The organism is Sphingopyxis sp. Q841 (assembly GCF_052384365.1).
Classification (GTDB): Bacteria; Pseudomonadota; Alphaproteobacteria; order Sphingomonadales; family Sphingomonadaceae; genus Sphingopyxis; species Sphingopyxis terrae_A.
Window position 1 is genome coordinate 1,557,789 of the sequence record NZ_JBQSUM010000001.1, and the last position, 55,592, is coordinate 1,613,380.

Below are 55,592 nucleotides of genomic sequence, written 5' to 3' on the forward strand. Positions count from 1 at the left end.
TCGCCGCGTGGCGGTCGCTTCCGGTGATCGGGATGCGCGCGGGCGCCCTGCTCCGCGCCATCCTGCCCTCGGTGCTCGTCGCGATGGCGATGGCGGCCGCCGTGATGGTCGCCGGCCGCCTGCTCGCCCAAGTTTCGATGGCGCCCCGGCTCGCCCTGCTCGTCGGAATCGGCGCGCTGACTTATGTCGGCGGGCTCATGCTCTTCGCGCGCGAGACGATCGGCGATCTGGTCGCGATGGCGCGCGGCAATCCCGCGGCCTGACCCGGCGCCGCTGCGTCAGCGCGGCAGCATCGCGACGGCGCGTCGCGTCGCATCGGCATAGGCGCCGCCGGTAAAGCGGTGCGTCCCGATGAAATGGATGAAGCGCGCATCTTCCGGCACGCCTTCGTTCCAGAAATTGATGTAGCGCTCGTAGGGCAACAACAGCGGGTCGGGCTGATTCGCGATGACGAAGTTCGACGTCACCTGCTCGCTGCCCCATTGCGCCCAGCGCTCGGCGCCGAGCAGCGCCGTCGCCTCGCGCGAAAAGGCTTCGGCGATTCGCCGCCCCTCACCGCTCGGCGCGAAGCCCGCGAACCCCGAGCAGCCACGTACATAGGCCGGCGACGCCAGCTCCGGCAGATCGAGCCGGTCCATCCCCGATTCGATCGCCCCCTGCACATGCGCCGCGGGATTGGTGAAGCGCTGCGATTCGATCGCCTGCGCGGCGATTGTCGCCAGCGGCAGGATCTGCGAGGCGGCCTCGCCCTTCAACGTAAAGCTGCGCCCGGCATCGATCGCCGCGGCGACTTCGGGAAGCGGGCCGACCGTCACCGTGTCCGAATCGACCTGGACGACATAGGCGTCCGCGCGCAGGTCGAGGATGGTCAGCAACCGCTCCCACGTCCCGCCGCGCGGACAATCGCCGGTATCGACCGCCGCGATCGCCCGAATCTCGGGATCGCCGAGATGATGAGCGAGCAGTTTGCGGTCAGCATCAGTGAGCGTGCCGTCGTCCAGAATCACGACACGGCCGCGCGGCACCTGGTGCCACAGCGACTTGATCGACACGAGATAGGGCAGCAGCACGCGCGTACCGATCATCGAGAAATAGATGACGCCGTCGTCGGCGGGCACGATGGGGCGTGCCTTGAGCACGCCGGCGGCCAGCCGCCGATGTGCCCATTGCTTGCGATACCACTGGATCCGGTCGACGACGCGCTTCATAGTCTTCGCGTTACCGCCAACCGATTAATTTTCAATAGGAGCCGAAGCAGCGGGTCAGCCGGCAATATAGTCGCGCATCGCCGCCGCCTCGGCCTCGATCTTGTCGATACGATATTTGACGAGGTCACCGATCGAGACGAATCCGACCAGGCGGCTGCCATCGACTACCGGCAAATGGCGAATCCGCTTCTGCGTCATCTGCGACAGCGCGCCGATCACCGCCATGTCCGGACCGCAGGTCACCGGCGATCGCGTCATCACATCGTCGAGCCGGCGGTCGAGCGCCTCGGGACCGTAGGAAGCGACGAGGCGCACGAAATCGCGTTCGGAAAATATGCCGACCAGCGAATCGCCGTCGAGTACCGGCACCGCTCCGATCCGATGCTGGGCAAGCAGATCGACGACCGCGCGCACCATATCGTCGGTCCGTGCCGCGACCACTGCACCGCTCCGCCCCTGAAGAATCGCTCCGATCGTCATGCGCTGGCGCTCCTTTCCCGATTGTCCTGTCGTTGCCCACGCAGTCTATCATGATTCGCGGCGGGCGCGAAACGAACGGGGGGTCGCCATTACCGCTTGGCCTTGCCCGCGGCTTGGTTCATGGAAGCGCGCATGGTCAAACCTTCGCCGCTCGACAATCGCGATACCTCGAAAGTCGCCTGGGCGCGCTATCGCCGGCTGATGCGCGGGATGAGCATCGTCTCGCTGCTCGCCGTCGTCGGCGCGCTGAGCTGGCTGCGCTTCACCATGGGCGAGGCGCTGACAATCCACATGATGATCGCGACCGCCGCGGGCGTCGGCCTCTCGGTCATGCTCGGCGCGGCGCTGATGGGACTTGTCTTTCTGTCGAGCGGCAGCGGCCACGACGAATCGATCGACGATCCCTTCAAGGACGACCCGGACCTCAATCCATGACCGACAATCCTCGCGACCCCATATTGCGCGTCGTGCCGCAGCCGGCCGACATCAACAGCAACGGCCATATCTTTGGCGGCTGGGTGTTGGCGCAGATGGATATTGCGGGCGGGATCGTCGCCGCGCGAATCGCGCAGGGGCCGACCGCGACGGTGGCGATCGAGGCGATGGAATTCATCGCGCCGATCCTGCTGCGCGACATCATCTCGGTCTATGCCCATCTCGAACGGCGCGGCCGCACATCGATGGGCATCCGGATCGAGGTGATCGCGACCCGCGGCCGCGGCGAAGAACAGGTGAAGGTCACCGAGGGATTGTTCACTTTCGTCGCGCTCGACGAGAATCACCGGCCGCGCCCGCTGCCGCCGGCCTGAACGCACTCAGCCGCCCTTGCGGTTTTCGCGAAAGCTTTGTTCGATGCGGTCGTTCGCTGGGACGCGGACGCGCCAGACCCAGCTGTTGCCGCGCCGCTCCCAGCCGTCGGGGGCAGGGTCAATGGCAAAGGGAATGAGCAGTTCCACCTCGGCGTCGGTCGGGCGCGCGTTGGTCAGCGTCACCTGCCACAGCCGGTGGTCGGCATCCGAATCGGGAAGGACGACGGTGCGATACTGGACCGCGGGACTCGCCCCCAGATCATAATCGACGCGCTCGCCCTCGGCCTTGTCGCCGATTTTCGCCTCGCCGACCAGCAGCGGCTCGCCCGCGACCGTTTCGAAGACCATCGCCGCCCCCGCGGGAAGCGCGAGGCCAAGCCCGTCCGCCTTGCGATTCTGGACCCGCAGCCGGTTCGTCAGCGGCTGCGGCCGCCCATTGCCATAATTATAAAGCGACCCCGCATAGAGCTGTTCGGCCGCAACACCGCCCTGCGCGAGCAGCGCCACCTGCTTCTGCCCCTTTGCCGCGACATCGACGCGAAAGGGGATGCGATAGAATTTGAGGTCGCCAAGATCCTCGGGAGGCGGCGGCGGGGGAGGTGGTGGCGGGGGAGGCGGGGCGGCCGGAGCGGGCGGCGCGCGCATCGCAGCTCCCCGACGCTGGGCGGTAACGACGACCTCCTGCGCTGCATCGGCGGCGTAATTTTCATACTCGTCGATCGGCGGCAGCTCCCAATAGGGATGCGTGCTCGTGATATCCATCGGCCAGCATTTGAGCACCAGCGGCCCCGCCGTGCTGCGCGGCAGCGGCGGGCTGTACATCTTGTTGAGCCGCCCGGCGATGACATTGAGCTGGGCATTGGGAAAGCTCGTCACGCCGCCATTGGCGACCGTGACCCATCCCGTAAGGTCGAGCGTCTTGTCGTCGGCGCCGCGATTCGCGACATAATTGGCCGCCCAGTCGAACCCTTCGGCCAGATAGAGAAGCTGAATGGTGACGGTGCGCGGAGCTGTGCTTTCGACAAGCACCGACAGCGTCGGACGCGGCGACAGATCCTTGGGGACGCGCGGATAGAGCATGCGTTCGGGCAGGCCCGAACAGCCGAGCGCTTCGATCCCGTTCGCGGTTTCCAGGATGACCCCGCCATTGGGTCCGGCCTGGATCACCGCCTCCTGCTCGATCGCCTTGCCTGTCTTCAAATTGGTGCGGCGAAGCGTCACCCGGCGCTTCAGATAAGCGTCGACGAGCCCGGCGGGGGAAAGCAGGCGAGCATCGCGGTTCTTTTCGATTACCCCGTCGGGAAGCCCGCTCACCACAGCGGTTTCGGGGAGCAGTCCTTCGGCCACGCCTTCGAAGCGCACGACCGACACCCCGGCGGGCAGCGTCACGCGGCGGCTTTCGGTGATGAAGGCAAAGCCGCGCGGCCAGCGCGGATCGATTGGCCCGCTACCGCGATTCGGCGCACGATAGACGGTGACCGCGACATCCTGCGCCGCCGCCGAAACGACGATCGGGCGCTCGGTCTGCGCAAGCGCCGGCGGCGGCGCGAGCAGCGCCGCGGCCCAGATCAACAGCGGCCAGCCGCGCGCCACGCCGCAGCTCAGTAGCGGGTGTCGAAAGTGACGGTGACGTCGGCCTTGCCGTTGGCGGGGACCGGCACCTGCCATTCGACGCGGTCGGCGGAGACGCGTTCGCTCTTCATGCTTTCGTCGACGATCCGCACATCGCCCCACAGCCCGTCCTGTGCCAGTTGGACCGTGATCGGACCCGGCCGCGCGTTGCTGAGGGTATATTTCATCTTCGTCACCCAGCGCGAATCGCCCTTGCGCGTGCGCGAGACGATGGTGGGCAGCACCTTGACATCGAACGCATCGCCGGTGCGCAGCGACATCGCCGAACCCATCGGGGTATGGTCGATGCGATTTTCGCCGATGAATTGCGGATCGCCGCGCGCGTCGCGCATATAGACGCGGATCGTTCCCGCGGGCAGCTGGTCACCGAGCCCGCCCTGGCGCGAGGTCGAAAAGCGCAGCACGCTCGCCGCGCTGACCGGATCGTTGCTACTGCCGAGCCAGCGATTGGTGAATTCATAGGTCGACTTAGCCGGCGCACTCTTCACGTCGAGGAAGCTGACCTGCTTCTGCTGCGCATTGGCGATCGTGGTGCGTGCGGGCAGCGGATAGAGATAATAGTCACCCAGCCGCTCGCGATCGTTCGATTCGGTGCCCGCGCTGTCCATCGTCCCGGCAAGCCGGGTGAAGCCGCCACCGCCGCCATTGGGATTGCCCGCCACCAAGAGGGTGCGCGCATTGGTGAAGGTCGTACCCGTCGTGTTGGTCAGCGTCACCCAGCCCTGAAGATCCATCGCGCCCTTCGCCGCATCGAACAGCGCGACATAATCGGCGGTCCAGCCCAGATTGGGCGTCAGATAGGAAAGTCGCGCCGGCACCGCGCCCGCCTCGGCAGCGTCGACCGTCACCGACAGCGTCGGCCGCGCGCGCAAATTGGGCGGCAGGCGGTCGAACACGGTGCGCACGGGCAGGCCGTCGTCGCGCAACACCTCGATCCGGTCGCCGATCTGCAGAACGATGCCGCCGTTCGCCGCAAGCACCTTGGCCCGCTCGCTCTTCTCCGCGCCAGTCGCGGGATTGGTGCGGACCAGCGTCACCGACTGGCCGACCGCCTTGTCCATGAGCTTGTCGGGGGTGAGCAGGTCGAAATCGAAATTCTGTTCGACGATCGAGAGGCCGGTACCCGAGAGCGTAACCGTTTCGGGCCGGATGCGCGCCGAAACGTCGGGAAATTCGATCCGGTTGCGGCCGCGCGTGACCGAGAGCTGGCGCGCGTCCTGCACCAGCGACTGGCCATTATTATAGATAGTAACCGCAACATCGCCCTGCGCGGTGGCAGGGTCGCCGTCCTGCGCCAAGGCGGGATGTGCAAGTCCGGCAAGCATCGCCGGGCCCAAAGCCAAGACCAACCGGCGCATCGATATTCTCCCCCAGCCATCGCGAACGATGGCGGGAGGCTAGGTCATGTCGCTGGTAAAAACCAGTGCGAAATCGCGGGCTTATTCGGCCGCTTCGACCCCGGTGTCGCGCGCGGCGAGCGTGCGGCGGGTTCGGCGCGCCTTCGGCGCGGGCGCATCGGCGTCGGCGGTTTCAGCCTCGGCGGCGCGCTCGCTGCGCCCGATCGCGGGGGGCAGCGCGGCGCTGTCGATGCTGCTGCTATCTTCCGCGGCAGCTTCGGGCCGGGCGCGGCGCGGGCCGCGGCGGCGCGGCGCCGGTGCAGCCTCTTCGCTCGCTTCAGCTTCCGTCGAGCTCTCGCCATCGCCACCGGCATCGTCATCGCTGCGCGCCGCATCGCGATTGTTGCGACGGTTGCCCCGGTCGTTGCCGCGATCATTGTTGCGGTCATTATTGCGGTCGCGATCGCGGCGGTTGCCGCGATTGTCGTCGCCCTGGCGGTCGCGGCTCTCGCTCTGATCGCGGTCGCCGTCATTGTCGTCGCTATCGAGATCGGTGTCGTCGTGCGCGTCGAAATCCTCGACGCCGCGAATTTCGCGCTGGCGATCGTTGCGATCCGGCGCGCCGCCGTTCCGTTCTTCCTGGCGGGCGCGGAAATCGCTGTGCACGCGGAAATAATGGTCGGCAAACTGAAGATAATATTCGGTCTGGACACGGTCGCCCGAAAGCTGGGCGTCGCGCGCGAGATTCTTGTATTTCTCGATCATCTGCGCCGCGTTGCCGCGCGCCCGGCTGTCGATACGATTGGCCTGGTCGACACCGCCGCGGCCGCCACCCGACTGCGAACGGTTGTTGTTATTGTTGCGGCCGCGACGGCGACCGCTCTGCCGGTTGTTCATGTTCAACTGAGACATCCTGATAAGCTGATAAGCTACGCCAACCCCTTTTGGCCGACCGCGCCATTTGCGCGCCGCGCCCGCGCTTGCCGCGCGGTTTTTGCCCTTACCGCCTGCACCGGGCCAAAGCCCCGCACGAGCATCGCAAGTGGGAAGCAGACCGGCCGGACCAATGAAGGTTCCCGCTCGGGTCTGTAGGCCGCCCCTACAGGGCTTTGCGGCGGAAACCAAGCAAATTCTTGCGCTGCATCATTCGGGCCGGGTCAGCACCAGCGCCCGATCGCGGCCGCCGATGTCGCGGCGACAGGCGACGGCGAAACCCGCCGCCTCAGCCAGCTGCGACACCGATATGCGTTGCTGATGCCCGATTTCAAGGATCGCGGCTCCGCCGGGTGCCAGCAGGCGCGGCAGATCGGGAATGATCCGGCGATAGTCGTCCAACCCGTCGGCGCCCGCGAACAGCGCCTCTGCGGGTTCATGATCGGCAACGTCAGGCATCAGCGCCTCGTCGTCGGCGATATAGGGCGGGTTACATAAAATGAGGTCGAACGCGCCATCGAGCCCCGCCGCCCAGTCGCCCGCGCGGAACGTCGTCCGCGCCGCGAAGCCCAACGCTTCCGCATTGTCGCGGGCATAGGCGAGCGCCTGTTCCGACGCATCGACTCCCAGCCCCGTCGCGCCCCGAAAAGCGTCGAGCGCCGCGAGCAGCAGCGTTCCCGGACCGGTGCCCAGATCGAGGATGGTGCGCGGCCAGTCCGCCTCGCGCCCGCGCGCAAGCGCGATGGCGGCCTCGATCAGCGTTTCGCTGTCGGGCCGCGGAATTAGTACGCCGGGGCCCAATTCGAGGCGGATCGTCCAGAAATCGCGATAGCCGACAATATAGGCGATCGGCTCGCTGCCCATGCGCCGCGCGACCAGCTGCACGAAACTCTCGGGCACCTCATAGCGCGAAGAATCGAGCAACAGGGCCTGGCGGTCGATCCCGAGCGCGTGCGCCATCAGCAATTCGGCATCGAGCCGGGGCGTGTCGCTCGTCGCGGACAGGAGATTTGTCGCGGTGCGCAGATTATTATCCGCCTCGCCGCGCCGGTCAGCCATCGGCAAGCCCCGCCAGCCGCTGCGCCTGATCCTCGGCGATCAGCGCGTCGATCAGTTCGTCCATCTGCCCTTCCAATATCTCGGGCAGGCGGTGGAGCGTCAGGTTGATGCGGTGATCGGTGACGCGGCCTTGCGGGAAATTATAGGTGCGGATGCGCTCCGACCGGTCGCCCGACCCGACCATCGACTTGCGCGCCGATGCCTCGGCGCTGTGGATCTTCTCGCGCTCCAGATCATAGAGCCGCGCGCGCAGCACCTGCATCGCCTTGGCGCGATTCTTGTGCTGGCTGCGCTGGTCCTGCTGAATCACGACCAGGCCGGAAGGGATATGCGTGATACGGATCGCCGAATCGGTCGTGTTGACGTGCTGGCCCCCGGCGCCCGACGCGCGGTAGATATCGATCTTTAGGTCATTGTCGTTGATCGCAACGTCGACCTCTTCAGCCTCGGGCAGCACAGCGACGGTCGCAGCGCTGGTGTGGATGCGCCCGCCGCTTTCGGTGACCGGCACGCGCTGGACGCGGTGGACGCCGCTTTCGAATTTCAGTTTCGCAAAGACGCCCTGACCGCTCACCGACGCGACGACTTCCTTGTAGCCGCCAACCTCGGCCTCGTTGGCCGAGATGATCTCGACCTTCCAGCCCTGGCTGTCGGCATAGCGGCTGTACATGCGCAAAAGGTCGCCCGCGAACAGCGCCGCCTCGTCGCCGCCGGTGCCGGCGCGGATTTCGAGCATCGCGGCGCGTTCGTCGGCGACATCCTTGGGCAGCAGCTTGATGGCAAGGTCATGCTCGGCGGCGGGCAGCGCTTCCTCGAGCGCGGCGATTTCCTCGGCGGCCATCGCCTTCATCTCGGGATCGGCGAGCATCTCGGCGAGCGACACCAGCTCACCGCGCAGCCGCATCACTTCGGCCGCCGCCCTGGCGACCGGTTCGAGCTCGGCAAATTCCTTCGATGCCGCAACGAAATCGGCGGGCGCCATATCGCCCGTCGCCATGCGCGCCTGCAGCGCGGCATGCCGTTCGATGATGGCGTCGATCTGTTTTTCAGAAACGCTGGTCATCACAGTGCGCGGACGAGCGCCTCGATCGCGCGCGCCCGCTCTCCGTCGCCGCGCACGTTGACATGCGGTGAACCGTCGCGCGTTCCGATTGACACCAGCGCTTGCGCCGGAATTTTTGCAGCCTTGTCGAAACGCTTGCGCGGCGACCCGGTCGCCACAATTTCGGTGGCGAAGCCTCCGGTACGAAGCGCTGCAAGAGCCCGCATCGCAAGTGCGAGCTGGCCATCGTCCTCGACCGCAATCACCGCGTCGAGGCGCGTGTCGATCGCATCGTCGCCAAGCAACATCGCCAGCCGCTCAATCCCCGCCGCCCAGCCGACCGCCGCGGTCGGAGGGCCGCCGAGCGCTTCGATAAGGCCGTCGTAGCGCCCGCCGCCGAGCACGGTGCCCTGGGCGCCCAGCCGGTCGGTGACGAACTCAAAGGCAGTGTGGCGGTAATAGTCGAGCCCGCGCACCAGCCGCGCGTTGCGGTCCCACGCGACGCCCGCGGCGTCGAGACCGGACGTGACCGCGCCAAAGAAATCCTGGGCTTCGGCGGTCAGAAACGCGTCGATGTCGGGGGCGCTGTCGGCAACCGGGCGATCCTTGGGATCCTTGCTGTCCAGTATCCGCAGCGGATTTTTGTCGAGCCGCGCCAGGCTGTCTTCGGACAGGTCGCCCTTGTGGGCCTCGAAATGCTCGACCAGCGCCGCGCGCCACGCATCGCGGCTTGGCGCATCGCCCAGCGTGTTGAGCGTCAGCGTCACGCCGTCGGCGACGCCCAGCTCCTTCAAAAGCTGGTCGGCGAAGACGAGCAGTTCGGCATCGGCGAGCGAGCTGTCGCTGCCGATCACTTCGGCATCGAGCTGGTGAAACTGGCGGTAGCGGCCCTTCTGCGGGCGCTCGTACCGGAACAGCGGACCGTGCGTCGCGACCTTCAGCGGCGCAAACTGCTGCCAGCCGTTGGTGATATAGGCGCGCGCGATGCCGGCCGTGAATTCGGGGCGCAGCGTGATCGATTCGCCGCCGCGATCCTCGAACGAATACATTTCCTTCGACACGACGTCGGTCGTTTCGCCGAGCGAGCGGGCAAACACCGCGGTCGGCTCGATCACCGGCACCTCGACGCGCTTGAAACCATAGAGGCGGCGCACCCGGTCGAACGCGTCGACGACATGCGCGAACCGGTCGGCGAAATCGCCGAGCATGTCCTGAGTGCCGCGCACCGGCTGGGGGACGCTGATCTTCGCGTTTTTGTCCTTGCTCATGCGCCGCGCGTCTAATCTTTTTTCGGCGAAAGGCAAAGCGCGCTTGCGCAAGCCCGCGCTGGACGGCGGCGGCATTTGGCGGCAGAGTCGCTGCCCATGAAAAAAGCACCGTTCGTCGCCGCCGCGCTGATTGCGGCCCCCGCCCTGTTTGTATCCGCCACCGCCGCCCAGGAGGCCAACAGCCGACCGCAACCGGTGGTTCAGCCCCATGTGATCCCGCTGCCCGCCGACAAACCCTATCCCGGCATGATGCTGCTCAAGGTCGATGCGACCGACTTTGCCCGCGGCGTCTATCGCGTGCGCCAGACCATTCCGGTGCCGCGCGCGGGCAAATTCACCCTGCTCTATCCGCAATGGCTTCCCGGCAAGCACGCACCGCGCGGCGCAATCGCCGAAATAGCGGGGTTCAAGGCGAGCGCCGGCGGCCAGCCGCTCGGCTGGACGCGGCAACCGACCGACGTCTACGCCTTCGACATCGACGTGCCCGCCGGCACCAAGAGCATCGACATCGCCTTCGACTTCCTGTCGCCGACGCGCAGCAGCGAGGGTCGGGTCGTGGTGACGCCGGCGATGATGAACCTGCAATGGGAACAGGTCAGCATGTACCCCGCGGGCTATTTCACGCGCCAGATTCCGGTCCAGCTCGACCTGACGCTGCCCGAAGGCTGGACCGGCGCCGCAGCGCTCGACGGGCTCAAGATTTCGGGCAACCGCTACAGCTATGCGCCGACGAGCTATGAAACGCTGGTCGACAGCCCGATGTTTGCGGGGCGCTATTTCCGCAAATGGGATCTGGGTCAGAATGTCACGCTGAACGTCGTCGCCGATGAGGCCAAATATCTCGACGCGACGCCCGACCAGATCGCGCGGCACGCGGCGCTGGTGTCGGAAACGCTGGCGCTGTTCGGGACGAAGCATTTCGACCGCTACGAATTTCTGCTCGCCCTGACCGACGAGCTGGGCGGCATTGGCCTTGAGCATCATCGCAGCAGCGAGAACAGCCGCGGCACCGACTATTTCATCAAATGGGATGATGGCGATTCGGATCGCGGGCTGCTGCCGCACGAATTCGTGCATAGCTGGAACGGCAAATATCGCCGCCCCGACAAATTATGGACCCCCGACTATCGCACCCCGATGCAGGGCAATCTGCTGTGGGTCTATGAAGGCCAGACGAGCTTTTGGGATCTGGTTCTCGCCGGCCGGTCGGGGATGCAGTCGAAGGACACGATCCTCGGCGAATGGGCGAGCAACGCCGCCTTCTACAGCGTCCAGCCCGGGCGCGCATGGCGATCGGTCGAGGATACGACGCTCGATCCGGTGATCGCGGCGCGCAAGCCGCGCCCCTTCCCCAGCGCGACGCGCACCGAGGATTATTACAACGAAGGCTCGCTTGTCTGGCTCGAGGCCGACATGCTGATTCGAAACGCGACCAACAATGCCAAGAGCCTCGATGATTTCGCGCGCGGCTTCTTCGGCGGCCGCGATGGCGACTGGGGCGAGGTTACCTATAATTTTGCCGATGTCGTCGCGGCGCTCAACGCCGTCTATCCCTATGATTGGGACAAGTTCCTGCGCACGCGGCTTCAGGAACCGGGCCAACCGGCGCCCGTTGGCGGTATCGAAAAGGCGGGCTACCGCCTTGTCTGGCGCGATGCTCCCAACGCCTATGACCGGGCGCGGATGGCACGGGCGAAGAATTTCGACCTCACCCATTCGCTGGGCATGACGGTGGACAAGGACGGCGTCGCCGGCAGCATCCTGTGGGACGGCCCCGCCTTTCGCGCCGACATCATAAACGGCACCAAAATCCTCGCGGTCGATGGCATGGCCTATAACCGCGAGCGGTTGGAGGCGGCGATCCGTGCCGCCGCCGACGGCAAGACACCGGTTCGGCTGCTCGTCGAACGCGGCGGCCGCTACCGGACGGTCGAGATCGACTATCATGGCGGGCTGCGCTGGCCGCACCTTGAAAAGGTCGGCACGGGGCCCGACTGGTTCGACCGGCTGCTCGCGCCCAAACGCGCGCTCTGATCGCGCCGGCCTATCTTTGGTCGTAATGGCCTCGACTTTCGGCGCCCACGGGCGCTAAAGGCGCGCGCAAATCACCAGATAAGGATACTCTCCCATGCGCATCGACCTGATCCCCGCCGGCGACAGTCCGCCCGACAGCCTCAACGTGCTGATCGAGGTGCCGATCGGCGGCGAGCCGGTGAAATATGAATTCGACAAGGCGTCGGGCGCGCTGTTCGTCGATCGCTTCCTGCACACGCCGATGCGCTATCCCGCCAATTATGGCTTCATTCCGCATACGCTGGGCGAAGACGGCGATCCGCTCGATGCCTTGGTGGTTGCGCGGTCGCCGGTGGTTGCCGGTGCGGTCGTCAAATGCCGCCCGATCGGCGTCCTCAAAATGGAAGACGATGGCGGCGGCGACGAAAAGCTTCTGTGCGTGCCGGTCAATTCGACCTTCCCTTATTATGCGAACGTCGCAAGCTACTCCGACATGCCGCCAATCGTGCTGCAGCAGATCGAGCATTTCTTTGCGCACTACAAGGATCTCGAACCCGGCAAATGGGTGAAACTTGGGGGCTGGGGCGACGTCGACGAAGCCAAGGCGATCATTCTTCAGGGAATCGAACGCGCCAAGGCCAAGGGATTCTGACGCGGGCAGCGGTATCGCTCAGCCCGGCTTTCGAGACGCCCGCTTCGGCTTTGCCGCGGCGGGCGTTTTTTCGGGCAGCGAGCGGACATGGACGTCGCGCTGCGGAAAGGGAATCTCGATTCCCGCCGCCTTGAACTTGTCCCAGATGCGGAGAAAAACGTCGCCCTGGATATTGCCGAGCCCACCTTCGGGGTCCGAAATCCACAGCCGCAGTTCATGGTTGACCGCGCTGTCGCCGAAACCGGTGATCCAGCACACCGGGGCGGGCTTTTTGAGAACGCGCGGCGCTTCGTCGGCGGCCTCGAGCATCAATCGCTGCGCCAGCCGCAGATCGCTGTCATAGCTGACGCCGACCGCCATCTTGATTCGCACTTCGCGGCTCGAATAACTCCAATTCTCGACCCGCTCGGTCATCAGCAGTTCGTTCGGAATCAGATGTTCCTTGCCATCGCGCGTGATGACCGACACCGCGCGCACCCCCGATCTTGTTCACCCGTCCCACCGCATCGGCGACGACGATGACATCACCCGGCTTGATCGACCGATCCATCAGCAGGATGATTCCGGCGATCAGATTGCCGAACGTCTTTTGCAGGCCGAAACCGACGGCGAGCCCGAGCGCACCCGAAAAGACCGCAAAGGCGGTCAGATCGATGCCGAGCAGGTCAATGCCGACGAAAAAGGCCGCAATCACGATCACAACGCTCGCAATCTTTTCGACCAGCAATTGCTGCGTGGGATCGAGGTCGGGACCGCCGCGCACGACGCGCCGCACGACCCGGTTGGCGATACGCACCAGCAGGAACAGCACCAGCGCCGTCAGGGCGATATTGATGAGCGACAGCAGCGAGACATGCATGCGCCCGGCGCTGAAGCCGATCGCATCGAGCCGGTCCTGCAGGGTCTCCAGTCCGCCGACGACGTGCGACAACAGCGCCACGAACAGCACCGCCGCCAGCATCAGCGCCGGAACGCGGCCCAGCCCGACGCCCAGCACCAGATTGCGCGCCGTCGCCGCGGCCGAGAAAGCGAGCACCAGCCCGAGCAGCAGCGCGGGATAGGGCGTCCAGGCCCAGGCGCTCCAGCCGATTCCGGCGATCAGAAGCGCGACCAGCCAGCCGAGAATCGCGGGTGCTCGTTCGGTCAGCGGCCCGCGCGAATGGCGTTCGCGGCCATGGAGCCAGTTGGCCAGCTGCGGCCCGAGCCGAACCTTCAGCGTCCAGCCGACGATCAAGGCCGCTCCGGCGATCATCGCGGCGACGCCGAGCTCCGCCAGCTGGGCCTCCGCCATGCGCGGCAAGCCCAGCCGGAGGAGCAGCGCGTCCATCAAGATGCGCCGCCGAGCGCCGCGAATCCGCGTTCGAGATCGGCGATCAGGTCGACCGGATCCTCGAGCCCGATCGACAGGCGGATGAGCGCATCGGGATCGGTCCAATCGGTCGCGGTGCGAATCGTCTGCGGATCGCTTGGTACCACCAGGCTTTCGAAGCCGCCCCAGCTGAAACCGATGCCGAACAGAGCGAGCGTGTCGATAAAGCGCGCGCGGGCAGCATCGCCCGCGCCTTTCAGCGTAAAGCCGAACAGGCCGCTCGCCCCCGAAAAATCGCGCGTCCAAAGCGCATGGCCCGGATCGTCCGCGAGCGCCGGATAGAGAACCCGCCCGACCTCGGGCCGCGCCGCAAGCCAACGCGCCACCGCAAGCGCATTGGCGCCGTGGCGCTCCAGCCGCACATCGAGCGTGCGCAGTCCGCGCAGCATCAGCGCGCAATCGTCGGGCGATACCGAATGGCCGAGCTGATAGGTCGCCTGCCGCAGCCGCGGCCAGAGGCTGCGCGTCGCGGTGAGCGATCCCATCATCGCGTCCGAGTGACCGCCGACATATTTGGTCAGGCTCATCATCGTCACGTCGACGCCATGGGCGATCGCCGGAAAGAGCAGCGGGGTCGCCCAGGTATTGTCGAGCATCGTCACGACGCCGCGTTCGCGGGCGATGCGCGTGATCGCTGGCACATCCTGGACCTCGAAGGTCAGGCTGCCCGGCGATTCGAGGAAGATCAGCCGCGTTTCGGGTTCGATCAGATCGGCGATGCGCGCGCCGACGCACGGATCATAATAGCTGGTCCGCACGCCGAACCGCGCGAGCATGCCGTCGCAAAAGCTTCGCGTCGGTTCATAGGCGCTGTCTACCATCAGCAGATGATCGCCCGGCGCGAGCAGCGCAAGCAGCCCCGCCGATATCGCTGCAACGCCCGAAGGATAGAGCAGCGTGCCCTCCGCGCCCGGCTCGAGTTCGGTCAGCGCGTCGGCAAGCGCCCATACCGTCGGCGTACCGCGGCGGCCGTAATAGAGCTTGTCGTGCGTCGCATGGCCGCGCGCCTTCAGATCGGCGATACTGTCATAAAGGATCGTCGAGGCACGCCAGACCGGCGGATTGACGATGCCCCCGCCAAGCCGAGGGTCACCCGTCCATTCGGGCCGCCGTCCGCCCTGCACGAGCTTCGTCGCGGGGCGGCGTCGATCATCCTTGTCCGCCGGGCCGGCCACCGCCCGGTCAGGCCGCGCCGGTCGCTTTCGGGGTGGCCGCGTCGGCGCCCCACTCGCTCCAGCTGCCGTCATAAACGGCGACATCATCCTTGCCGAGCAGATGCGCGCCAAAGGCAAGGACGGTCGCGGTCATGCCGCTGCCGCAGGTCGCGACGAGCGGCTTGTCGAGATCGATCCCGGCGGCATCGAAAGCCGCCTTCAGCGCATCGCCCTGCTTCCACGTGCCATCGTCGTTGAACAGCTGACTGTGCGGCAGGCTGCGCGAACCGGGAATATGTCCCGGTGCCATGCCCGGACGCGGATCGCGTTCCTCGCCCGTGAAGCGCGCCGCCGGGCGCGCATCGACAACCTGTTCGGTGCCGCCATCGACATTGGCGAGCATCTGATCCTTGGTGCGGACGGCCTTCGCGTCGCGCCAAACGGTGAAGTGGCGGTGGCGCAGCGTCTGCTTGCCCATTTCGAGCGGGCGCCCTTCGGCCTTCCACTTGGCGAGGCCGCCGTCGAGCAGCGCGACATCATGCGCGCCGAACAGTTTGAGCAGCCACCAGGCACGCGCCGCGCTCTTGAGCGGGCTGTCGTCATAGATCACGATCCGGCTGCCGTCGCCGAGGCCGAGCGACTGCATGCGGCTCGCGAATTTTTCGGGCGGCGGCGCCATATTTTCGACCGCGCTCGTCGCGTCGGCCAGTTCGGTCAGGTCCATGAACACCGCGCCGGGGATATGGCCGGCTTCATATTCGGCCCGCGCGTCGCGGTCGGTTCCCGCCATGAATTTCGTCGCATCGACAACCCGCAGGTCCGATGCCCCCAGTTCGCGTTCCAGCCATTCGGTAGAAACCAAGGCGTCCATGTCATGCTCCTGTTACGACCGGGCGGTGGACCTTCTATCCATTCCCTCCGCCGGCCATCCTGCTGTGGCTCTTAATCTTTCCGGGGAACATCAGCCTATGCCCCCACCTGCGCTTTTTCAAGCGCAGTGGCGCTCTGCCCCAGTCAATGCTGCGCCGCAACACAAAAGCAGAGGTAAAGCGGAGCATGGCGCCCGCGCGACGCGGGGAATCACTGCATCCGGCGCACGGCGGTCGTGCGTGCACCAGGGCGGTCGATGACCAGCATCGGGCGATCGAAGGGCAGCGGTGCCAGCTTGTCGCTGCCGCTCGTCCCCTGTTCGCGGCCGAGCACGAAACTGCCGGCATTCTGGCCAAAGGCTTCGCCAGGGCCATCCCAATGATAGGTGACGTCGAGCGCTATGACCGGGATCAGCATCGGGCGGCCGGCGATCACCAGCGGCTCGACGATCGCCCGCGGCAACATCACCTCGGTCGTCAGCGCCTCGCCCGCGCCCGCCGCCAATGTCATGTCGTCGCGCAGCACGCTGCCCCCCGCGCCGTCGAAAAAGCGCGCGAGCACCGCTTCGGGCATCGCCGACGCCTGATGCAGCGCAATACGGACGAGGAGGCCAGTGGCGTCGAGCAGCCCCTCGTTCAGCAGGTTGAGCGTGAAGGACACGACCAGATGTTCGGACGTCAGGCGAATGTCGCGCACCTCGAACGCCATCGACACCTGCGCGCGTCGTTCTGCGGCGGGGCGCGTGACGAGCGAGGGAACGGGCGGCGAAGCCACCGGAAGCGGCGTCGGCAGGAATTGCGGCTGGGGCCCACGATCCGGTTGCGGCGCGGGTTGCGGCGCCGGAGGAGCAGGCTGCGGCGCGGCGCGCGGTGCAGGAACGGCGGCACGCGGTGCGGGCGGCGGCGAGGGCTGATCATAATCAGCCGGGGCGTCGGCGGCGGGCGCTGGACGGCGGCGCCAATACCATAGCCCCGCCCCGGCAGCGGCGAGTCCCGCGAGCAGCCACGCCCAGATCGGTACCGCGCCCTTGTCGGTCGGCGCCGCCGCACCGGCTGCCTCGTCCGACGGCTGCACCGGCGCATCGAGGGTGCCCGCTGCGCTCGTCGGATCGCTGGTGAAGCCCGGCAGCGTGGCGGCATCGTCGGTCGGCGAGGTCGCGGCGGGCGCACCCTGCGATGCGGTCGGTGCCGGAGTCGGCGCGGGCGCAGGCGCCGCGGAAGGCGCGCGCGTCGATGCGGCGGCGGGCGTATCGCGGCGCGTCGGCGTGGGCGCGGGGGTCGGCGCCGGCGTGGTCGCGGTCGGACGCTGGGCCGTCGGCGCGGGCGCAGGGCGCGTGGGGACGACCACGGTCGGCGCAGGCGTCGGTGCCGGAGTCCCGCGGCGCTCGCCCGGCGCAAGCGGCGGAATCCCATTGTCCGCGGGACCCTGCATCCCCGTGGTACGGCCATCGTTGGTCGACGGCAGGCGGAAGGTCGACGGACTGGTGGCAGATGGCGCCGGGGTCGGGGCGGGCGTTTCGTCCTGCTGTGCCAGCGCGGGCGTTCCCGCTGCCCCCGCAATCAGCACCGCCGCCAGCGCGGCGGTCGATAGCCGCGCCATCTTCGCTGTCCGCCCGAAACTCCGCTTCGTCATGATGTAATGCGATCCCGAAAACTCTGTATGGCCTGCGCCTTGCGTATCGCACGGGCGCTTCGCGCCGCCATCCCGTCCCGATCGACGGTGACATCGGCTGCGCGCCGCACTAGACGAAAGCCATGAGTGATTCCAGCCATACGCCGCTTCAGCCCAAACATCTCGGCCAATCGAGTGAACTGCCTGCCTCGCCCGAGGCGGCATTGCTCGACTATGTCCCCAATCCGCGCGCCGGAGAGCTGTATCTCGTGCGCTTTGCCGCGCCCGAATTCACCTCGCTCTGCCCCGTTACCGGGCAGCCCGACTTCGCGCATCTGGTGATCGACTATGCGCCGGGAGAGACGATCGTCGAATCGAAAAGCCTCAAGCTGTTCCTCGGCTCCTTCCGCAACCATGCAGGCTTTCACGAAGACTGCACCGTGGGTATCGGCCGCCGCCTGTTCGACGAGATGCAGCCGCAATGGCTGCGCATCGGCGGCTATTGGTATCCGCGCGGCGGCATTCCCATCGACGTGTTCTGGCAATCGGGGCCGCCGCCCCTGGGGCTGTGGCTGCCCGATCAGGGGGTCGCGCCCTATCGCGGCCGCGGCTGAGTGCATTCTTCGCCGACGCAGAAGATGGTCCTTCCCAAGACCGGACCAGAAAAGAATCGGATTTCATCTTTCCGTCACGAATTGTTGACACTAGTGTCAACGATATGAGCAGCGCCGCGCTTCCCCACGACCATGACATCACCGTCGGCCCCGAGGTCATCGACTTCATGGGCCACGTCAACAACGCCCATTATCTAAGCTGGGTGCAGGATGCAGTGCTGTCGCACTGGCGAAAGATCGCGCCGCCCGAGGCGGTGGCCCAGCATCTGTGGGTCGCGCTGAAGCATGAAATCACCTATCGCCGCCCAGCCTTTCTCGACGATGAGGTCATCGCGACGGTGATCCTGGAAAAGGTCCAGGGCGCGCGCGCTTTCTATGAAACGATCATAAAGCGCGGCGAAGAGGTGCTCGCCGAAGTCAAATCGAGCTGGTGCTGCATCGACGCCGAGACGCTGCGCCCTGCGCGCCTCGCCAGCGATGTGATCGCGCGCTTCTTTCCGGGCGAGAAGGTTTAGGGTAGCGTCCTTGCGGCAGTTTGCTGTTCCCTGGCGAAAGCCGGGGTCCGGAGCTTTAAAACTCCAACGTCAGCGTTCGACGCTCTGGGCCCCTGGCTTTCGCCGGGGAACACAATAGCGACTCGGGACGCTCGTTCCTTCGGTCAGCCCGGCAAGCTTCAGTCGCTTACACCCCCCCTACGCCGCTTCGAACCGGATCGGCAGGCGCTTCAAGCCGCCGACGAACACCGATTCGACGCGCGCCGGTTCGCCCGCGAGTTCGAGCTTTTTCAGGCGCGGCAGCAATTCTTCCATCATGATCCGCATTTCCATGCGCGCCAGATGCTGGCCGAGGCACACATGCGCGCCGAATCCGAAGGCGATCTGCTGATTCTTCGCACGGTCGGGGTCGAAGGCAAAGGGGTCGCCGAACACCGCCTCGTCGCGGTTGGCCGAGACATAGTTGAGCATCAGCCAGTCGCCTTCGCGGATCTGCTGCCCGCCGATCTCGACATCGGCCCGCGCGGTGCGCATGAAATGCTGCACCGGCGTCGTCCAGCGGATCGCCTCTTCGATCAGCCCCGCCTTGTCGCTGTCGGCGGCCCGAAAGCGTTCGAAAAGCGCCGGATTCTTTGCCAGCTCCATGATCGCGCCGGCGGTTGACGCACTCGTCGTGTCGTGCCCCGCCGTTGCGATGATCATATAATAGCCTGCAAGTTCGCGGTCAGGGATCTGACCGCCGTCGATCGTCGCATTGGCGATCACCGTCGCAATATCCTGACGCGGATTGGCGCGGCGGTCAGCGGTCAGTTCGCGGAAATAATTTTCGAAATCAGCGATGACATAGTGGAGCATGGCGATCGCCTGTTCGGCGCTGGTGATCGCCTCGCGGCTGCGGTTGAGGTCGGGGTCGGTCGATCCGAACAATTGCTGGGTCAGCATCAGCATTCGCGGCTCGTCTTCCGGCGGCACCCCCAATATGTCCATCACGACATGCAGCGGGTAATGCGCCGCGACGTCACGCGCGAAATCGCATTCGCCGCCGGTCGCGAGCAATTTGTCTACCGTCTCGCGTGCGATCTGACGGATGCGGTCTTCGACCTGCTTCAGATTCTTGGGCATGAACCAGCTCTGCGTCAGCAGCCGGTATTTCATATGGTCGGGCGCGTCCATCTGGACGAGCGAACGGATCAGATGCCCGTCATTGCCCGGCGTCGCGGCGCGGGCGAGCGCCTCGCCATCGCGATTGGTGAGCACAGTCGGGCGCACTGCATTGGCAAAGCGCTGCGGATCGCGGCCGATCGCCATGACGTCAGCGTGCCGCGTCACCAGCCAGAAGGGATCATAGTCCGGGTTCTCGGCTACCGCGAGCGGCGCATTGGCGCGCGCCCAGGAAAGCTGTTCGTGCAAGCCGTCCCATGCCCCGTAAGCGGCGGGATCGACGACGGCGGCGGCTACCTCTCCAGGCAATATAGGTTTTGTCATGCAACCAAATTGCCTGAAGCCTCGGCGCCTGTCGAGATGGAATAGCGCGCCGCGGGCGCGGGCTCGGATCAGCCGGCCGCCTGGCGGTGCGCCTCGGGAAGCGCCGCCTGCCATTCGGCGAGTGCGCGGTGGATCATCGCCTTGAGCGCCGCGGCCTGACGGCGCCAGGCGGCGTTGCAATCCGCGTCCCATGCGGTGCCCGCCGCCACCGCAAGCGCATCGACCGCCATATCGACGAAGGCGTCATATTCGGCCGCCGTCAGCGCTCCATAGTTGCGATGCGTCACCACCAGTTCGGCAATCTGCGGCCAGACCCAGCCTTCGCCCTGCGCCAGCCCGAACATCGCCTGCAACGTCTCGTTGGTCATGCGCCGCGACGCCGCATCGAGGTTCAGAAAGGCGGCGCGTCGCTGCGGGAAGGCATTGAGGAACCGATCGAACAGCGCATGGCGAATGTCGATGCCCGCGTCGGCGACGGCGAGCAGCGCCGCCTCCATCCGCGCGGCATCGCCGGCGGTCATTTGAACAGGCTGCCCAATATGCCGCGCATCAACTGGCCGCCGAACTTGCCCGCAACCTGCCGGCCGAGGCTCGTCGCGGCGGAGCGCGCCGCCGATTCCATCATCTTTTCGGCCATGCTCGGCTTCGCCGCCTCGCGCGCCGCGGCGCGTTCCTGTTGCAGGCGGACGCGCTCGTCGGCGGCCTTGCGCTTGGCCTCTTCCTTTGCCGCGATTGCCGCCGCCTTGTCGGCTTCCTCCTGCGCCTTGGCTTCAGCGGCGGCCGCCTGCGCCTGCTCGGCCTTGGCGGCGAGCAGTTCTTCGGCGCTTTCACGATTGACGAGTGTGTCATATTTGCCCGCGACCGGCGAGATCGACTGGATGATCGCGCGCTCCTTGGGGTCGAGCGGACCGGCGCGCGAGCAGGGCGGCTTGATCAGCGTGCGCTCGACCGGAGAGGGCGCGCCGTCGGGCATGAGCAGCGAGACCAGCGCTTCGCCGACCTTGAGCTCGGTGATCTCGCGCGCGACATCGACCTTCGGATTGGGCCGAAAGGTGTCGGCCGCCGCCTTCACCGCCTTCTGGTCGCGCGGGGTAAAGGCGCGCAGCGCGTGCTGGACGCGGTTACCGAGCTGCCCTGCGACTTCTTCGGGCACATCGATCGGGTTCTGCGTCACGAAATAGACGCCGACACCCTTCGATCGGATCAGGCGCACGACCTGTTCGATCTTGTCGACCAGCGCGGGCGGCGCGTCGTCGAACAGCAGATGCGCTTCGTCAAAGAAGAAGACGAGCTTCGGCTTGTCGGGATCGCCGATTTCAGGAAGCGTCTCGAACATCTCGGACAGCAGCCAAAGCAGGAAGGTCGCATAAAGCTTCGGGCTGGCCATCAGCTTGTCGGCGGCAAGGATGTTCACATAGCCGCGACCCTTATCGTCGCACTGGATCATGTCCATGATGTCGAGCGCGGGTTCGCCGAAGAAATGGTCGCCGCCCTGGCTTTGCAGCGACAAGAGCTGGCGCTGGATCGTCCCCACCGTCGCCTTGGTCACATTGCCATATTTGGTCGACAGATCGCCGGCATTTTCGGCGCACCAGGCGAGCATCGCCTGCAGATCGCCCATATCGAGCAGCAACAGATTCTGTTCGTCGGCGACGCGGAAGGCGATCGACAAAACCCCTTCCTGCACCTCGTTGAGATCCATCAGCCGCGCGAGGAGCAGCGGCCCCATCTCGGAAATTGTGGTGCGAATGGGATGGCCCTGCTCGCCGAACAGGTCCCAGAAGATCGCCGGATTGTCGTGATAGGCCCAGTCGCTGTCGCCGATTTCGGCCGCGCGCTTGGCAAAGACCTCGTGCAGTTTCGACGTCGGACTTCCCGCCATCGCGAGCCCCGAAAGGTCGCCCTTCACGTCGGCGACGAAAACCGGCACGCCGACCGCCGAGAAGCCCTCGGCCAGTCCCTGCAGCGTCACCGTCTTGCCGGTCCCGGTCGCGCCCGCGATCAGCCCGTGGCGGTTCGCGCGCTTCAGCACCAGCGACTGGCGCGGCCCGTCAGGCGCGCCGCCTCCGCCCAGGCCGATGTAGATTTCGGTCGCTTCGCTGCCGTCGCTCACTGCTGCATTCCTCCGCTCGGGGCACCCGGCCAAGAGCCTAGAACGGCGCAGGAAATCAGGCAATCGGCAAAGCGGCGGCAGCCCCTACCCCGCCGACATGCAAAGGGACCGGAAAGATAGCTTTCCGGTCCCTTGCTTGCGGCTCCGCGTGCCTTACCAGCCCGACGGCTTGCCCTTATTCTGTTCGTCGAGCCACTTCTTGAGCGGGGCGAAATATTCCATCATCGCCTTGCCCGACATGTCGCGGCTGCCGGTGAAAGCCTGGAGCGCGTCGGGCCATGGCTTCGAGGCGCCCATTTCGAGCATCGCGTTCAGATTCTGCCCCACCTGTTTGTTGCCATAGAAAGAGCAACGGTGGAGCGGGCCCTTCCACCCCGCCTGCTTGCACGCCGCCTGATAGAATTGGAACTGCAGCACGCGCGCGAGGAAATAGCGGGTGTAGGGCGTGTTGCCGGGGATATGATATTTGGCGCCCGGGTCAAACGCGTTGTCGGGGCGCGCGGTCGGCGGCGTGATGCCCTGATACTGCAGGCGAAGCTGGGTCCAGGCCTTGTTGTAATCAGCAGGCTTGATCGAGCCGTCGAACACGCCCCAGCGCCAGCGGTCGACGAGCAGGCCGAACGGGAGGAAGGCGACCTTGTCCATCGCCTGACGCAGCAGCAGGCCGATATCCTTGTCGGCGCTCGGCACCTTCGCCTTGTCGAGCAGGCCGATGTCGACCAGATATTGCGGGGTGATCGACAGCGCGATGAAGTCGCCGATCGCTTCGTGGAAGCCATCGTTGGCGCCGTTCAGATAGAGGAACGGCTGCTTGTTATAGGCGCGCTGATAATAGTTGTGGCCAAGCTCGTGGTGGATGGTGACGAAATCGTCGCTGTTCACCTTGATGCACATCTTGATGCGGATGTCGTCCTTGTTGTCGACGTCCCAGGCCGAGGCATGGCACACGACTTCGCGGTCGGCGGGCTTCAGGAACTGGCTGCGCTTCCAGAAGGTGTCGGGCAGCTTAGCGAAGCCGAGCGAGGAGTAGAAATTCTCGCCCGCCTTGACCATGTCGAGCGGCGCCTTGCCCTTTTCCTTGAGCAGATCGCCGATATCGTAACCAAGGTCGCCCGATCCCGGCGGCGCGACGAGCGGGTAGATATTGCCCCATTCCTGCGCCCACATATTGCCAAGCAGGTCGGCGCGGATCGGGCCGGTCTTCGGCTGCACGGCATCGCCATATTTCTCGTTGAGTTTCCAGCGGACATAGGTGTGAAGCGCCATGTAGAGCGGCTTCACTTCCTGCCACAGCCGTTCGGTGGTCTTGGCGAAATCCTCGGGCGACATGTCATAGCCCGACCGCCACATCGCGCCGGTGTCGGCAAAGCCGAGTTCCTTTGCGCCTTCGTTGGCGATCGCGACCATGCGCGCATAATCATCCTTCATAGGCGCGCCGACATTGTCGTGCCAGCTCGTCCACATTTCGGCGAATTCGGCGGGCGTGTGCTTAAGATTGCCCATCTCCGCCTCGATATCCGAGCCCGAGATTTCCTTGCCGTCGAGCGTGCCGCGACCCTTGCCATATTGCGACTGGAGGTCGGTCGCGATCGTGTTGAGCTCGGTCGCGGCGCCGGGCTTGGTCGGCGCGGGAAGGACAAGGCCGGTGCGCAGAATGTCGAGCTTGCGCTTCGTATCGGCGCTGAGCCCCGGCACATCCATATATTTCGCGGCTTCGAGTGCATATTTGACCGACTTTTCGGTCCCCACCGCATTGATCCGCGCCGCCATCGCGTCGGTGTCGTCGGTGATGTAGGTGGCGTTGACCCAGTTCACCTGGCTCGCCTCGACCGTATAGTCGAACAGATCCTTCTCGACGGCGGCGATGAAGGCATCGGCGTCGGCGGCGGTCGGCGTGGCGGCAGGGGCCGCGGTCGCGGCGGCATCGTCCTGCGCATATGCCGGTGCGGCGAGCGCGAGCGACAGGGCAAGCGACATAGTCGAAATCATGGCTTTCATGGGGTGCAATCCTCTGGACTTTGGGGGTGCGCTCTGCGGCGCCGTAAAACCAGCTTGGCGCGTCGGCGCCGGGGGGTCAAGCGGTCAGAAAGGCCGCGATCGCTTCGCCCAGCTCGGGCTCGGTGACGCTCGACATGTGGGTGCCGGGGATCGTCGCGAGTTCGGCATCGGCCAGCGCCGCGACCAGTTCGGGCGCCGAGCCATTGTCCTCATCCTGTTCGCCGCACACAACCAGCGTCGGCATGGTGATCGCCGCCAGCGCTTCGGGCGGCGTGTCGGCGAAGCTGTCGAGCAAAAGCCCCGCCGCGACACGGTCGATCTTCATGGTCTTCATGAACTGGATCGACAGCCATGTGTCGTCGCCGCGCTTCGCGCTGTCATATTCGGCGATCACGCGTTTGAAGAAACGCCCGCGCCGCTGCCACCCCGCGAGCCCAGCGAGCCCCATGCCGCCGAGGATGAGGCGCGCCGGGCGCATCCCCGCAACAACGGCGCGCACGCTCGTTCGCGCACCGAGCGAGAAGCCGCCAAGGTCGAAATCGGCAAGATCGAGATGCGCGACCAGATCCTGCAGGTCATCCACCAATATGTCGGAAGGATAATGCTCCGCTCCATGCGGCGCCGCGCTCGATCCGTGGACGCGCAGGTCGGGCATGATGACATGATATCCCTCACGCGCGATTCGCGCCGCGGTGCCGAATTTGATCCAGTTGACCTCGGCGCTCGAAAACAGGCCATGCAGCAACAGGATCGGCCGGCCTTCGCCCATTGCGCGCCAGGCCAGGCGCACCCCGTCGCGCGCGTAGAAAAATTTCGGTTCGATGCTCATGCCCGTCCTTATGCGGGGAAGACGCGCAAGGGCAAGCGGCCGCGGCCTTCATACGGCGTTCGCATGGACTTGCCGACACCAGCCGCGCCGCGCTCATGGCGGTTTTGAGGTGGAGAGCGGACGTTATCTCCCGCTGAGGCGCGCCTCTTCAATCTCGCCAGCCATCAACTGCGCTATCTCAAGCTGGAATGCGGCCAAATCAGAATAATTTGTTTGGAATGAGGTTTTTACGCAATCGGTCGGATCATCCTGATCCGCTATTTCGACGCGGACCTTCAGGTCTCCACGTGCGTTGGCTGGCGTGATTTGAACGCCTAAAACCTTTTCGTATTGGTCGTCCTGACTGTAGCCCCATTGTTCGGACAAGGGAGCGTTGGGCTCAATCGGATAGGCCGAAAGCTTTTCGCCAAACTCCTTTACATCTTGCCACTGGACCCAAAATCCGCCGACGCCAGAACGGCTTTCTGTAACCACCCGCATCTCCAACCAACCGAAGTCATCACGAACGTTGGTGGGTGTGCCGTCGTATCGGTATCGGAATGCCAAAAAACTCATGAGACGATTGTGGCTCGGAAAAGGAACGCCCGCAATCGGTCGTTTCCAGACCGAAGCCGGCCGCCTGCAGCCGCGCGCTCCGTCTATCGCGGGCGCAACCCCTTTTGCTCCATGCGCCACTTCGCCATTTCGATGCGGTCCTGTCCGAAGAAGGGCTCGCCCTCGAATACCAGTGTCGGCACGCCCCAATGGCCGGCGATTTCGAGCGCGACCTGGTTAGCGGCGATTTCCTGATCGAGCGTTTCGGCGTCGCCTTCCGCCTCGGCATCGAGTTCGGCGAGATCGAGCCCGGCGCGCTTCGCCGCGCCCGCCAGATGATCGCCGAGGTGCCAGTCCTGCGCGCCGCCCCAGATGAGCTGCGCCACCTCGTCGCAAAAGGCCAGGCTCTTGCCGCGCCGCGAGGCCGCCTGCCCCAGCCGGGTGAGGCGATAGATATAGGGCTGATCGGCAGCGATCTCGCGCGTCATTACATTCTGGACGATCGGGTCGGGCCGCGGCGGCCCGAAGGGAATGCCGTGGAACTGCGCGACACGGATCATGTCGCGCATCGTGTAACTGAGCCAATTGGGGTGGTTGCGCTCGAAAAAGTCGGGCTGGCGCACGGCCAGCGGATAGACGGGGCGCAGGTTGATCGTCACATCGTGGCTCGCCATCAGCGCGCGGTAGCGGCCGATCGCCAGATAGCTGTAGGGCGAGCGGAAGGACCAGAAGAGATCGGCAGACAGACTCATGCGCGGCATCCTGCAAAAAAAGCGGCGCCGCGCAAGCGAAACGGCATTTTTTTGCTCCAAATCAGATGCTTCGCACCTGCAGCATAATCGTCGTTGAATATTATAGCAGTTGCTATTATATCGCATGCCATGAGTGAGACGATCGGTTTCCTGCTCAACGACACCGCGCGGCTGTTTCGCCGCGCCTTCAACGCGCGCACGAAACACAGCGGAATCACCGCGCTCCAGTGGCGGCTGATCAGCTATCTGAAGCGGCACGAGGGGATCCGGCAGGGGCCGCTCGCCGAACTGATCGAGGTCGAACCGATCACCCTGTCGCGCATGGTCGACCGGCTGGTAGAGGCGGAGCTGGTCGAACGCCGCGCCGATCCGACCGACCGCCGCGCCTGGCGGCTGTATCTGACGCCGCGCACCGGCGCGATCGTCGGCGGCATGCGCGACATCGCCGACGCGCTGACCGAAGAGGCGACCGAAGGGCTGAGCGCAGCCGAACGCGCGCAGCTCATCGAGCTGGTCGAGCGCGTCCGCGCCAATCTTTCGCGCCGCGAATGCGGCAAGGATACGACAAAAGAGACAATGTGATGGATCAGCTCTCCCCCTCCCGTCCCGCCGCCCCTCCCGCCGCGCCCACCGCTCCCAGGGGCGAAGAGGTTTCGGTGCCGAAGGCAAAACCCAAGGCCGACCCCGTGCCCCCCGCGCCCGAGGCCGAAACCGACGAGGCCCGTAAGCCGAGCTGGCGCACCCGTCTGTTGATGTTCGGCGTGCCGCTGGCGCTGCTCGTCGGCGGCGGCTGGTACTGGCTGACGAGCGGCGGCGCGGTGTCGACAGACAATGCCTATGTCCAGATGGACAAGGTATCGATCGCCGCCGAGGTTGGCGGCCGGATCACTGAAGTTGCGGTGCGCGACGGCCAGATGGTCGACAAGGGACAGCTGCTTTTTCGCATCGACGGCGAACCCTATGCGCTGACGGTGGCGCAGGCGAATGCCGCGATCGACGCGGCTAAGGTCAATGTCGGCAATCTGTCGGCCAGCCTCGCCGCGACCGGCGTCGACATCAAGGCGGCGCAGGAAGCGGTGGGCTTTGCCGAATCCAATTTCGCGCGGCAGGCGGCGCTGATGGAAAAGGGCTTCACCACCAAGGCGGCCTATGACGCATCGAAGCATGCGGTCGAACAGGCGCGCGCAGGCCTCGCGCAGGCCCGCGCCGACGCTGCGGAGGCCCGCGCCAAGCTCGCCACCGGCGGCAGCGGCGTGAATCCCGAGGTCGAATCGGCAAAGGTCCAGCGCGCGCAGGCGCAGGTCAATCTCGGCCGTACCGAAGTGCGCGCGCCGAGCGCCGGGCGCATTGCCCAGTCGGACCGATTGCAACTCGGTCAGATGATGGTCGCGGGGCTCCCCGCGGTGACGCTCGTCGATACGCTGCACCCCTATGTCGAGGCCAATTTCAAGGAAACCGACCTTGCCGACATGCGTGTCGGCCAGCGCGCCGAAATCCGCTTCGACGCCTATCCGGGGCTCAAGGTGCGCGGCCATGTCGAAAACATCGGCGCCGGAACCGGCAGCGAATTTTCGGTACTCCCCGCCCAGAATGCGACCGGCAACTGGGTGAAGGTGACGCAGCGCGTGCCGGTGCGCATCGCGCTCGACGAAAAGCCGTCGCGCGACATGATCGCCGGCCTGTCCGCCGACGTCAAAGTGATCACCGCGAAATAGGGGCGGGCCGATGGCGAGCCGCGCCCTTCCCCGCCGGTCGCCCAGCGCGGGACAACCGGTCGATGCGTCGATCCCGCTCCATCAGCAGGTGCGCTATCGCGGCCTGCTGACGGTGGCCGTGATGGGCGCGTCGGTGATGCAGATTCTCGACACGACCATCGCCAATGTCGCGATACCGCATATGCAAAGCGCGCTCGGCGCGACGAGCGAGACGGTCAACTGGGTTCTCACCAGCTATATCATCGCCTCGGCAGTGGCGATGCCGATCACCGGCTGGCTCGCCGACCGGATCGGACGGCGGCAATTGTTCCTCGCGGCGATCGTCGGCTTCGTCCTGACCTCGATGGCGTGCGGCGCCGCGCAGAATCTCGAGGAGATGGTGGCGTTCCGCTTCCTGCAGGGGATCGCCGCCGCCTTCATCAGCCCGCTTTCGCAATCGGTAATGCTCGATATCAACCCGCCCGAACGGCACGCGCGGGCGATGTCGATCTGGGGGATGGGGATCATGATCGGCCCGATTCTGGGGCCCATCCTGGGCGGCTGGCTCACCGAATCGGCGAACTGGCGCTGGGTGTTCTACGTCAACCTGCCCGTCGGATTGATAACGCTGGTGCTGATGTGGGCGCTGCTGCCGCGGACGCACACCCGCGAGCGCAAGTTCGATCTGTTCGGCTTCTCGATGCTCGCGCTCGGCCTCGCTGCGCTGCAGCTGATGCTCGACCGCGGTGCGCAGCAGGACTGGTTCGAGAGTGCCGAAATCTGGATCGAACTCGGCGTTTCGGTTGCCTGCCTGTGGATGTTCCTCATCCACCTGCTCACCGCGCCGGTGACCTTGTTCAACCGCAAGATGCTCGCCGATCGCAACCTCGTCATGGGCATGGGTTTCATGATCGTGATCGGGGTGGTCATGTTCTCGTCGATGGCGCTGCTGCCGCCGATGCTGCAACGCCTGTTGGGCTGGCCGGTGATCGATACAGGGCTGGTGCTCGCGGTGCGCGGGATCGGCATCCTGATGAGCATGTGGGTCGCCGGGCGCCTGCTCGGCAAGATCGATGCGCGCTGGATGGTCGGTTCGGGACTGCTGATCGCCGCCTATTCGCTGTATCAGATGAGCCAATGGTCGCTGATGATGGGCGCCGGTCCCGTGGTCGTCAGCGGGCTGGTGCAGGGATTAGGGATGGGGCTGATCTTCATCCCGCTCAACACCATGGCCTTTGCCACGATCCCGATGCAGTTCCGGACCGACGGATCGAGCCTCCTCAATCTGTTCCGCAGCATGGGGGCGTCGGTGGGCATTTCGGTGGTCACGACGCTGCTCGGATCGAATACGCAGACCAGCCATCAGGATCTGGTCGCGCATGTCACCAATAGCTCGGTCAGCCTCGTCGATCCCTCGACGGCCGACCGCTTCGGCATCATCGGCGATGTCGCGATGCAGATGGTCAATGGCGAAATCAACCGGCAGGCCGCGATGGTCGCCTATATCGACGATTTCTGGCTGATGATGTGGGTCACGCTCGCGGCGGTGCCGCTCGTCGTCCTGCTGCGCCCGCCCAGACCCGGCGCGGCCAAGGCTTCGGCCGCCGACATGGGGCACTGAGGGGGCCCTGACGGGGCCAGGGCCGCGCCGCGTCAGCAGGCCCAGCGCAAGCCGCGGCGAAGCTCGGCTGCCCCATCCCGCTCATATGGCAGGCCGTGCGCCATCACGACACGCTCGCAATCCCAGCCCAATATCGCAGCGACCGCCCGGCGAACACGGGCACGGCGCGGCCAGAAGGTCAACCGCAGGTCGATCGGCGCCTTGCCGTCGGGATGCGCCGCGCCCGAGAGGCGGACGAGCCCGCGATAAAGGGGACTGCGTATTCGCTGCGGCTCGAAATTCTCGATCAGGTCGGTCAGCACGACGGTGCGCGAGGGCCGGTGGAAAAACACCGCTTCATTGACCAGCGTGCCGGGAACGAAGACCGTCTCCAGCTCATCGGGCAGCACCGCCTCGCCGTCGAGCGTCGCGTCGATGCGGAAAGGCCGCTTCGCGCGCATGGCGAGATCGGGCACCGCGAGCGTTCGCGCGCCGGGATAGATCGCCTGCCAGTCAGCGATATGCCAATAATGAAGGCTGTTCGGCGCGATCAGCCAGGCGACCGGGCCGAGGCGGTCGATGGCAGAAAGCAGGTCCTTGTCAGGAGCCACCGGCGAGTGAACCCACAGCGTGCCGTCGGCAAGCCGCGCGACGGTCATCCGGGTTGGAAAGGGGATCGAGGTCGGTCCGTAATCCATCCGGATTTCGGGGCCGTCGACGATCCATAGTCCGGGGCCGAAGGCTTTGGGCGTGTTGAGCGGCGCATAGGGCAGAAAGGCCGACATGGCGGCAGACTAGCGCCACCGTCGCCGCCGATCAAATTGATGAAAATCCGGCGTCGTTAACGGAAGAAGCAATTGGCGCCAGCGAACAGCGCCTCGATCTTCGCATCCTTGCCCGGCTCGGCGAACATGCCGCCGATCGCTGCATCGCCGGTTCCCAGGCTGAACTCCTCGCCCAGCGTGCTGTCCTTGTGATCGACGACGGTGGCCGATGCGGACGCCTTGGCGCGCGTCGTGCCGATACCGATGCCGCTGACCGTCGAATAGAATTCGGCGCCCGCCTCGTCGCCCAGAAACCAGCCGACGAACTTGTCGTCCTGAAAATTGAGCGTCATCGCATCGAAGCGCGAAAATTGCATCGGCCCCGCGCCGCACTCGTCATTGTCGCTGCGGTCGTCGACCACCCCCGCAACGCGCGCCAACGCCTCTTCGGCCTGTCTGCGCGGGGTGCCGAACGCGAGCAGGCTGGCCTTGCCGCTGGTCTTGTCGATGAAGCGCAGCCCCGCACCGTCGAGCGCGACCGCCAGCGACGCCGCGGCCGGACCGTCGAGCTTGGCCTCGGGCACGTCGGGCACGACTGGCGGGCGGTCGTCGGCGGCCGACTTGTCGGCGGCGGGCTTGCACGCCGCAAGCAGTGCGAGGAGGACGAGGGCGGGCAGCTTGCGCATGGAGGAACTCCGAAGGGGACACGCCGCTATACGCCAGAGCGCGGGGCGATTACCAGCGAAGCGACATGCAGCTGAGCCCGGCGTCGATCCGCGCGATCTGATCGGTGGGCAGCACGCGGAACGGGACGCCGCGCGCCGCCAGCAGCGCTTGCGTTGCAAGCCAGTGCGCGCCGATCAGCACCGTGTCGCGGACGCGCAGGATATTCGCCGCGCCTTCTTCGCCCATCGGCGTCAGCACCACCTCCAGCCCCGCAAATTCGGGGCAGTCGCGCATGGCGGGGACGGCGAGCACGGCGCGGTCGTCGATGAGGCCGCAGCCGGTCTTGAAATGCAGCACGCCGGGCGGGGTCTGCGCGATCTGCGCGCGGTAGCCAAGATCGCCGAGCAGCGCAGTCAGCGTTTCGGCCCCCGCCCGGTCGGTGCGGTCGGACAGGCCGATGATCACGCGGTCGGCAAGGCGCAGAACGTCACCGCCGTCGACATGTCCCGGCCCGGCCAGTTCAAGGACGCGGCCGTGCCGTTCTGCGAGCGCGGCGCGTATGTGCGCGACCTCGCCCGCGCGGCTCGGCGCACCGGGGCGGAGCAGGATCGCGCCTTCGGCAAAGGTCAGCGCGACGTCCTCGACGAACAGCGCATCGGGAAAGGCATCGAGCGGCGGCAGAACATCGACCGTCAGGCCCAACTCGCGCAGCGCCGCGACATAGGCGGCATGCTCGGCCATGATTCCCGCCAGCTCGGGATCGGGTCCGCCGCCCGCACGGATGCCGTTGACGGCCGACGGCGCCGGGGTCCGGCAAAGCGCGTGGGTGAAAGCGAAGGGCGCGGTCATGTTATGGGCATAGTCCGAATGCCCCGATCTCGCCAAGGCAATCCTCCCTGCCGCGCAGCGGTGGGGAGGGGGACCGTCCGCAAGGCGGATAGTGGAAGGGCCGCGAGCGCGCCGGCGTCAACGCCCCCCCCCCGTCAGCCCTTCGGGCTGCCACCTCCCCATCGCTGCGCGACAGGGAGGATAACAAGATCAACCCTTCTTCAGATGCCGGCGGCCGAGCAGTTCGGCGATCTGCACCGCATTCAGCGCCGCGCCCTTGCGCAGGTTGTCGCTGACGCACCAGAGGTTCAGGCCATTGTCGACGGTGCTGTCGTCGCGCACCCGGCTGACAAAGGTCGCATAGTCGCCGACGCATTCGACGGGGGTGATATATCCGCCGTCCTCACGCTTATCGACGAGCATGACGCCCGGCGCCTCGCGCAGGATGCGCTGCGCTTCCTCGGCGGGCAGTTCCTGCTCCATCTCGATATTGATGGCTTCCGAGTGGCCGACGAAGACCGGAACGCGGACGCAGGTCGCGGTGACCTTGATCTTCGAATCGAGGATCTTCTTCGTCTCGGCGACCATCTTCCATTCTTCCTTCGTCGATCCGTCGTCGAGGAATTTGTCGATGTGCGGAATGACGTTGAAGGCGATCTGTTTGGTGAACTTCTTGATGTCCTTTTCGTCGCCGACGAAGATCTGGCGCGTCTGGTTCCATAGCTCGTCCATCCCCGCCTTGCCGGCGCCCGACACCGATTGATAGGTCGAAACCACGACGCGCTTGATTTTCGCCGCATCGTGCAGCGGCTTCAGCGCGACGACCATCTGCGCGGTCGAGCAGTTCGGGTTCGCGATGATGTTGCGCTTGGTATAGCCATCGATCGCGTCGGGGTTCACCTCGGGCACGATCAGCGGCACGTCGGGGTCCATGCGATAGAGCGACGAGTTGTCGATCACGACGCAGCCCGCGGCTGCGGCCTTGGGCGCGTGAATCGCGGTCGCGTCGCTGCCGATGGCGAAGATCGCCATGTCCCAGCCCGACCAGTCGAAATTCTCGATATTCTGACATTTCACGGTTTTGCCGGTATCGCCGATCTCGACTTCGTCGCCCTGGCTGCGCGACGACGCGACCGCCGCCAGTTCGGCGATCGGAAATTCGCGTTCGGCGAGGATGGCGAGGACTTCGCGTCCGACATTGCCCGTCGCACCAGCGACGACGATCCGGTAACCCATGAAATATGTCCTTTGTCTTGGCGTGAAATGAAAAACGACCGGTTCTGCGCCTTGGCGGAACCGGTCGTTCTGGAAAGCTGTTTCGGCTTTGTGGGGAGAAACTCTCCTCAGCCTTCGCCGGCTTCCGACCGGTAATCGCGGCGCTCCGCAATACGAGCCGATTTACCGGTGCGGCCCCGCAGATAGTAGAGCTTCGCACGGCGCACGGCGCCCTTGCGGACGACGGTAATCGAATCGATGTTCGGCGAATAAAGCGGGAAGACGCGCTCGACGCCTTCGCCGAACGACATTTTGCGCACGGTGAAGTTCGAGCCCATGCCCTTATTCGCGCGCGCGATGCACACGCCTTCGAAATTCTGGACGCGGGTGCGTTCGCCTTCGACCACCTTCACGCCGACGCGCAGCGTGTCGCCGGGGCGGAACGTCGGAATCTCTTTGCCGGCCTTGGCAATTTCTTCAGCTTCGATCGTCTGGATGAGGTTCATGCCTCTAGTCCTTCTTCTTTTGCCGCGCGCCAGAGGCAGGTCGGGCCCGAGCGTCCTCATGACGCTCCCAAAGGTCCGGCCTGCGTAACCGTGTATGATCCTGCGCCTGTTGTTTCCGCCAGGCGGCGATCTTCGCATGATCCCCCGATCGCAGCACTTCGGGGATCGTGCGCCCTTCCCATGTGACGGGCCGGGTATAGTGCGGATATTCGAGCAAACCGTTCTCGAACGATTCGTCGTCGCCACTTGAAGCCGCGCCCATTACGCCGGGAAGCAGCCGAATGCAAGCGTCGAGCAGCATCAGCGCGCCCATCTCGCCGCCCGAAAGTATGATGTCGCCCATCGACAGCTGTTCGATCGGCCGTGCGTCGAAGATGCGTTCGTCGAAACCCTCGAAGCGGCCGCACAGGATGATCGCTCCCGGACCCGCGGCAAGCTCGCGCACCCGCTTCTGCGTGACCGGCGCGCCGCGCGGGGTCATGGCGAGCAGCGGCAGCCCCGGATGCGCTGCCGTCGCATGATCGATCGCCGCCCCCAGCACGTCGGCCTTCAGCACCATGCCGGCGCCGCCGCCCGCGGGCGTATCGTCGACGGTGCGATGCCGGTCGGTGGCAAAATCGCGGATCTGGACGGGCGCGCACGCCCATGTCCCGCTTTCGAGAGCGCGCCCCGCCATGCTGTGCCCTAGCGGACCGGGGAACATGTCGGGATAGAGCGTGAGCGGGACGGCGGTGAAGGTCATGACGGCGGCTGCCATAGCGCCTCGGGCAGCAGGTGGCGATCCTTCTTCAATTCGTCGTGCAGCCATTCGCGGAAGCGCTCGATCTTGCGCACCCCGACGCGATTTTCGCGGTGCACGAGCCAAAGGCCGGCATCGGCGACATAGAGTGTATCGAAGGGCTGGACCATCCGGCCGCTGGCAAGGTCGGCCTGCCAGAACAGCGGGGTCATCATCGCGGCCCCGAAGCCCGCCTGCACCGCGCTCGCCTCCTGCAACTGGCTGTCGAGCTCGATGCCGAGGCGCGATGGCGCCAGCGGAGTCGCAACCCCCGCGGCGACAAACCAGTCGGCCCACCAGCTGTCGTTCGGGGCGAGCCGCTGGACGCGCAGCAGGTCGGCGGGTTCGCGGATCGCATGCTCGGCGATGAACGATGGTGCGGCGAGCGGAGCAAGCGTCTGGCGCATCAGAAAGTCGCTGCGCAGGCCGGGCCAGGGGCCCATTCCCAGGCGGATCGCCACATCGACGTTCGACGCGTCGAAGTCGACGAGATCGTTGCTCATCGACATGCGCACGGCAAGGTCGGGGTAAGCGAGCTGGAAGCGGCCGATACGTGCGCTCAGCCATGCGCCGCCGAAGCTCGTCACGGAGCTGATCGTCAGCACGTCGGTCTCGTCGCTGCCAAGTGCAGCGAAGGCATCGTGCATTGCGGCAAAGGCGGCGCGGATCGCGGGGAACACGCGTTGGCCGGTCTCCGACAACCGCACGCGCCCTTTCTCACGCACGAACAGCGCGCGGCCTAGCCGGTCTTCCAATTGGCGGACCTGATAGCTGACCGCTGCCTGCGTCATCCCCAGTTCCTCGGCAGCGCGCGAGAAATTTTCCAGCCTTGCAGCCGATTCAAAGGCACGGACGGCAGCAAGGGGCGGCAGTTTCGGCATCACCGGTGCATAAGGCAAACTTATATCTATGTGCAAAGCTTTAATTGGCGAAGGCGCTAGCGAGGGCGCATCTGCACTTCATCGCAACCGATGGAGACAGACGATGATGGATGAAATCTGGATGCGGAGCTGGAACGCCGATCATGCGCGCTTCAGCGCCGACCTCGACCGCGGCTTCGCGCAGCTCGGCGCCGCCTTGAAGCCGCTTTTCGCCCGGCGCCCGCGCGGCGCGGCCAAAGCGGCACCGGCTCGCCCCGCGAGCTAGTCGCGTGCTGGACGAAGGCGCAGGGCCTGAACCGTCAGCGGATGCGTCGGGGCTAGCAGAATCTGACCGTCGAGCTTGCCGCGCTCGCAATTGAGCCGGAACAAGGCCCCCAGCGCGCCGCGCGCGACCGGCGGCTCGGCGGTCGGACATGCGCCCAGCTGATCTTTCAGCGCCGCCAGGTCCTTCGCCCATAACGCCGCCGAGCGATCCATCAGGAAGTTCATCGCCAACCGGTCCTGTATCGGCGCCAGGTCGCCCGCGTCATAGACGGCGCGCGACGCAGCGATCATCGCGGCCATGTCGGGCGTGACCGACGCTGGCCGGGTTTTGAGCAATCCCGCCTTCTCCATCGCTACCGCCGTGTCCCAGGCGGGCGCCGACGGTCCGGCATAGGTGCGGTTCGACAGCGCAAAGACGCCGGCGCCGAAGTCGGGCATCAGCATCACATGGCTGCCATATCCTGGATAGCCACCGCCGTGCGACAGGGTGAGCCCCAGGTCGCAGTCCTGCGCAACGCGCCAACCCATGCCATAGGCCGCGGCCTGCTTGCACGCCGTCTCGCCGCTCGCGCCGGCGCGCGTCGCCAGCGAGACGAAGTTCAGACCCTGCGCGATCTCGCGCACCGTTGCGCGGCGGATTGGCCCAGCATCGGCCTCGTTGCGCGGCGGCCAGGCAGACAGCAGAAAGGCGACCCATTTGGCATAGTCCCGCGCGCTGACCTGCAGCCCGCCCATGCTACTGAAGGCACCGTCGGCCATTTCGGGTTCGGGCACCCACGCCTCACCTTCCCAGCGGTAGCCGCGGGCATAATGCGCGCGCGGCGCGCGCGTCACGTCATAGCCGCTGGCCTCCATCCCCAGCGGGCGGAGGATGGTGATGCGGACATAGTCGGCATAGGGCATACCCGACGCATTGGCGACGATGCGGCCGAGCAGGGCATAGCCGAAGTTCGAATATTCGAAGCGGCTCTGCGGCGCCTGCGTGAAGGGGACGCCGGCGGTCAGCATCTTGGTAAAATCGTCCTGCGACAATATCTGCTGGCGGTCGCCCCACGGATCGTCGGTGACGAACCCCGCGACATGGTGGAGCAGGTCGCGCACACGAATGCGCGGACTGTCCGCGGTCGGATAGATCCAGCGCTTCATTTCTGGGACATAATCTTCGGCCAGATCGTCGAGCCGCAGCTTGCCCCGGTCGCGCAGGTTGAGCACCGCCAGCGCGGTGAAAGCCTTGGTCATCGAGGCGATCCGGAACAGCGTATCGCCGTCGACCGGCGTTCCGGTCGCCACATCCTGAATCCCGCGCCCCTTCAGATAGACGAGCTTGCCATCCTGCACGATGCCATAGACGAGGCCAGGGATATGCTGATCGGCCTGATAGCGGGCAAAGAGCGCGTCGATCTCGGGCGCGATTTCGTCGAGACTCCTTCCCGCACTTTCCTGCGCGAACGCGGGTGAGGCGCAGCCAAGCATCACCGCCGCTACCAAGGCCGATTTCCAACGCATGAAGATCCTTTCGCGAACGGACGAGCGCCGCAGGCTAACAGCGGGCCGGGACGGCGGCAATCCGCCGCGCCCGGCCGTTTTAGGACTGTCTATGGCTGCAACGCCCGTGCGCGCCGCCAACGCGTCGTCACCCCATGACGAAGGCGTTGAGCTTGTTGCCGTCGGGATCGCGAAAATAGCCCGCGTAAAAACCTTCGCCGCGCGGACCGGGGGCGCCTTCGTCGCTGCCGCCATGCGCCAGCGCGATATCATAGAGGCGCTGGACCTGATCGGTATCGCTGGCCTCCAGCGCCACCATCACGCCATTACCGACGGTAGCGACATTGCCGTCGAACGGCTTGGTCAGGCCAATGCCCGCGCCGCCGCCCTCCTTGCCCCAAGCAATGAAATTGTCGAATTCCATCATGCGCGGCACACCCAGTTCGGCGGCGATCGCGTCGTAAAAAACCGCCGCTTTGGTGAGGTCGTTGGTGCCGAGCGTCACATATCCGATCATTGGTCATCTCCCGATTCGTTGAAGCAAGAACATATCAGGAACAATGTATACGACAAGAAAAGAAAAGGGCGCCCGGTCGATGTCCGGGCGCCCCTTTCGAAACGTTGACGATGCTGCGCGATTACGGCTTGATGCGGATCGCGATAAACGCCGACGGACCGCCGCGGCGGAGAATTTCCATCAGCACCGCGTCGCGGCCAGCCTTCTTCGCTTCCGCCACCGCCTTGGCCAGGCCCTCGCTCGTCGTCACCGGGGTGCGGTTGACGCTGAGGATCACGTCGCCGCGGCGCAGGCCCTTGCGGCCAGCATCGCTGTTGCTCGACGCGGCGCCGATGACGAGGCCCTTGGTCGATGCATCGACGCCGACAGCGCGCGCGATGTCGGGGGTCAGCGTCTGCACCGCGAGGCCCAGATTGTCCTGGACCGCCTTGTCCGAAACGCTCCCGCTGTTGTCGTCAGGCGTCGCCTGATCGTCTTCGGGGTCGAAATCATTGCCGGCGAGCTGGTCTTCGGGCGGACGCGTGCCGACGACGGCGTTGAGCGTCATCGTCTTGCCGTCGCGCACGACCTCGATCGGGATACGCGTCCCCGGCTTGGTGTTCGCGACGATGTAGGACAGCGTCTGCTGCGGCGTCACATCCTTGCCGTTGACCTTGGTCACGACGTCGCCGCGCTTGATGCCCGCCTTCGCCGCGGCACCGTCATCCTCGACGCGCTGGACGAATTCGCCGCGATCCTTGGGCAGGCCGAGCGCCGCGGCCATATCCTCGCCGACCGGCGCGATGCCGATGCCCAGATAGCCGCGCTCGACACGCTCGCCGGCGCGCAGCGCGTTGATCACCGGGATCGCTGCATCGGCCGGAATGGCGAAATTGACCCCGATGTTCGCGCCGACGGGCGAGATCAGCATATTGTTGATGCCGACGACATTGCCGTGCAGGTCGAACAGCGGACCGCCCGAGTTGCCGCGATTGATCGCCGTGTCGGTCTGGATGTAGCGGTCATAAGCACCGCCGTTGCCGATATTGCGCTGCACCGCCGAGATAATGCCGGCGGTGACGGTCGAGCCGAGGCCGAGCGGGTTGCCGATCGCAACCACCCAGTCGCCAACGCGCGCCTTGCCGCTGTCGCCGAATTTCACGAACGGCATGCCGGTCGCGTCGATCTTGAGCAGCGCGAGGTCGGAGGCGACGTCGCGGCCGACGATCTTGGCCTGAAATTCCTTGCCGTTGGTCAGCGTCACCGTGACCTGGTTCACCTGTTCGCCGCGCGGACCGCCGGTGACGACATGGTTGTTGGTGACGATATAGCCGTCGTCCGAGATCAGAAAGCCCGAACCGCCGCCCTGCTGCTCCTGCGTGACCGGTTCGCGCGTTCCCGCGAACGGATCGAGCCGGACGCCCAGCGTGACTTCCTGCTTGGTCGAGATGTTGACCACTGCGGGCTGCAGCTGCTCGACCAGGTCGGCGAAGCTTTCGGGCGCGCCGGCGCGCGGAACCGCCTTGGCGATTTCGCTGCGCTCGTTCTGCGCGACCTGCGCGATAACGGGCGACTGGGTGACGAGCGCGAGCGCTGTGCCACCCACCAGCAAAGCCGAAGTGATGCCATAAACATAACGCACGATCGCAAATCCTTCTCTCTTGCGAAAAAACCCAAGGACCCCGGCAGGCTTCATTTGGGGCCGTGCGGCTGAACGGCAATTGAACATGAACGGCGACTGCACGTCCGGTTCATCCGCCGTCCGGCCGCTATCCGCCGCTGAAACGCTTCAGATATTCATTGTCGGGCGACATGATGATCGACGTTCCGCCCTTGTTATTCTCACCCAGGAATGTCTGACGATAACTCTGCATGGCGCGATAGAAATCATAGAATTCGGGATCCTTGCCGAAGCTGGCGGCATAGATGCGCGCGGCTTCGCCATCGGCGTTACCGCGAATGATCTGCGCTTCCTTCTGCCCTTCGGCGCGGATCGCGATCGCTTCCTGCTGGCGCGCGGTGCGCATGCGGTCATAGGCCGCCTGCAGCGTTGCGCCTTCGGGGAGGTCGGCGCGCTTGATCCGCACGTCGATGATTTCGGCGCCATATTTGTGCGCCTCGCGATTGAGCGCGACCTGAATATTGTCCATCACCGCACCGCGTTCGGGCGAGAGCAGGGTCGCGAAGGTCCGCTTGCCGAGTTCGTTGCGCAGCGACGAGCCGAGGATTGTCGCCAGCTGTTGCTGCAATTTATCCTCGGTCCGGATCGCGGTGTACATGCGCACCGGGTTGGTGATGCGGAAGCGTGCGAAGGCATCGACCTGCAGCCGTTGCTGATCGGTGGAGAGCACCTGCTGGCGCTCCATGTTGATGCCCAGAATGCGCTTGTCGATATATTGGATCCCATCGGTGAACGGCACGCGCAGGACAAGGCCCGCACCCGACCGGCCGAATTCCTCGTTCGCCTTGTAGCGATTCACCGTGCGCTCGATTTCGCCAAAGCGCAGGATCAGCGCCTGCTTGTCTTCGGGAACGATCGCCAGCGTCTGCGACAGGATCACGAGAATGGCGACGAGGCCGACGAGCAGCCGCATCGGATGGCGGGTGATCGATTCGAACATCACTGGCCTCCCTTCGCCGCATCGGACGCGGCGTCGGACGCCGCGCGCGAGCGCCGCTGAACTTCGCTCAGCGGCAGATAGGGGGTGACGCCGCGCGCCTCGACAATCGTCTTGTCGACGTTCGACAAAACATTCTCCATCGTTTCATAATATAGCCGCTTGCGGGTCACGCCCGGCGCCAGCTTATATTGTTCGTAAATCTTGTCGAACGCCGCGGTGTCACCGCGTGCGCGTTCGAGCACCTGCTGTTCATAAGCACGCGCCAGGTTGATCGACGACTCGCGTTCCTGCCGCGCCGCGGTCACTTCCTTGAACGCCTCGTCGACCTGCTTCGGCGGATCGGCCTGGCGAATCGCGATGCCCTGGATTGTCACGCCGGCGCGATACTGATCGAGCAGGGCCTGCATGCGCTGCTGAACCTGCGTCTCGATCTCGACCCGGCCGGGACCGATCGCCTGCACCAGGTCGAAATTGGCGACCGTCGCGCGCATCGCGCTTTCGGCGACCTCGCGGATGGTGCCGTCGGGATCGGCGAGCTGGAAGATGTAGAGTTCGGGGTCGCGGATCGACCAGCGCACTTCATAGGCCAGATCGACGATGCTCTGGTCGCGGGTGAGGACGAAATTTTCGTCGCTTGCATTGGGCGAGCCGACCTGCATCGTGCGGATCGCGCGCACGTCTTCCATGCGGATGCGCTCGATCGGCGCCGGCCAGGTGAATTTCACGCCGGGTCCGACGGTACGCGAATAGCTGCCGAGCCGGGTAACGACGCCTTCCTTTTCGGGCGGTATGATGTGGAAGGACGAAAACAGGAACCACACGGCGACAAGCGCGCCAACGCCCCATTTCCACAGCCGCGCCGATTCGGGCATCTGCAGATTGCCGCCGCCGCCACCCGAACCGCCGCCGCCAAAGCCGCCGCGCCCCTTGCGCAGAAGTTCGTCGAGTGCGGAGGGGCCGCGCGGCTTGCGCCCGCGCAGTCCGTCGGCGGGATCGGGCGTCACCCAGGGATTGCGCGGACCCGACCGGTCATCGCCATCGCCGTTATCCTTCGGGCCATTGCCCCACGGACTGTTCGCCATCAGCGCAATCTGATGGAAAAATTGCCGCACTCCCTGCGGGGCGCGGCCTCCCATGCTGCCATCACTTTTGTTGCTCATGAATGCTTTTATAAGGGCGGCGCGCGCGATTAACAGGGGGGCCAGGCGAAAATGGGTGGCAATCGCCCCGCTTATCCCTATCTGCCGCGGACATGACCGATATCGCCATCCTTGCCAGTCTCGCCACCGATCTGACCGGCGGCCGCACGTCGGGGCTTCGCTATCTCGACGATCAGGGCACGCTCGCGATCGTGCTCGATGTCACCGGGCTCGCCGAAGACGAGCGCAAGCCGCTCGAGGAAAAGCTCCGCGCGGGCCTGCTCGCCCGTGCCGGCGTTACCAGCGTCCGCGTTGCCATGACCGCCGAGCGCAAGGCGATGACGATCATCGCGGTGGGCAGCGGCAAGGGCGGGGTCGGCAAATCGACGCTCGCCGCCAATCTTGCCGTCGCGCTGCGCCGCACCGGAGTGAAGGTCGGACTGGTTGATGCCGACATCTACGGTCCGTCGCAGCCGCGCCTGATGGACAGCGAGGGCGTGAAGCCCGAAGCGCGCGGATCCAAGCTCTCGCCGGTGCAGAGCGCCTATGGCGTTCCGATGCTGTCGACCGGCCACATCGCCGCGCCGGGTCAGGCCATCGCCTGGCGCGGCCCGATGGCGGGCCGCGCGCTCGAACAGCTGATCGACGCAAGTTGGGGCGATATCGATACGCTCGTCGTCGACCTGCCCCCCGGCACCGGCGACGTCCAGCTCACGATGATCCAGAAGCACAAGCCCACCGGCGCGGTCGTCGTCTCGACGCCGCAGGATCTGGCGCTGATGGACGCAGCGCGCGCCGTGTCGCTGTTCGAGCAGGCCGAAGTGCCGATCATCGGCGTCGTCGAGAATATGGCCGGCTATGCCTGCCCGCATTGCGGTGAGGTCAGCGACCCGTTCGGAAGCGGCGGTGCCGAGACCGCGGCGAAGGAAATGGAGCTCGATTTTCTCGGCCGCGTGCCGCTGTCGATGGGCATCCGCCTCGCGAGCGACGGCGGCGTCCCGCCCGCGGCCGGAACCGATCCGCTGGGCGAGCCGTTCCACGCGATAGCCGCAAAGGTCGCGGCGTGGCTCGCGGCGCGAAAGGGCATATGATGGCGATCAACGACGAGGCTGAAATTCGCGCCCTGCTCGCAAGGCCGCGCCGCATCGCCATCGTCGGCGCCTCGCCTAATCCCGCACGCCCCTCGAACGGCGTGCTCGCCTTCCTGGCCGCGCAGGGCCACGATGTGATCGCGGTCAATCCCGGCCATGCCGGCAAGACGATCCACGGCGCGCCGGTGGTCGCGACGCTCGCCGATGTCGAGCCGGCGGCGGAGATCGTCGATATCTTCCGCAACAGCGCCGACGCGGGCGCTGCCGTCGACGATGCGATCGTCCACGGGGCGAAAGCGGTGTGGATGCAACTCGGCGTCATCGACGAAGCCGCCGCGCGGCGCGCCGACAAGGCCGGCCTGGTCGTCGTCATGGACCGCTGCCCCAAGATCGAGATTCCGCGGCTGGGCTTGCTGCGCTAGCCCCTACGAAAGGCTTTGCGTCGCCGACTCGCCGCGATTATCAGCAGCGGGGATGACCGGCATTCGGGACAAAGTGGGGACAAAGAAATCGCGCCTGCCGCATGTCAGCCGCCGGTCGCTGCTCGTCGGCGCCACCGCTGCGGGCGGCCTTGCGCTGGCCTGGTCACTCTGGCCGCGTCATTATGCGCCCAATCTGACCGCTGCGCCCGACGAACATATCTTCAACGCCTTTCTGAAGATCGGCGACGACGGGCATATCGCCGTCGTCGTGCCGCAATGCGAAATGGGGCAGGGCGTCACCACGCTGCTGCCGCAGATCATTGCCGACGAGCTCGGCGCCGACTGGCGCACCATCGCCGTCGAAACCGCGCCGATCAACCCGCTCTATACCAACACACTGCTCGTCGACGAGGATAGCGCCACCTTCATGCCGCGCGCGCTGGTGCCCGATGTCGTCGCCGATGTGCGCAGCTGGGTCCGACGCGAATGGGCGGGGCGCCATGCGGTGATGCTGACCGCCAACAGCTCGTCGATCCGCATGTTCGAGGGGCCGTGTCGCGACGCCGCGGCGCAGGCCCGCACGCTGCTGATGATGGCGGCAGCGAAGCGGTGGGACGCCGACTGGCAGGATTGCGACACGCAGGATGGCTTCGTCACCTGGAAGAACCGCAAGCTGCGCTTCGGCGACGTCGCGGCGGTGGCCGCAACGCTCGATCCTCCGGCCGAACCCGTCTATCGCGCCAACAACAATGACCCGCTCTACGGCAAGGAACTGACGCGGCTCGACCTGCCGGCAAAGGTTGACGGGTCGGCCAATTTCGCCGGCGACATCCGCCTTCCCGACATGGTTTTCGCCGCGATCCGCCAGGGACCGTTCGGCGCCACCCGGCTCAAGAGCATCAACCGCAAGGCGGGGATGGCGTCGCCCGGCCTGCTCGACATCGTGCTCCACGACCGCTGGATTGCAACCGTCGCGCGCAACTGGTGGGCCGCGAATCGCGCGCTCGACCGCTTCGCACCGCAGTTCGAAACCACCGGGCCGCCGATTTCGAGCGCCGGCATCGACCAGGCGCTGAAGGCCGCGCTCAAGGCTGATGGCTATCGCATCGCCAAAAAAGGCGACGTCGCCGAGGCGATGGAGGGACGCACCAAGGTTGCGGCGCATTACGCCGTCGCGCCCGCGCTTCATGCACCGATCGAGACGCGCACCGCAACCGCCGCTCCCGACGGCGACCGGCTGCGCCTGTGGGTTGCGACACAGGCGCCCGCCCAGTGCCGCGACGCGGTCGCGCGGGCAGTCGGATTGCCGCCGGGCAAGGTGACACTGTTCCCGATGATGGCGGGCGGATCGTTCGACGCCTGTCTCGATCACAGCGTCGCGGTGCAGGCGGCGATCATCGCGACGCAGATCAAGCGCCCGGTGCAGCTCGCCTGGTCGCGCGCCGAAGAAATCATGCGTGACATTCCGCGCGCGCCGGCACGCGCCAAAATCTATGCGACGCTCGACGCCGCTGGCGGGATCGACGCGCTCGTCGCGCGGATCGCGGTGCCATCGACGAACCATGAATTCCGCGCGCGGCTGTTCGACGGAACCCCGGCTGACGTCGCGCAGCGCGAGGCGGCGGGAACGCCCGACGCCGCAGCGGTCGAGGGCGCGGGCGGATCCTATAATTTCCGCCATTTCGCGGTCGATCATTGCCCCGCCGACATAGGCCTGCCGACCGCGCGCTGGCGCGGCAACGCCGACAGCTACACCGCCTTCTTCACCGAATGTTTCATCGACGAAATGGCGGCACGCGCCGGATCGGACGCACTTTCGTACCGGATGGCGATGCTTGGACAGGCGCCGCTCCTCGCCCGCTGCCTGCTCACTGCGACCAGCCTCGCCGGATGGGAAGGCGGGCTTTCGGGCACGGCGCAGGGCCTTGCCTGCCATTCGATGCGCGGCAGCCACATCGCGCTCGTCGCCACCGCCCGGCCCAGCGACCGGGGGCTGCAGGTCGAACAGCTCGTCGCCGTCGTTGACGCCGGGCGGCTCGTCAATCCGGCGATCGCACGCCAGCAGATCGAGGGCGGGCTCGTCTTCGGTCTCGCCGCCGCGGTCGGCGCGACGACCGATTATGACGGCGGCATCGCGACCGCCCGCAAGCTCGGCCAGCTTGGCCTGCCCCGCCTGTCGCAAGTGCCGCAGATCGTCGTCGAATTCATCGACAGCGACCGCGATCCCGGCGGCGTCGGCGAAATCGGCGTGCCCGTCGTCGCGCCGGCGATCGCCAATGCAATGTTCGCCGCAACCGGTCGCCGAATCCGCCGCCTTCCGCTATCGCCCGATCCGCTATGATCGAACGCCCCCTTTCCCATCTCGCGGTACCCGCGCCGCGCATCGGCGTGCTGCTCGTCAACCTCGGCACCCCCGACGCTCCCGAACCAGGTCCGGTACGCCGCTATCTGCGCGAGTTCCTGTCCGACCCGCGCGTCGTCGAAATCCCGCCGCTGCTGTGGCAGCCGATCCTGCGCGGCATCATCCTCAACACGCGCCCGAAAAAGTCGGCCCACGCCTACGCGCAGGTGTGGACCGACGAAGGCTCGCCGCTCGCCGCGATCACCCGGCGCCAGGCCGGAGCGTTACAGGCGGCGCTGGGCGACGATGTCCGCGTATCCTGGGCGATGCGCTATGGCGCTCCGGCAATCGGCGGCGCGATCGACGAACTTGTCGGCGAAGGGTGCCGCCGCATCCTGATTGCCCCGCTCTATCCACAATATTGCGCCGCGACGACGGCGACGGTTGTCGATGCGGTCGGTGCGCATCTTGCGCGCCTGCGCTGGCAACCCACGCTGCGTTTCCTGCCGCCCTATCACGACGATTCCGCCTATATCGCGGCACTTGCCGCGTCGGTCGAGGCGGGGATCGCCGCGCTCGATTTCGCGCCCGATACGCTCGTTGCCAGTTTTCACGGCATGCCCGAACGGACGCTGCATCTGGGCGACCCCTATCATTGCCAGTGCGTGAAGAGCGCGCGGTTGCTGTCCGAAGCGATCGGGCGGCCGGTCGAGATTGCCTTCCAGTCGCGTTTCGGACGCGCCAAGTGGCTCGAACCCGCAACCGACGCGCTGCTCGAACGGCTCGGCCGCGAGGGGCGCCGTGTGGCGATTTTCGCACCGGGTTTTTCGGCCGATTGCCTCGAGACGCTCGAAGAGCTCGCGATCCGCGGCAAGGAGCAGTTCGAGGCGGCGGGCGGGCGCGACTTCGCCTATCTGACCTGCCTCAACGACACCCCGCCAGGAATGGCTATGCTTGAGGTGCTGGTGCGGCGTGAACTCGCCGGATGGCATTGAAATAGCGGGCGCTTACCTCCTGTTTAACTCTGCGTCTTAAGCTGTGTATCCAGCGGCTTCCGGTATATTGCGCCGGCACCCGCGCGGAGACATGCGATGAGCGAACTCGACCGGGCAGCCATGACGCTCGCCGGCCTGACCCTGGCCTTTTTGATCGCGGTCGCCATCGTCTGGTGGATACGCCGCCCCCGCCCGCAGGTTACGCTGCCCAAGGCCCCCAGAATGCCGCGCGAAATCCGCATGCCGCGGCTGCCGCGCCGCGCCGAGCCTGAAATCGAGCCCGTCGAAATCGCGCCCGCGCGCCTCGCGCGGCTGCGCGCCCAACCGGTCTATGACCCGTTGCCCGAAGACGAACCGCCGACCGAGGTCGCTCCAATAGCCGCCGAAACCGACACGCCCTCAGACGCCTTGCCGCCCGAACCGATCGAAGAGATGCTGGCGGCGCAGGTTCAGGCCGTCGAGGCGCAGGCGCACGGCGCATCCGAGCCATTGCCCATCATGGACAGTCCCGCAGCTGGTCACGCCGTGCCTGCCAGCCAGGCGCGACTGGTCGCGCAAATCCCGCCGCGCGACGCGATTCTGACGCACAACTGGGTCGGCGGGCGCCCGCGTCTGCCAGGCGCGATGCCGTGGCCGCGGATCGAGGGCACCGATGCCGACTTTATCGCCCAGATCGCCTGTGCCGATTTGCCTGCCGGACTCTGGGACGGGTTGGGCCCGCGCACCGGCGCACTCGCCTTTTTCGTCCATCCCGAAACGGGCGCGGCGACGGCGCTCCATCTGCCCGAGGTGGGACCGCCACGCGCGGCACCCAAGCCAGTCGGCCGCGCCTATTTCCGTCCCGCCGGGCTCGAAGACGAGGCGCTGCACCGGCTCGCGGTGCGGGCCTTTCCCGAATGGGCGGTCGACGTCCGCGGCGCCGATGCGCCCGGCACGCTGGCCGGGGCGGACGCCGCCGAAGCCTTTTTCGCGGCCACTGGCTATGATCTTGCCGATCCTGCCTTTCATCCGTTCGACTGGCCGACGATGACCGGGCTGGCGGCGCTGCTCGCCGCGCGCCTGCCCACCCTTGAAACCGGCACTGCGCCGCCGCCCGACGCGAGCGACGAGCTGACCGAGGCGCTGGCCGATGCCGCCGCAACCAACCGCGACGCGGCCGAGCGCGCGCGCGAGATATTGGCGATCATCGACGAAAGCGCGGGGCAGGCCGGCTTCTCGGCCTCGGACGCGTCCGCAGTGATGACCGCGCTGCACGCGATCCACTGGTCGCGGGTGGTGATCGAAAGCGATGCCGAAAGCGGCGAGGACCGCACCGAATCGATCACTTTGCCGCTGACGCGCCACCATCCGGATGCCGAGCTGTGGGTCAGCGACTATCGCGCGCTGCTTTTCGATCATGCGCGCCATCGCTGGTGCGCCGACCCCGATTCGCTTTCGGCCCCGGCCCGGGCGCTCTTCGAACCCGTCTGGGCCGCACTCGCCGCCGCCGAGGCGCCTCTCGTAGGCGGGCAGCCGCGCCACTATGCACCCGGCTTCGACGAGGAGCGCGACGCGATGCTCGTCGAATTGCCCGCAAGCGCCTTGACCGGCATCGCGCCCGCGCAGGGCGCCAGCCTGATCCTCGCGATCCGCAAGGCCGATCTTGCCGTCGGAAATTTTGCGGCGCTGAAGGCACTGACCGGAAACTGAAAAACTTTCCCCGCAAAGCCGCGCGATTGACGTTCCGGTCAACTTGCGGCCGCTTCGCGCGCGCCCTAATCAACAATGAAGCAAGATTGTGTGGGAGAGCGAATTCATGACACGCGTAGCAATCGTCACCGGCGGCAGCCGCGGCATCGGCGAGGCCATTTCGCTGGCGCTGAAGGATATGGGCGTGCGCGTCGCCGCCAATTATGCAGGCAATGACGAAAAAGCGCGCGCCTTCACCGAGCGCACCGGCATCCCCGCCTATCGCTGGGACGTCGGCGACCATCAGGCCTGCCTCGACGGCTGCGCGCAGGTTGCCGCCGACCTCGGCCCGATCGACATCGTCGTCAACAACGCCGGGATCACCCGCGACGGCACGCTGGCGCGCATGACCTTCGACGACTGGAACGACGTCATGCGCATCAATCTGGGCGGCTGTTTCAACATGGCCAAGGCGACCTTTGGCGGCATGGTCGAACGCGGCTGGGGCCGCATCGTAAACATCGGGTCGATCAACGGCCAGGCGGGCCAATATGGCCAGGTCAACTATGCCGCCGCCAAATCGGGCATCCACGGCTTTACCAAGGCGCTGGCGCAGGAAGGCGCCAAGAAGGGGGTGACCGTCAACGCGATCGCGCCCGGCTATATCGACACCGATATGGTCGCCGCCGTCCCCGCCCCGGTCCTTGAAAAGATCGTCGCGAAAATTCCTGTGGGGCGTCTCGGCCACGCCGAAGAAATCGCCCGCGGGGTTGCCTTTCTGTGCAGCGAGGACGCAGGCTTCGTCACCGGATCGACGATGTCGATCAACGGCGGACAGCATATGTATTGAGCGCGCGCGCCCTGGCTCAAGACCCTCCCCCCTTTTCATGGGGAGAGGGCCTTGTTCCTCGCTTCAGTCCACCGTTACGCCGACGACCCGCCACGTATCGCCTTCGCGCACCAGCGAAAGCGTTTCGATCACGCCCGCCCTGTTCGTATAATCGGTACGGAATTTGACCATGCGATAGCCTTCGGGCGGCGCGGGGACATATTCGTCGCCAATCAGGACGCGCGATCTTGCGGCCCCGAGCGGCCCCTGCACCTGCCGTCCCGCATTGGCCCAGGCTTCGACGGTGTTGAGCGCCTTGAACGACTGTCCGGTCGCCTCCCAGCTTGCCTTCCAGTCGCCCTTCTCAACCAGCACAAGCCAGGCGCGCGCCGCGTCGGCGGCCGCGCTTTCGGTCGGCGCAGCAGGCGGCGCCGCGGCGGGCGGACCGCCGGTTCCGGTCACCGAGGAAAAGGCGAGTAAAGCAAGGGCAAGCGACATGAGAATAGCTCCAGCTACCAGGCCGAGCAGCCGCACCGAGCGGCGCTTTCCGGCATGTGGAGCACCATCTCTCACGCCGGCCGCTGCTGGGGCTTCCCCCAAAGGCTTGTCCGCAAATTTTTCGGGGGGGCGATGTTCTATCGCGCGCAGCTTGCGCGCCGCCTCGCGGCTGCTCGACACCGCCATCTTGCGGCGGGCATCGCGCAGCCGTTCGTTGATCGTATGCACCGAAAGCCCCAGTTGCCGCGCCATCGATTTTGCATCGTGCCCATCGACAAGCAGGCGCAGCGTCTCCTTTTCCTTTTCGGTGAGCGTCTGAATGGGTGCTGTCATGGGCCTGCCTGCCGTTGCGCCGGAACCGCGCGGCATTTTACGAATGGCCCGCCGGCGATCTACCCCAAATAATTCGTATCCGCATTTGCCGCGCCGGTTGTAAACCAGCGCGATGACCGCCTCCTATCACCCCCCCGTCAAACGCTCGGTTACGATTGCAGGGCACCCGACGTCGATCAGCCTCGAGCCCGTCTTCTGGGACGCGCTGGAAGTCTCGGCGGTGCAGCGCGGCCTGCCGGTCAATGCGCTCGTCGCGCGGATCGACGTCGAACGGATGGAGGCCCCCGATCCGCCGAACCTGACCTCGGCAATCCGCCAATGGCTGTGGCATGCACTCCTTGGCGATCAGACGGCGGCGTAAACCGCCTGCCCGAAGGCCGCGCCCTTGTCGCCGGCATGATGCAGGAACAGCGATGGCTCGATCAGCTCGAGTTCCATGATGTGCAGCACGCCCGCCGCATCGCCGACCATGTCGACGCGCGCATAGACGGGCGGCGCGGGCGCGGCGGCAAGCGCCGCGGCGGCGAGCAGGCGCGCCGCCTCGCTCGCTTCCCATCCCGTCTCGCGCCCGCCGAACTGTTCCTGGACGCGGAAATCGCCCGACGCGGGGCGCTTGACGATGGCATGGCTGAAGGCGCCGCCGAAAAAGAAGAGCGAATACTCCCCGTCGGCGAGGATGCCGGGCATCAGCGGCTGAACAAGGCGGCGGCGTCCCAGCCCATCGGCGGGGATCGGGGCGCCGGGCGCGATACGGTGCGTCCCGTCGGCACCGCCCGAAATCGCGGGCTTCACTACCACCTCTTCCACGCCGAGCGCCGCGCGCGCCTGCGCCAGCGATACGTCGTCCAGCGCCGCGACCTCGACCGTCGGCACCACCGCAACGCCCTTCGCGCCAAGCTCGGCAAGATAGGCCTTGTCGCTGTTCCAGCGCAGCACCGGCACCGGATTGACGACGGGCAATCCCGCGAGCCGGTCGAGCAGCGCATACCAGACGGCAACGTCGCGCTGGTAACCCCAGGCGAACAGCGGCAGGATCAGGTCGAACCTGGTCAGGTCGCCGGGATCGGTCCAGACGCGCTGCTCGACCGCCAACCCGGCCGCCGCCAGCGCCGCCGCCTTGCGCGCGAAGGCGGGCCGCCAATTTTCCTCATAATCGGGTGCCGGGACGAGGATCGCGACGCGCGGTTGGAACGGCATAGAGCCTCCTGAAGCCCTCCCCCTAAGGGGAGGGTCAGACCTGTTACCGGCCGAGCAGCCCGCGCGCCTGCCCCGCAATGTGCGACAGCATCGCGCCATTGGGATTGGGGATGGTGCGCGCGCGGTCGACCGTCGTGCGGAATTGCGCGACGCGCGGTCCGTTCGCTTCCAGCCATTTGCTGACCCCGGCATCGAGATCGCCCTTGGGCAACCCCGCGAGGAAGCTCAGCCGCATCTGCTGGAAATCGCGCGCCAGGCTGTTGACGAGCAGGCGTTCCCACGGGTCGGCAGGACTCATGTGCGCCGCCAGCGTCTGCGCCCAGTCGAGCCCGAGCGCGTCGCCCAGATGGGTGAAGGCCCGCGTCACCCCGACCTCATCGTCGCCGCGCCGTTCGGCAAGGTCGACGATTCCGATCGCGCCGTCGGTCTTGAACAGGCGGACGACCGCCGCGGTCAGCGCCTCGGGCGCGCCGGCGTCGAGCAGCTGCTGCGCCAGCGCGTCCCACTGACGCCGCACCGACGCGCTGAGCAGCGTGTCGACTGTCGCGGTCAGGCGATCGACGCCGGGTTCGAGCCGCGCAACGAGCGCGCCCGGCTGCGCCAGGCCGGGGCTGACGCGCAGCAGGTCGGCCATCTGCGATGCCATCGCCGAGGCGGCCTGGCTGAACAGCGACAAGCGGATGGATTCGTTTATCCCCGCGCTGTCGAGCGACGCCCACAGCCCCTTCATGTCGAGCAAGCGTTCGACGGCGACGAACGCCGCCGCGACCTCACCCAGCGAGCAGCCCTCTTCTTCGACCAGTTCGAGCGGGTGGACGATGCCCATGCGGTTGACGATGCGGTTCGCAAGCTTGGTCGCAATGATCTCGCGGCGCAGCTGGTGATCGGCGATCGCCCCCGCGAAATCGCGCTGCATCTCGGCAGGGAAGGCCGCAGCAAGGTCGCTCGCCAGCGCGGGATCGTCGGGCAAGGCGCTCGCTTCGATCGCGTCTTGCAGCGCCAGCTTCGCAGTCGATAGCAGCACGGCGAGTTCGGGCCGCGTCAGCCCGCTCCCTTCGGCCGAGCGGCGCAGCAGCTCGTCGTTCGCCGCCAGCCCTTCGACCTTGCGGTCGAGCCGGCCCGATGCTTCGAACGTCTCCATGATCCGCACCAGCGACGGCACCGCGGCAGCGCCACCCTTTTCGGCGATCGACAGCGCGAGCGCCTGCAGTCGGTTGTCCTCGAGCACCAGCGCCGCGACATCGTCGGTCATGCGGACGAGCAGCGCGTCGCGATCATCCTGGCTCAGCCGGCCTTCGGCCATCTCGCGGTTGAGCGCGATCTTGATGTTGACCTCATTATCCGAACAGTCGACGCCGGCGCTGTTGTCGATGAAGTCGGTGTTGATACGCCCGCCCTTCGCCGCAAAGGCGATACGCGCGGCCTGCGTGACGCCCAGATTGGCGCCCTCACCCACCGCGCGGACGCGCAGATCCTCGGCATCGACGCGCAGCGCGTCGTTGGCGGGATCGCCGACCTCGGCATTATTCTGGCCCGCCGCCTTCACATAGGTGCCGATGCCGCCGAACCACAGCAGATCGGCGGGCGCGCGCAGAATGGCGGAGATCAGTCCGGCGGGGTCGATTTCAGCAACCGAAAGACCCAGCAGCGCCTGCACCTCGGGGGTCAGCGGGATGCTCTTCTGGCTGCGCGCGAAAACGCCGCCGCCCTTCGAGATCAGCTTCTTGTCATAATCGTCCCAGCTCGACCGGGGCAGTTTGAACATGCGGTCGCGTTCTTTCCAGCTCTTGGCCGGATCAGGATCGGGATCGAGGAAAATGTGACGATGGTCGAAGGCCGCGCACAGCTTGATCGCCTTCGAGAGCAGCATGCCGTTGCCGAACACATCGCCCGACATGTCGCCGCAACCGACGACACGGATCGTGTCGGTCTGCACGTCGATGCCCATTTCGGCGAAGTGACGCTGGACCGAAACCCACGCGCCCTTGGCGGTGATGCCCATCGCCTTGTGGTCATAGCCTTTCGACCCGCCGCTCGCGAACGCATCGCCGAGCCAGAAGTCACGCTCCATCGCAAGTCCGTTGGCGACGTCGGAGAAGGTCGCGGTACCCTTGTCGGCGGCGACGACGAAATAGGGGTCTTCGCCATCGCGGATCACGACGCCCTTGGGGTGCACCACCTTGCCGCCGACGATATTGTCGGTGATCGACAGCAGTGACCGGATGAAGATGCGATAGCATTCGGTGCCTTCGGCGAACCAGGCGTCGCGATCCTCGGCCGGGCTCGGCAACTGCTTGGGATAGAAGCCGCCTTTCGCGCCGGTCGGGACGATGACGGCGTTCTTGACGCGCTGCGCCTTCATCAGCCCCAGAATTTCGGTACGGAAGTCGTCGCGCCGGTCGGACCAACGCAGGCCACCGCGCGCGACCGGGCCGGCGCGCAGATGGATGCCCTCGACGCGCGGGCTGTACACCCACACCTCGCGCCACGGCAGCGGCTTGGGCAGCCCCGGAACCAGGCTCGAATCGATCTTGAACGCCAGCGCCTCGGCCGCGGCGGGCGCAAAGGCGTTGGTGCGCAGCGTCGCGCCGATCACCGCATGGAACAGGCGCAGGATTCGGTCGTCGTCGATCGACTGGATCGCTGCAAAGCCGGTCTGGATTTCGGCGGCGAGCTCTTCGGCGCGCGCCGCATCCTTTGCCTGGGGGTCATGGAGCGCACGGAAGCGATCGACGAGCGCGGCGGTCAGCGCCGGGGCGCCGCGCAGCGCCGCCACCACCGTATCCATGCCATAGCTCGATCCGCCCTGGCGCATGTAGCGGAACCAGGCGCGCAGCCACACGATCGCCTGTGGATCGGTCTGCGTCACCAGCACGAGCTGGTTGAACGCGTCGTTTTCGGCCTTGCCATCGAGCACCGCGGCAATCGCGCCCTCGATCGTCTCCACATGCGGCATCAGGGCGGTTTCGTCGACATTGGCGGGCAAGCGCAGCGAAAAATCGTGGATGAAGGTTGCCTCGGCATCGCCCTCACCGCCGCCATGGACGTGCAATTCGGTCGGGATTTCCTCGAGCACCTCGAACCCGAAATGCTCGAGCGCCGGAACCACGTCCGACAGCGCGAGCGGTCCGGCCGCACTATAGACCTTCAGCCGCAGCCGGTCGTCGCCGTCGAGGCTCTTTTTCGCCAGCCGCACATTGCGCGGGCGGTCGGCATCGAGGTCGCGCAGACGCAGGATGTCGCGCGCCGCCTCTTCGGGATTATAGAGATTGCGGTAATTGGCGGGGAACAGCGGGGCGAAGCGCGCCGCAAGCGCCGCCGCGCGGCCCGGATCGCCGCGGCGCGCCAGCGCGCCTTCGACTTCGGGCTGCCAGCCGCGCACCATCTGTTCGAGCTGAGCGTTCAGCGCTTCGGTATCGGGCACGATGCCGCCGCCGCGCAGGTCGAGCGTGTAGCGCAGCAAGGCAGCGCCGCCATCTTCGAGCGCCATCGTCCAGCCTATGACCCCCGCCTTGGCCTCGCGCACCAGCAGCGACTCGATCGCCAGCCGGCGACCCGTCGACACCTCGTCGCGCGGCAACCAGACAAAGGTGAAGAGATGGCGGCCGAGCGGACTGCGTATCATCACCAACTTCGGGCGCGGGCGATCGGTAATCGACATCGAGGTGAGCACCAACTCTTCGAGCGATTCGGCGTCGAACGCGATCAGCAAGTCGTGGGGCAGCGCGGTCAAAGCGTGCGCGAGCGCCTTGCCCGCGTGGCCGCCGGGGTCGAAGCCGAATTTGGCCATAAGCGCCTCGAGCTGCGCGCGCAGCACGGGCACCTTGGCGGGCGGCGTCGACAGCGCGGCGCTGGTCCAAAGACCCGCATGGATCGACAGGCGCTCGACCGTCTTGCCCTTCATCTCGGGAACGACGACCAGATCGAGCAGCACGCGGCGATGCACCGACGACAGGCGGTTCGACTTGATGAGGAGCGGCGCCGTGCGGCCCTTTTCAAACCAGGCAAAGGCCGCTTCGAGTGCGGTTTCGGACAGGATTTCGCTCGTCCCCGCGGCACAGATGCCCAGCGGGTCGTGGCGCTTGCCGTCGCGCGTGCGCCATTCATGGCCGAGCTGCGTCATCGCGCCGCTTTCGAACCAGCGCAGCAGCTCGGCGCCATCGCCGTCGGCGCGCATCGTCGAATCGGCGAGCATCGCGGCGCGCATCGCCTTCCAGTCGGCGACCGCAGCGCGCACATCGGCGAGCGAGGCTTCGAGCGCATCGAGCAGACGGCGCCGGGCGCGGGCGTCGCCGCGTTCGAGCTCCATATAGATGACCGACTCGCGCGCACCGTCCTTGCCGGCGTCGACCGCGGTCAGATGATTTTTCGCGTCGCGCTCGACCGAAACCACCGGGTGGAGGATGCGGTGCACGGCAAGACCCTGCGCGCCCGCGATCTGCGAGGTCGAATCGACGAGGAAGGGCATGTCGTCGTTGACGACGACCAGGCGCATCCGGCGGTCAGTGCCGTCAGCCGCCACCGGCTCAAGCAGGAACGACGGTTGGCCCGGCGCCCGGTCGAGCGACGCGCGGGCGGCGAATTCGCCCGCTTCAGCCAGCGCCTTGGCATCGAGGTCGTCGCTCTCGCCGGGCAGCGCGCTGCCCTGCAAGGCGGCCTGATAGGCCTTGGCGAATTTCGCAGGAACTTGCGCCGCCGGCGACGTGCCGGCTGCGGTGTCTTCAGTCGATTTTTCAGGCATAGGGTTGCAGCATCCCGGACCAAGTTGAAGCGAGCATCCGCCGGGGGGACGGCGGCGCCTTGCGCTACGGCTCCCTATGCGCCCGCGCCGCGAAAGGCTCAAGACCCCCCGCGCATGCCGCGCAAAATTATTTCAACTTTTGGATTGTCTGTTACGCTACTCGGGTCAATCGGCCGGGGTGATCGCGATTGCCTTCTTCGCCAGCTTCGCAACCAGCGCCGGATCGTCGGCCGCCTTGGCGACGATGCCGATGTGTCCGCCGGGCATCGCGCGCGCAATCAGCA

Annotated in this window: 54 protein-coding genes (2 of these 54 cut by a window edge); 18 read left to right on the plus strand and 36 right to left on the minus strand. The window is 66.2% G+C overall.

The features are described from left to right. Positions 1-263, plus strand: partial view of a lipopolysaccharide biosynthesis protein gene (locus tag ACT17R_RS07660; protein ID WP_444809233.1) — the 3' end only. 1,264 nt of this gene lie to the left of the window's left edge; the window shows 263 of its 1,527 coding nt (coding positions 1,265-1,527); the start codon falls outside the window, past its left edge; it ends in the stop codon at positions 261-263. Between the two features lie 15 nt (positions 264-278). Here the strand turns inward: ACT17R_RS07660 and ACT17R_RS07665 are convergent, their stop codons facing one another. Together ACT17R_RS07665 and ACT17R_RS07670 are read right to left on the minus strand one after the other, a co-directional pair. After that, positions 279-1,208 carry a hypothetical protein gene (locus ACT17R_RS07665; protein ID WP_186401512.1) on the minus strand — a complete coding sequence of 310 codons (930 nt, stop codon included), beginning with the start codon at positions 1,206-1,208 and terminating at the stop codon, positions 279-281. A 54-nt stretch (positions 1,209-1,262) separates the two neighbouring features. After that, complete coding sequence (locus tag ACT17R_RS07670) at positions 1,263-1,688, minus strand: CBS domain-containing protein (RefSeq protein ID WP_263587909.1); 426 nt, start codon at positions 1,686-1,688, stop codon at positions 1,263-1,265. A gap of 132 nt (positions 1,689-1,820) precedes the next feature. On the opposite strand from ACT17R_RS07670, the gene ACT17R_RS07675 reads away from it, so the two are divergent. Beyond that, a complete protein-coding gene (locus ACT17R_RS07675) occupies positions 1,821-2,123 on the plus strand; it encodes a hypothetical protein (protein ID WP_058812393.1) in 303 nt (100 codons plus the stop codon). Next, positions 2,120-2,497 carry an acyl-CoA thioesterase gene (locus tag ACT17R_RS07680; protein WP_003041896.1) on the plus strand — a complete coding sequence of 126 codons (378 nt, stop codon included), beginning with the start codon at positions 2,120-2,122 and terminating at the stop codon, positions 2,495-2,497. The genes ACT17R_RS07675 and ACT17R_RS07680 overlap by 4 nt, the downstream gene beginning before the upstream one ends. A 6-nt stretch (positions 2,498-2,503) precedes the next feature. Here the strand turns inward: ACT17R_RS07680 and ACT17R_RS07685 are convergent, their stop codons facing one another. The 6 genes from ACT17R_RS07685 to hisS form a co-directional block, all read right to left on the minus strand. After that, entirely contained in the window at positions 2,504-4,090 is a 1,587-nt protein-coding gene (locus ACT17R_RS07685; RefSeq protein ID WP_444809234.1) for a DUF4139 domain-containing protein, read from the minus strand. A gap of 8 nt (positions 4,091-4,098) precedes the next feature. Beyond that, positions 4,099-5,454, minus strand: a complete 1,356-nt coding sequence (locus ACT17R_RS07690) for a DUF4139 domain-containing protein (protein WP_260833919.1) — start codon at positions 5,452-5,454, stop codon at positions 4,099-4,101. Between the two features lie 114 nt (positions 5,455-5,568). Continuing rightward, positions 5,569-6,363 carry a DUF4167 domain-containing protein gene (locus tag ACT17R_RS07695; protein ID WP_217373587.1) on the minus strand — a complete coding sequence of 265 codons (795 nt, stop codon included), beginning with the start codon at positions 6,361-6,363 and terminating at the stop codon, positions 5,569-5,571. 246 nt (positions 6,364-6,609) lie between these two features. Further along, positions 6,610-7,458: a peptide chain release factor N(5)-glutamine methyltransferase gene (gene prmC, locus ACT17R_RS07700; protein WP_444809235.1), complete on the minus strand. Its 849-nt coding sequence runs from the start codon at positions 7,456-7,458 to the stop codon at positions 6,610-6,612. Then, positions 7,451-8,521, minus strand: a complete 1,071-nt coding sequence (gene prfA, locus ACT17R_RS07705) for a peptide chain release factor 1 (protein WP_062901462.1) — start codon at positions 8,519-8,521, stop codon at positions 7,451-7,453. The genes prmC and prfA overlap by 8 nt, the downstream gene beginning before the upstream one ends. Continuing rightward, positions 8,521-9,768: a histidine--tRNA ligase gene (hisS, locus tag ACT17R_RS07710; protein ID WP_444809236.1), complete on the minus strand. Its 1,248-nt coding sequence runs from the start codon at positions 9,766-9,768 to the stop codon at positions 8,521-8,523. Before hisS ends, prfA begins: the two co-directional genes overlap by 1 nt. A 96-nt stretch (positions 9,769-9,864) precedes the next feature. On the opposite strand from hisS, the gene ACT17R_RS07715 reads away from it, so the two are divergent. Together ACT17R_RS07715 and ppa are read left to right on the plus strand one after the other, a co-directional pair. Then, a complete protein-coding gene (locus ACT17R_RS07715; RefSeq protein ID WP_444809237.1) occupies positions 9,865-11,802 on the plus strand; it encodes a M61 family metallopeptidase in 1,938 nt (645 codons plus the stop codon). Positions 11,803-11,896: 94 nt separating this feature from the next. Further along, a complete protein-coding gene (gene ppa, locus ACT17R_RS07720) occupies positions 11,897-12,433 on the plus strand; it encodes an inorganic diphosphatase (RefSeq protein ID WP_003041938.1) in 537 nt (178 codons plus the stop codon). 18 nt (positions 12,434-12,451) lie between these two features. On the opposite strand, the gene ACT17R_RS07725 is transcribed toward ppa, so the two are convergent. The 5 genes from ACT17R_RS07725 to ACT17R_RS07745 form a co-directional block, all read right to left on the minus strand. Next, a complete protein-coding gene (locus tag ACT17R_RS07725; protein WP_444809398.1) occupies positions 12,452-12,868 on the minus strand; it encodes a mechanosensitive ion channel family protein in 417 nt (138 codons plus the stop codon). Continuing rightward, a complete protein-coding gene (locus tag ACT17R_RS07730; RefSeq protein WP_444809238.1) occupies positions 12,771-13,760 on the minus strand; it encodes a mechanosensitive ion channel family protein in 990 nt (329 codons plus the stop codon). The genes ACT17R_RS07725 and ACT17R_RS07730 overlap by 98 nt, the downstream gene beginning before the upstream one ends. Then, the gene (gene metC, locus ACT17R_RS07735; protein ID WP_186401504.1) at positions 13,760-14,977 is read right to left on the minus strand and encodes a cystathionine beta-lyase; all 1,218 of its coding nucleotides are present in this window, start codon (positions 14,975-14,977) and stop codon (positions 13,760-13,762) included. Before metC ends, ACT17R_RS07730 begins: the two co-directional genes overlap by 1 nt. 7 nt (positions 14,978-14,984) lie before the next feature. Then, entirely contained in the window at positions 14,985-15,827 is an 843-nt protein-coding gene (sseA, locus tag ACT17R_RS07740; RefSeq protein WP_062901458.1) for a 3-mercaptopyruvate sulfurtransferase, read from the minus strand. 209 nt (positions 15,828-16,036) lie between these two features. Beyond that, a complete protein-coding gene (locus tag ACT17R_RS07745) occupies positions 16,037-17,458 on the minus strand; it encodes a hypothetical protein (RefSeq protein WP_444809239.1) in 1,422 nt (473 codons plus the stop codon). Between the two features lie 122 nt (positions 17,459-17,580). Here ACT17R_RS07745 and queF point away from each other — a divergent pair, with 122 nt between their 5' ends. Together queF and ACT17R_RS07755 are read left to right on the plus strand one after the other, a co-directional pair. Next, positions 17,581-18,051, plus strand: a complete 471-nt coding sequence (gene queF, locus ACT17R_RS07750; RefSeq protein WP_062901456.1) for a preQ(1) synthase — start codon at positions 17,581-17,583, stop codon at positions 18,049-18,051. Between the two features lie 104 nt (positions 18,052-18,155). After that, positions 18,156-18,566 carry an acyl-CoA thioesterase gene (locus ACT17R_RS07755; protein WP_186401502.1) on the plus strand — a complete coding sequence of 137 codons (411 nt, stop codon included), beginning with the start codon at positions 18,156-18,158 and terminating at the stop codon, positions 18,564-18,566. Between the two features lie 177 nt (positions 18,567-18,743). On the opposite strand, the gene ACT17R_RS07760 is transcribed toward ACT17R_RS07755, so the two are convergent. The 7 genes from ACT17R_RS07760 to ACT17R_RS07790 all read right to left on the minus strand — a co-directional run bounded on the left by ACT17R_RS07760 (position 18,744) and on the right by ACT17R_RS07790 (position 26,256). Then, positions 18,744-20,030, minus strand: coding sequence for a cytochrome P450 (locus ACT17R_RS07760; protein WP_062901455.1), 1,287 nt, complete (start codon positions 20,028-20,030; stop codon positions 18,744-18,746). Between the two features lie 68 nt (positions 20,031-20,098). Further along, positions 20,099-20,551: a hypothetical protein gene (locus ACT17R_RS07765; protein WP_186401501.1), complete on the minus strand. Its 453-nt coding sequence runs from the start codon at positions 20,549-20,551 to the stop codon at positions 20,099-20,101. After that, positions 20,548-22,143, minus strand: coding sequence for a helicase HerA-like domain-containing protein (locus tag ACT17R_RS07770; RefSeq protein WP_412072795.1), 1,596 nt, complete (start codon positions 22,141-22,143; stop codon positions 20,548-20,550). The genes ACT17R_RS07765 and ACT17R_RS07770 overlap by 4 nt, the downstream gene beginning before the upstream one ends. A 153-nt stretch (positions 22,144-22,296) precedes the next feature. Then, a complete protein-coding gene (locus ACT17R_RS07775; RefSeq protein ID WP_186401500.1) occupies positions 22,297-24,141 on the minus strand; it encodes a M2 family metallopeptidase in 1,845 nt (614 codons plus the stop codon). 76 nt (positions 24,142-24,217) lie between these two features. Continuing rightward, positions 24,218-24,970 (minus strand): alpha/beta fold hydrolase, encoded by a 753-nt coding sequence (locus ACT17R_RS07780; RefSeq protein ID WP_186401499.1) that lies wholly within the window; start codon positions 24,968-24,970, stop codon positions 24,218-24,220. A gap of 123 nt (positions 24,971-25,093) precedes the next feature. Continuing rightward, positions 25,094-25,525 carry a hypothetical protein gene (locus ACT17R_RS07785; RefSeq protein WP_186401498.1) on the minus strand — a complete coding sequence of 144 codons (432 nt, stop codon included), beginning with the start codon at positions 25,523-25,525 and terminating at the stop codon, positions 25,094-25,096. Between the two features lie 83 nt (positions 25,526-25,608). Beyond that, entirely contained in the window at positions 25,609-26,256 is a 648-nt protein-coding gene (locus tag ACT17R_RS07790; protein WP_186401497.1) for a 2-hydroxychromene-2-carboxylate isomerase, read from the minus strand. 129 nt (positions 26,257-26,385) lie between these two features. Between ACT17R_RS07790 and ACT17R_RS07795 the strand changes: the two genes are divergently transcribed. From ACT17R_RS07795 to ACT17R_RS07805, 3 genes are read left to right on the plus strand one after another with little or no spacing between them, the layout of a single operon-like run. Further along, on the plus strand, positions 26,386-26,838 hold the full coding sequence (locus tag ACT17R_RS07795) for a MarR family winged helix-turn-helix transcriptional regulator (protein ID WP_217372889.1): 453 nt from the start codon (positions 26,386-26,388) through the stop codon (positions 26,836-26,838). Then, positions 26,838-27,971, plus strand: coding sequence for an HlyD family secretion protein (locus ACT17R_RS07800; protein WP_186401495.1), 1,134 nt, complete (start codon positions 26,838-26,840; stop codon positions 27,969-27,971). The genes ACT17R_RS07795 and ACT17R_RS07800 overlap by 1 nt, the downstream gene beginning before the upstream one ends. Before the next feature lie 10 nt (positions 27,972-27,981). Next, positions 27,982-29,571 carry an MDR family MFS transporter gene (locus ACT17R_RS07805; RefSeq protein ID WP_186401494.1) on the plus strand — a complete coding sequence of 530 codons (1,590 nt, stop codon included), beginning with the start codon at positions 27,982-27,984 and terminating at the stop codon, positions 29,569-29,571. A 32-nt stretch (positions 29,572-29,603) separates the two neighbouring features. Here ACT17R_RS07805 and ACT17R_RS07810 read toward each other — a convergent pair whose 3' ends face one another. From ACT17R_RS07810 to ACT17R_RS07840, 7 genes are all read right to left on the minus strand, one after another. Continuing rightward, positions 29,604-30,335 carry a DUF4336 domain-containing protein gene (locus ACT17R_RS07810; RefSeq protein WP_186401493.1) on the minus strand — a complete coding sequence of 244 codons (732 nt, stop codon included), beginning with the start codon at positions 30,333-30,335 and terminating at the stop codon, positions 29,604-29,606. A 56-nt stretch (positions 30,336-30,391) separates the two neighbouring features. Beyond that, a complete protein-coding gene (locus ACT17R_RS07815; protein WP_186401492.1) occupies positions 30,392-31,000 on the minus strand; it encodes a hypothetical protein in 609 nt (202 codons plus the stop codon). Between the two features lie 49 nt (positions 31,001-31,049). After that, complete coding sequence (locus ACT17R_RS07820) at positions 31,050-31,829, minus strand: dimethylarginine dimethylaminohydrolase family protein (protein WP_234180480.1); 780 nt, start codon at positions 31,827-31,829, stop codon at positions 31,050-31,052. A 189-nt stretch (positions 31,830-32,018) separates the two neighbouring features. Then, positions 32,019-33,044 carry an aspartate-semialdehyde dehydrogenase gene (locus tag ACT17R_RS07825; protein WP_217372890.1) on the minus strand — a complete coding sequence of 342 codons (1,026 nt, stop codon included), beginning with the start codon at positions 33,042-33,044 and terminating at the stop codon, positions 32,019-32,021. Positions 33,045-33,151: 107 nt separating this feature from the next. Continuing rightward, positions 33,152-33,529, minus strand: coding sequence for a 50S ribosomal protein L19 (rplS, locus tag ACT17R_RS07830; protein WP_186401489.1), 378 nt, complete (start codon positions 33,527-33,529; stop codon positions 33,152-33,154). 4 nt (positions 33,530-33,533) lie between these two features. Continuing rightward, positions 33,534-34,271: a tRNA (guanosine(37)-N1)-methyltransferase TrmD gene (gene trmD / locus ACT17R_RS07835; protein ID WP_186401660.1), complete on the minus strand. Its 738-nt coding sequence runs from the start codon at positions 34,269-34,271 to the stop codon at positions 33,534-33,536. Further along, positions 34,268-35,188, minus strand: a complete 921-nt coding sequence (locus ACT17R_RS07840) for a LysR substrate-binding domain-containing protein (RefSeq protein ID WP_186401488.1) — start codon at positions 35,186-35,188, stop codon at positions 34,268-34,270. The genes trmD and ACT17R_RS07840 overlap by 4 nt, the downstream gene beginning before the upstream one ends. Positions 35,189-35,291: 103 nt before the next feature. On the opposite strand from ACT17R_RS07840, the gene ACT17R_RS07845 reads away from it, so the two are divergent. Further along, entirely contained in the window at positions 35,292-35,453 is a 162-nt protein-coding gene (locus ACT17R_RS07845) for a hypothetical protein (RefSeq protein WP_186401487.1), read from the plus strand. Here the strand turns inward: ACT17R_RS07845 and ACT17R_RS07850 are convergent. The 5 genes from ACT17R_RS07850 to hflK form a co-directional block, all read right to left on the minus strand. After that, positions 35,450-36,958: a serine hydrolase domain-containing protein gene (locus ACT17R_RS07850; protein ID WP_444809240.1), complete on the minus strand. Its 1,509-nt coding sequence runs from the start codon at positions 36,956-36,958 to the stop codon at positions 35,450-35,452. The two genes, ACT17R_RS07845 and ACT17R_RS07850, sit on opposite strands and share 4 nt — an antisense overlap. Before the next feature lie 127 nt (positions 36,959-37,085). After that, complete coding sequence (locus tag ACT17R_RS07855) at positions 37,086-37,454, minus strand: VOC family protein (RefSeq protein WP_062901443.1); 369 nt, start codon at positions 37,452-37,454, stop codon at positions 37,086-37,088. Positions 37,455-37,575: 121 nt separating this feature from the next. After that, positions 37,576-39,075, minus strand: coding sequence for a Do family serine endopeptidase (locus ACT17R_RS07860; RefSeq protein ID WP_058811252.1), 1,500 nt, complete (start codon positions 39,073-39,075; stop codon positions 37,576-37,578). 127 nt (positions 39,076-39,202) lie between these two features. Continuing rightward, positions 39,203-40,054, minus strand: coding sequence for a protease modulator HflC (hflC, locus tag ACT17R_RS07865; protein WP_062901442.1), 852 nt, complete (start codon positions 40,052-40,054; stop codon positions 39,203-39,205). Then, complete coding sequence (gene hflK / locus ACT17R_RS07870; protein WP_082819862.1) at positions 40,054-41,214, minus strand: protease modulator HflK; 1,161 nt, start codon at positions 41,212-41,214, stop codon at positions 40,054-40,056. The genes hflC and hflK overlap by 1 nt, the downstream gene beginning before the upstream one ends. A gap of 92 nt (positions 41,215-41,306) precedes the next feature. On the opposite strand from hflK, the gene ACT17R_RS07875 reads away from it, so the two are divergent. From ACT17R_RS07875 to phbB, 6 genes are all read left to right on the plus strand, one after another. After that, positions 41,307-42,284: an Mrp/NBP35 family ATP-binding protein gene (locus ACT17R_RS07875; protein ID WP_062901441.1), complete on the plus strand. Its 978-nt coding sequence runs from the start codon at positions 41,307-41,309 to the stop codon at positions 42,282-42,284. Next, positions 42,284-42,706, plus strand: coding sequence for a CoA-binding protein (locus ACT17R_RS07880; RefSeq protein WP_062901440.1), 423 nt, complete (start codon positions 42,284-42,286; stop codon positions 42,704-42,706). The genes ACT17R_RS07875 and ACT17R_RS07880 overlap by 1 nt, the downstream gene beginning before the upstream one ends. Before the next feature lie 52 nt (positions 42,707-42,758). Next, positions 42,759-45,047 (plus strand): molybdopterin cofactor-binding domain-containing protein, encoded by a 2,289-nt coding sequence (locus tag ACT17R_RS07885; protein WP_444809241.1) that lies wholly within the window; start codon positions 42,759-42,761, stop codon positions 45,045-45,047. Then, on the plus strand, positions 45,044-46,042 hold the full coding sequence (hemH, locus tag ACT17R_RS07890) for a ferrochelatase (protein ID WP_186401481.1): 999 nt from the start codon (positions 45,044-45,046) through the stop codon (positions 46,040-46,042). The genes ACT17R_RS07885 and hemH overlap by 4 nt, the downstream gene beginning before the upstream one ends. 96 nt (positions 46,043-46,138) lie before the next feature. Beyond that, positions 46,139-47,731 carry a DUF1963 domain-containing protein gene (locus tag ACT17R_RS07895; protein ID WP_234180476.1) on the plus strand — a complete coding sequence of 531 codons (1,593 nt, stop codon included), beginning with the start codon at positions 46,139-46,141 and terminating at the stop codon, positions 47,729-47,731. Positions 47,732-47,837: 106 nt separating this feature from the next. Then, positions 47,838-48,560, plus strand: a complete 723-nt coding sequence (phbB, locus tag ACT17R_RS07900) for an acetoacetyl-CoA reductase (protein ID WP_086457969.1) — start codon at positions 47,838-47,840, stop codon at positions 48,558-48,560. Positions 48,561-48,623: 63 nt separating this feature from the next. On the opposite strand, the gene ACT17R_RS07905 is transcribed toward phbB, so the two are convergent. Then, a complete protein-coding gene (locus tag ACT17R_RS07905; RefSeq protein WP_217372894.1) occupies positions 48,624-49,370 on the minus strand; it encodes a helix-turn-helix domain-containing protein in 747 nt (248 codons plus the stop codon). Positions 49,371-49,482: 112 nt separating this feature from the next. Between ACT17R_RS07905 and ACT17R_RS07910 the strand changes: the two genes are divergently transcribed. Then, positions 49,483-49,731: a ribbon-helix-helix domain-containing protein gene (locus ACT17R_RS07910; RefSeq protein WP_062901435.1), complete on the plus strand. Its 249-nt coding sequence runs from the start codon at positions 49,483-49,485 to the stop codon at positions 49,729-49,731. Here ACT17R_RS07910 and ACT17R_RS07915 read toward each other — a convergent pair. The 3 genes from ACT17R_RS07915 to ACT17R_RS07925 form a co-directional block, all read right to left on the minus strand. After that, complete coding sequence (locus ACT17R_RS07915) at positions 49,716-50,567, minus strand: ATP-grasp domain-containing protein (protein ID WP_186401478.1); 852 nt, start codon at positions 50,565-50,567, stop codon at positions 49,716-49,718. The genes ACT17R_RS07910 and ACT17R_RS07915 overlap by 16 nt on opposite strands. A 43-nt stretch (positions 50,568-50,610) precedes the next feature. Next, positions 50,611-55,308: an NAD-glutamate dehydrogenase gene (locus ACT17R_RS07920; RefSeq protein WP_444809242.1), complete on the minus strand. Its 4,698-nt coding sequence runs from the start codon at positions 55,306-55,308 to the stop codon at positions 50,611-50,613. Between the two features lie 165 nt (positions 55,309-55,473). Then, on the minus strand, positions 55,474-55,592 hold the 3' end of the coding sequence (locus ACT17R_RS07925) for a hypothetical protein (RefSeq protein WP_062903073.1). Its footprint extends 1,282 nt past the window's final position; the window shows 119 of its 1,401 coding nt (coding positions 1,283-1,401); the start codon falls outside the window, past its right edge; it ends in the stop codon at positions 55,474-55,476.

Excerpts from the sequence above, each read along its gene's own strand:
- ACT17R_RS07665 (WP_186401512.1), bottom strand. The coding sequence starts at position 1,208 with ATGAAGCGCGTCGTCGACCGGATCCAGTGGTATCGCAAGCAATGGGCA.
- ACT17R_RS07875 (WP_062901441.1), top strand. The coding sequence starts at position 41,307 with ATGACCGATATCGCCATCCTTGCCAGTCTCGCCACCGATCTGACCGGC.
- hemH (WP_186401481.1), top strand. The coding sequence starts at position 45,044 with ATGATCGAACGCCCCCTTTCCCATCTCGCGGTACCCGCGCCGCGCATC.
- trmD (WP_186401660.1), bottom strand. The coding sequence starts at position 34,271 with ATGACCTTCACCGCCGTCCCGCTCACGCTCTATCCCGACATGTTCCCC.
- ACT17R_RS07765 (WP_186401501.1), bottom strand. The coding sequence starts at position 20,551 with ATGACCGCCGGCGATGCCGCGCGGATGGAGGCGGCGCTGCTCGCCGTC.
- ACT17R_RS07880 (WP_062901440.1), top strand. The coding sequence starts at position 42,284 with ATGGCGATCAACGACGAGGCTGAAATTCGCGCCCTGCTCGCAAGGCCG.
- ACT17R_RS07885 (WP_444809241.1), top strand. The coding sequence starts at position 42,759 with ATGACCGGCATTCGGGACAAAGTGGGGACAAAGAAATCGCGCCTGCCG.
- ACT17R_RS07695 (WP_217373587.1), bottom strand. The coding sequence starts at position 6,363 with ATGAACAACCGGCAGAGCGGTCGCCGTCGCGGCCGCAACAATAACAAC.
- ACT17R_RS07855 (WP_062901443.1), bottom strand. The coding sequence starts at position 37,454 with ATGATCGGATATGTGACGCTCGGCACCAACGACCTCACCAAAGCGGCG.
- ACT17R_RS07680 (WP_003041896.1), top strand. The coding sequence starts at position 2,120 with ATGACCGACAATCCTCGCGACCCCATATTGCGCGTCGTGCCGCAGCCG.
- ACT17R_RS07775 (WP_186401500.1), bottom strand. The coding sequence starts at position 24,141 with ATGAAAGCCATGATTTCGACTATGTCGCTTGCCCTGTCGCTCGCGCTC.
- ACT17R_RS07825 (WP_217372890.1), bottom strand. The coding sequence starts at position 33,044 with ATGGGTTACCGGATCGTCGTCGCTGGTGCGACGGGCAATGTCGGACGC.
- ACT17R_RS07730 (WP_444809238.1), bottom strand. The coding sequence starts at position 13,760 with ATGGACGCGCTGCTCCTCCGGCTGGGCTTGCCGCGCATGGCGGAGGCC.
- prfA (WP_062901462.1), bottom strand. The coding sequence starts at position 8,521 with ATGACCAGCGTTTCTGAAAAACAGATCGACGCCATCATCGAACGGCAT.
- sseA (WP_062901458.1), bottom strand. The coding sequence starts at position 15,827 with ATGGACGCCTTGGTTTCTACCGAATGGCTGGAACGCGAACTGGGGGCA.
- ACT17R_RS07790 (WP_186401497.1), bottom strand. The coding sequence starts at position 26,256 with ATGAGTCTGTCTGCCGATCTCTTCTGGTCCTTCCGCTCGCCCTACAGC.
- ACT17R_RS07810 (WP_186401493.1), bottom strand. The coding sequence starts at position 30,335 with ATGTCGGCCTTTCTGCCCTATGCGCCGCTCAACACGCCCAAAGCCTTC.
- queF (WP_062901456.1), top strand. The coding sequence starts at position 17,581 with ATGAGTGATTCCAGCCATACGCCGCTTCAGCCCAAACATCTCGGCCAA.
- ACT17R_RS07795 (WP_217372889.1), top strand. The coding sequence starts at position 26,386 with ATGAGTGAGACGATCGGTTTCCTGCTCAACGACACCGCGCGGCTGTTT.
- ACT17R_RS07845 (WP_186401487.1), top strand. The coding sequence starts at position 35,292 with ATGATGGATGAAATCTGGATGCGGAGCTGGAACGCCGATCATGCGCGC.
- ACT17R_RS07670 (WP_263587909.1), bottom strand. The coding sequence starts at position 1,688 with ATGACGATCGGAGCGATTCTTCAGGGGCGGAGCGGTGCAGTGGTCGCG.
- ACT17R_RS07910 (WP_062901435.1), top strand. The coding sequence starts at position 49,483 with ATGACCGCCTCCTATCACCCCCCCGTCAAACGCTCGGTTACGATTGCA.
- ACT17R_RS07815 (WP_186401492.1), bottom strand. The coding sequence starts at position 31,000 with ATGCGCAAGCTGCCCGCCCTCGTCCTCCTCGCACTGCTTGCGGCGTGC.
- ACT17R_RS07850 (WP_444809240.1), bottom strand. The coding sequence starts at position 36,958 with ATGCGTTGGAAATCGGCCTTGGTAGCGGCGGTGATGCTTGGCTGCGCC.
- ACT17R_RS07840 (WP_186401488.1), bottom strand. The coding sequence starts at position 35,188 with ATGCCGAAACTGCCGCCCCTTGCTGCCGTCCGTGCCTTTGAATCGGCT.
- rplS (WP_186401489.1), bottom strand. The coding sequence starts at position 33,529 with ATGAACCTCATCCAGACGATCGAAGCTGAAGAAATTGCCAAGGCCGGC.
- ACT17R_RS07905 (WP_217372894.1), bottom strand. The coding sequence starts at position 49,370 with ATGACAGCACCCATTCAGACGCTCACCGAAAAGGAAAAGGAGACGCTG.
- ppa (WP_003041938.1), top strand. The coding sequence starts at position 11,897 with ATGCGCATCGACCTGATCCCCGCCGGCGACAGTCCGCCCGACAGCCTC.
- ACT17R_RS07820 (WP_234180480.1), bottom strand. The coding sequence starts at position 31,829 with ATGACCGCGCCCTTCGCTTTCACCCACGCGCTTTGCCGGACCCCGGCG.
- prmC (WP_444809235.1), bottom strand. The coding sequence starts at position 7,458 with ATGGCTGACCGGCGCGGCGAGGCGGATAATAATCTGCGCACCGCGACA.
- ACT17R_RS07675 (WP_058812393.1), top strand. The coding sequence starts at position 1,821 with ATGGTCAAACCTTCGCCGCTCGACAATCGCGATACCTCGAAAGTCGCC.
- ACT17R_RS07745 (WP_444809239.1), bottom strand. The coding sequence starts at position 17,458 with ATGACGAAGCGGAGTTTCGGGCGGACAGCGAAGATGGCGCGGCTATCG.
- ACT17R_RS07800 (WP_186401495.1), top strand. The coding sequence starts at position 26,838 with ATGGATCAGCTCTCCCCCTCCCGTCCCGCCGCCCCTCCCGCCGCGCCC.
- hflK (WP_082819862.1), bottom strand. The coding sequence starts at position 41,214 with ATGAGCAACAAAAGTGATGGCAGCATGGGAGGCCGCGCCCCGCAGGGA.
- ACT17R_RS07755 (WP_186401502.1), top strand. The coding sequence starts at position 18,156 with ATGAGCAGCGCCGCGCTTCCCCACGACCATGACATCACCGTCGGCCCC.
- ACT17R_RS07760 (WP_062901455.1), bottom strand. The coding sequence starts at position 20,030 with ATGACAAAACCTATATTGCCTGGAGAGGTAGCCGCCGCCGTCGTCGAT.
- ACT17R_RS07895 (WP_234180476.1), top strand. The coding sequence starts at position 46,139 with ATGAGCGAACTCGACCGGGCAGCCATGACGCTCGCCGGCCTGACCCTG.
- ACT17R_RS07915 (WP_186401478.1), bottom strand. The coding sequence starts at position 50,567 with ATGCCGTTCCAACCGCGCGTCGCGATCCTCGTCCCGGCACCCGATTAT.
- ACT17R_RS07920 (WP_444809242.1), bottom strand. The coding sequence starts at position 55,308 with ATGCCTGAAAAATCGACTGAAGACACCGCAGCCGGCACGTCGCCGGCG.
- hflC (WP_062901442.1), bottom strand. The coding sequence starts at position 40,054 with ATGTTCGAATCGATCACCCGCCATCCGATGCGGCTGCTCGTCGGCCTC.
- hisS (WP_444809236.1), bottom strand. The coding sequence starts at position 9,768 with ATGAGCAAGGACAAAAACGCGAAGATCAGCGTCCCCCAGCCGGTGCGC.
- ACT17R_RS07780 (WP_186401499.1), bottom strand. The coding sequence starts at position 24,970 with ATGAGCATCGAACCGAAATTTTTCTACGCGCGCGACGGGGTGCGCCTG.
- ACT17R_RS07690 (WP_260833919.1), bottom strand. The coding sequence starts at position 5,454 with ATGCTTGCCGGACTTGCACATCCCGCCTTGGCGCAGGACGGCGACCCT.
- ACT17R_RS07805 (WP_186401494.1), top strand. The coding sequence starts at position 27,982 with ATGGCGAGCCGCGCCCTTCCCCGCCGGTCGCCCAGCGCGGGACAACCG.
- ACT17R_RS07785 (WP_186401498.1), bottom strand. The coding sequence starts at position 25,525 with ATGAGTTTTTTGGCATTCCGATACCGATACGACGGCACACCCACCAAC.
- phbB (WP_086457969.1), top strand. The coding sequence starts at position 47,838 with ATGACACGCGTAGCAATCGTCACCGGCGGCAGCCGCGGCATCGGCGAG.
- ACT17R_RS07715 (WP_444809237.1), top strand. The coding sequence starts at position 9,865 with ATGAAAAAAGCACCGTTCGTCGCCGCCGCGCTGATTGCGGCCCCCGCC.